This is a genomic window from Mycolicibacter nonchromogenicus (genome assembly GCF_002101775.1).
GTDB classification, from domain to species: Bacteria; Actinomycetota; Actinomycetes; order Mycobacteriales; family Mycobacteriaceae; genus Mycobacterium; species Mycobacterium nonchromogenicum.
Genome location: NZ_LQPI01000046.1, coordinates 115344 through 156507, shown reverse-complemented (window position 1 = coordinate 156507; position 41164 = coordinate 115344). Strand labels below are relative to the sequence as shown.

Annotated in this window: 34 protein-coding genes (1 of these 34 running past the window's edge); 18 read left to right on the top strand and 16 right to left on the bottom strand. The window is 68.7% G+C overall.

Going from position 1 to position 41164, the window contains the following annotated elements:
* Window positions 1–6820, bottom strand: a 6820-nt coding sequence (locus tag AWC18_RS22230; RefSeq protein ID WP_165758005.1) for a PE family protein, incomplete at its 3' end; no start/stop codon positions are given.
* 782 nt (window positions 6821–7602) lie between these two features.
* Here AWC18_RS22230 and AWC18_RS12590 point away from each other — a divergent pair.
* Window positions 7603–10860 (top strand): helix-turn-helix transcriptional regulator, encoded by a 3258-nt coding sequence (locus tag AWC18_RS12590; protein WP_109560069.1) that lies wholly within the window; start codon window positions 7603–7605, stop codon window positions 10858–10860.
* On the opposite strand, the gene AWC18_RS12585 is transcribed toward AWC18_RS12590, so the two are convergent.
* The 3 genes from AWC18_RS12585 to AWC18_RS12575 all read right to left on the bottom strand — a co-directional run bounded on the left by AWC18_RS12585 (window position 10861) and on the right by AWC18_RS12575 (window position 13693).
* Window positions 10861–11826: a fatty acid desaturase gene (locus tag AWC18_RS12585; RefSeq protein WP_165758004.1), complete on the bottom strand. Its 966-nt coding sequence runs from the start codon at window positions 11824–11826 to the stop codon at window positions 10861–10863.
* Window positions 11827–12008: 182 nt separating this feature from the next.
* Window positions 12009–12914 carry an SDR family oxidoreductase gene (locus AWC18_RS12580; RefSeq protein WP_085138935.1) on the bottom strand — a complete coding sequence of 302 codons (906 nt, stop codon included), beginning with the start codon at window positions 12912–12914 and terminating at the stop codon, window positions 12009–12011.
* Window positions 12915–12928: 14 nt separating this feature from the next.
* A complete protein-coding gene (locus tag AWC18_RS12575; protein ID WP_109560068.1) occupies window positions 12929–13693 on the bottom strand; it encodes an SDR family oxidoreductase in 765 nt (254 codons plus the stop codon).
* Window positions 13694–13761: 68 nt separating this feature from the next.
* Between AWC18_RS12575 and echA20 the strand changes: the two genes are divergently transcribed.
* The 4 genes from echA20 to ipdC are packed head-to-tail and all read left to right on the top strand — an operon-like array spanning window position 13762 to window position 17282.
* The gene (gene echA20 / locus AWC18_RS12570; protein WP_064996426.1) at window positions 13762–14517 is read left to right on the top strand and encodes a (7aS)-7a-methyl-1,5-dioxo-2,3,5,6,7,7a-hexahydro-1H-indene-carboxyl-CoA hydrolase; all 756 of its coding nucleotides are present in this window, start codon (window positions 13762–13764) and stop codon (window positions 14515–14517) included.
* 49 nt (window positions 14518–14566) lie between these two features.
* Window positions 14567–15463, top strand: coding sequence for a cholesterol ring-cleaving hydrolase subunit IpdA (gene ipdA, locus AWC18_RS12565; protein ID WP_085138934.1), 897 nt, complete (start codon window positions 14567–14569; stop codon window positions 15461–15463).
* Window positions 15460–16212, top strand: a complete 753-nt coding sequence (gene ipdB / locus AWC18_RS12560; protein ID WP_085138933.1) for a cholesterol ring-cleaving hydrolase subunit IpdB — start codon at window positions 15460–15462, stop codon at window positions 16210–16212. The genes ipdA and ipdB overlap by 4 nt, the downstream gene beginning before the upstream one ends.
* Window positions 16209–17282 carry a (3aS,4S,5R,7aS)-5-hydroxy-7a-methyl-1-oxo-octahydro-1H-indene-4-carboxyl-CoA dehydrogenase gene (ipdC, locus tag AWC18_RS12555; protein ID WP_085138932.1) on the top strand — a complete coding sequence of 358 codons (1074 nt, stop codon included), beginning with the start codon at window positions 16209–16211 and terminating at the stop codon, window positions 17280–17282. The genes ipdB and ipdC overlap by 4 nt, the downstream gene beginning before the upstream one ends.
* A gap of 15 nt (window positions 17283–17297) precedes the next feature.
* Here ipdC and AWC18_RS12550 read toward each other — a convergent pair whose 3' ends face one another.
* The 3 genes from AWC18_RS12550 to AWC18_RS12540 all read right to left on the bottom strand — a co-directional run bounded on the left by AWC18_RS12550 (window position 17298) and on the right by AWC18_RS12540 (window position 19501).
* The gene (locus AWC18_RS12550) at window positions 17298–18215 is read right to left on the bottom strand and encodes an endonuclease domain-containing protein (RefSeq protein ID WP_085138931.1); all 918 of its coding nucleotides are present in this window, start codon (window positions 18213–18215) and stop codon (window positions 17298–17300) included.
* Window positions 18216–18369: 154 nt separating this feature from the next.
* The gene (locus AWC18_RS12545) at window positions 18370–18759 is read right to left on the bottom strand and encodes a VOC family protein (RefSeq protein WP_082961067.1); all 390 of its coding nucleotides are present in this window, start codon (window positions 18757–18759) and stop codon (window positions 18370–18372) included.
* A 55-nt stretch (window positions 18760–18814) separates the two neighbouring features.
* Window positions 18815–19501, bottom strand: a complete 687-nt coding sequence (locus tag AWC18_RS12540; RefSeq protein WP_085138930.1) for a DUF899 domain-containing protein — start codon at window positions 19499–19501, stop codon at window positions 18815–18817.
* An 86-nt stretch (window positions 19502–19587) separates the two neighbouring features.
* Here AWC18_RS12540 and AWC18_RS12535 point away from each other — a divergent pair, with 86 nt between their 5' ends.
* Window positions 19588–20193: a TetR/AcrR family transcriptional regulator gene (locus tag AWC18_RS12535; protein WP_085138929.1), complete on the top strand. Its 606-nt coding sequence runs from the start codon at window positions 19588–19590 to the stop codon at window positions 20191–20193.
* Window positions 20194–20328: 135 nt separating this feature from the next.
* On the opposite strand, the gene fadA6 is transcribed toward AWC18_RS12535, so the two are convergent.
* Genes fadA6 through ipdE1 form a run of 4 tightly spaced genes read right to left on the bottom strand, consistent with a single transcriptional unit; the run spans window position 20329 to window position 24025 of the window.
* Entirely contained in the window at window positions 20329–21495 is a 1167-nt protein-coding gene (gene fadA6, locus AWC18_RS12530) for a steroid 3-ketoacyl-CoA thiolase FadA6 (protein ID WP_085138928.1), read from the bottom strand.
* A gap of 1 nt (window position 21496) precedes the next feature.
* Window positions 21497–22075 carry a TetR family transcriptional regulator KstR2 gene (gene kstR2 / locus AWC18_RS12525; RefSeq protein WP_085138927.1) on the bottom strand — a complete coding sequence of 193 codons (579 nt, stop codon included), beginning with the start codon at window positions 22073–22075 and terminating at the stop codon, window positions 21497–21499.
* A 4-nt stretch (window positions 22076–22079) separates the two neighbouring features.
* Window positions 22080–22880 (bottom strand): (5R,7aS)-5-hydroxy-7a-methyl-1-oxo-2,3,5,6,7,7a-hexahydro-1H-indene-carboxyl-CoA reductase, encoded by an 801-nt coding sequence (gene ipdF / locus AWC18_RS12520; RefSeq protein ID WP_064997613.1) that lies wholly within the window; start codon window positions 22878–22880, stop codon window positions 22080–22082.
* Window positions 22877–24025: an acyl-CoA dehydrogenase IpdE1 gene (ipdE1, locus tag AWC18_RS12515; RefSeq protein WP_064997614.1), complete on the bottom strand. Its 1149-nt coding sequence runs from the start codon at window positions 24023–24025 to the stop codon at window positions 22877–22879. Before ipdE1 ends, ipdF begins: the two co-directional genes overlap by 4 nt.
* A gap of 157 nt (window positions 24026–24182) precedes the next feature.
* Here ipdE1 and fadD3 point away from each other — a divergent pair, with 157 nt between their 5' ends.
* Genes fadD3 through AWC18_RS12470 form a run of 9 tightly spaced genes read left to right on the top strand, consistent with a single transcriptional unit; the run spans window position 24183 to window position 33877 of the window.
* Window positions 24183–25739 (top strand): 3-((3aS,4S,7aS)-7a-methyl-1,5-dioxo-octahydro-1H-inden-4-yl)propanoate--CoA ligase FadD3, encoded by a 1557-nt coding sequence (gene fadD3 / locus AWC18_RS12510; protein ID WP_085138926.1) that lies wholly within the window; start codon window positions 24183–24185, stop codon window positions 25737–25739.
* The gene (locus AWC18_RS12505; protein ID WP_064997689.1) at window positions 25739–26872 is read left to right on the top strand and encodes an acyl-CoA dehydrogenase family protein; all 1134 of its coding nucleotides are present in this window, start codon (window positions 25739–25741) and stop codon (window positions 26870–26872) included. The genes fadD3 and AWC18_RS12505 overlap by 1 nt, the downstream gene beginning before the upstream one ends.
* Window positions 26869–27834 carry an acyl-CoA dehydrogenase family protein gene (locus tag AWC18_RS12500; RefSeq protein WP_085138925.1) on the top strand — a complete coding sequence of 322 codons (966 nt, stop codon included), beginning with the start codon at window positions 26869–26871 and terminating at the stop codon, window positions 27832–27834. The genes AWC18_RS12505 and AWC18_RS12500 overlap by 4 nt, the downstream gene beginning before the upstream one ends.
* Window positions 27835–28782: an acyl-CoA dehydrogenase IpdE2 gene (ipdE2, locus tag AWC18_RS12495; protein ID WP_085138924.1), complete on the top strand. Its 948-nt coding sequence runs from the start codon at window positions 27835–27837 to the stop codon at window positions 28780–28782.
* 21 nt (window positions 28783–28803) lie between these two features.
* Window positions 28804–29790, top strand: a complete 987-nt coding sequence (gene bsh / locus AWC18_RS12490; protein ID WP_085138923.1) for a bile salt hydrolase — start codon at window positions 28804–28806, stop codon at window positions 29788–29790.
* 47 nt (window positions 29791–29837) lie between these two features.
* The gene (locus AWC18_RS12485) at window positions 29838–30968 is read left to right on the top strand and encodes an alpha/beta hydrolase family protein (RefSeq protein WP_085138948.1); all 1131 of its coding nucleotides are present in this window, start codon (window positions 29838–29840) and stop codon (window positions 30966–30968) included.
* A gap of 5 nt (window positions 30969–30973) precedes the next feature.
* Window positions 30974–32149 carry a pyridoxal phosphate-dependent aminotransferase gene (locus AWC18_RS12480; protein WP_085138922.1) on the top strand — a complete coding sequence of 392 codons (1176 nt, stop codon included), beginning with the start codon at window positions 30974–30976 and terminating at the stop codon, window positions 32147–32149.
* Between the two features lie 45 nt (window positions 32150–32194).
* On the top strand, window positions 32195–32593 hold the full coding sequence (locus AWC18_RS12475; protein WP_064997620.1) for a heme-binding protein: 399 nt from the start codon (window positions 32195–32197) through the stop codon (window positions 32591–32593).
* Between the two features lie 9 nt (window positions 32594–32602).
* Window positions 32603–33877 (top strand): hypothetical protein, encoded by a 1275-nt coding sequence (locus AWC18_RS12470; protein ID WP_085138921.1) that lies wholly within the window; start codon window positions 32603–32605, stop codon window positions 33875–33877.
* Here the strand turns inward: AWC18_RS12470 and AWC18_RS12465 are convergent.
* The gene (locus AWC18_RS12465; RefSeq protein ID WP_133054993.1) at window positions 33872–34342 is read right to left on the bottom strand and encodes a hypothetical protein; all 471 of its coding nucleotides are present in this window, start codon (window positions 34340–34342) and stop codon (window positions 33872–33874) included. The two genes, AWC18_RS12470 and AWC18_RS12465, sit on opposite strands and share 6 nt — an antisense overlap.
* Before the next feature lie 71 nt (window positions 34343–34413).
* Between AWC18_RS12465 and AWC18_RS12460 the strand changes: the two genes are divergently transcribed.
* Complete coding sequence (locus AWC18_RS12460) at window positions 34414–35274, top strand: alpha/beta fold hydrolase (protein WP_085138919.1); 861 nt, start codon at window positions 34414–34416, stop codon at window positions 35272–35274.
* Between the two features lie 15 nt (window positions 35275–35289).
* Here the strand turns inward: AWC18_RS12460 and hsaB are convergent, their stop codons facing one another.
* The 3 genes from hsaB to hsaA are packed head-to-tail and all read right to left on the bottom strand — an operon-like array spanning window position 35290 to window position 37995.
* Window positions 35290–35847, bottom strand: a complete 558-nt coding sequence (gene hsaB / locus AWC18_RS12455; RefSeq protein ID WP_085138947.1) for a 3-hydroxy-9,10-secoandrosta-1,3,5(10)-triene-9,17-dione monooxygenase reductase subunit — start codon at window positions 35845–35847, stop codon at window positions 35290–35292.
* A 14-nt stretch (window positions 35848–35861) separates the two neighbouring features.
* Entirely contained in the window at window positions 35862–36761 is a 900-nt protein-coding gene (gene hsaC / locus AWC18_RS12450; RefSeq protein WP_064997624.1) for an iron-dependent extradiol dioxygenase HsaC, read from the bottom strand.
* Window positions 36762–36804: 43 nt separating this feature from the next.
* Window positions 36805–37995 (bottom strand): 3-hydroxy-9,10-secoandrosta-1,3,5(10)-triene-9,17-dione monooxygenase oxygenase subunit, encoded by a 1191-nt coding sequence (gene hsaA / locus AWC18_RS12445; protein WP_064997625.1) that lies wholly within the window; start codon window positions 37993–37995, stop codon window positions 36805–36807.
* Between the two features lie 173 nt (window positions 37996–38168).
* On the opposite strand from hsaA, the gene AWC18_RS12440 reads away from it, so the two are divergent.
* Together AWC18_RS12440 and AWC18_RS12435 are read left to right on the top strand one after the other, a co-directional pair.
* Window positions 38169–39257, top strand: coding sequence for a ferredoxin--NADP reductase (locus AWC18_RS12440; RefSeq protein ID WP_109560073.1), 1089 nt, complete (start codon window positions 38169–38171; stop codon window positions 39255–39257).
* Between the two features lie 23 nt (window positions 39258–39280).
* Window positions 39281–39838, top strand: coding sequence for a hypothetical protein (locus AWC18_RS12435; RefSeq protein ID WP_076050263.1), 558 nt, complete (start codon window positions 39281–39283; stop codon window positions 39836–39838).
* Window positions 39839–39847: 9 nt separating this feature from the next.
* Here the strand turns inward: AWC18_RS12435 and AWC18_RS12430 are convergent, their stop codons facing one another.
* Window positions 39848–41164, bottom strand: the 3' end of a protein-coding gene (locus AWC18_RS12430) for a bifunctional nitrate reductase/sulfite reductase flavoprotein subunit alpha (RefSeq protein WP_085138917.1). Its footprint extends 2835 nt past the window's final position; only the last 1317 of its 4152 coding nucleotides appear in the window; its start codon lies off the right edge, out of view; the stop codon is at window positions 39848–39850.

Sequence of the window (41164 nt, the reverse complement as noted above, 5' to 3'; positions counted from 1 at the left end):
CACCACCAGCGCCACCGTTACCCGACACCGAGCCACCAGCACCACCGGCACCACCGGCGCCACCGGAACCACCCGCGGTGCCGGCACCACCAGCAGCACCCGGCACGGCGCCGTCGTCGCCGTCCAGGCCGGCGATGCCATCGCCACCGTTACCGGCGTTGCCGCCGTCACCGACTGCCCCGGCGTTACCACCGGCACCACCGTCGCCACCGGTCACGCCGCCCTTGCCGCCGTGGCCGCCGTTACCGCCGTTACCGGTCTCGGCACCGCCGGCGCCACCGGCGCCACCGTGACCACCCGAACCGGTCTGGCTGCCCTCGCCGCCGTTGCCCGCGTTGCCGCCGTTGCCGTTGTTGCCGGCGTTGCCGCCCGCGCCGCCCACGCCACCGTCGCCGGTGCCGGTGCTGTTTCCGCCGTGGCCGCCGTCGCCGCCGTTACCGGAGTTGGTGCCGCCGGCGCCGCCGACGCCACCGGCGCCACCGTTGTTGCCGTCGCCGCCCTTACCGGCGCCGCCACCGTTGCCGTTGATACCGGCATCGCCACCGGCGCCACCGTTGCCGCCGTCGGCGGAACCGTCGGCGTAGCTGTAGCCATCACCACCGGCGCCACCGTTACCGCTGACCGGTGCATCTGCGCCGTCGCTGCCGTCGGCGCCGTCGTTGCCGGTTCCGGCCGCGCCACCGCTGCCGGCCTTACCACCGGCACCACCGGCACCGACCGTGCCGGTGTCGCCACCCTTGCCGCCCTGACCGCCATCGGGGTTCGACGCATCGCCGTCGGCACCGGCGCCACCGTTACCGGCCGCGCCCGCGTCACCACCGGCACCACCGTCACCGCCGTTGCCGTTGGCGCCCGCAGCACCATTGGTCGCCGTGCCACCGGCACCGCCGGCACCCGCCGCACCACCGGCGCCACCATCGCCACCGTTACTACCGTCGCCACCGTTACCGCCGGCAGTGGTCGCGTCCGCACCGTCATAGCCCGCACCACCGGCGCCGCCATCACCACCGTTGCCGCCCAGACCACCGGCGCCACCGGACCCGACCACGGATCCACCAGCACCACCAACGCCACCGGAGCCACCAGCACCACCCGCGGTGCCACCGGAACCGTCAATGCCCACACCGGTGCTGTCGGCACCATCGGAGCCCGCAGCACCGTTACCGCCGTTACCGCCCGCACCGCCATTGCCGTGATCACCGGCAGCGCCACCGGCACCACCATTGCCACCAGCCGTACCCGGCGCAGCACCGGGATCACCGGCCGCGTCATAACCATGACCACCGGCACCACCGTTACCGCTGAGCGGCGCGTCGCCGTCGCTGCCGTCAGCGCCGTCGTTGCCGGTTCCGGCCGCGCCACCGCTGCCGGCCTTACCACCGGCACCACCGGCACCGACCGTGCCGGTGTCGCCACCCTTGCCGCCCTGACCGCCATCGGGGTTCGACGCATCGCCGTCGGCACCGGCGCCACCGTTACCGGCCGCGCCCGCGTCACCACCGGCACCACCCGCACCGCCGTTGCCGTTGGCGCCCGCAGCACCATTGGTCGCCGTGCCACCGGCACCGCCGGCACCCGCCGCACCACCGGCGCCACCATCGCCACCGTTACTACCGTCGCCACCGTTACCGCCGGCAGTGGTCGCGTCCGCACCGTCATAGCCCGCACCACCGGCGCCGCCATCACCACCGTTGCCGCCCAGACCACCGGCGCCACCGGACCCGACCACGGATCCACCAGCACCACCAACGCCACCGGAGCCACCAGCACCACCCGCGGTGCCACCGGAACCGTCAATGCCCACACCGGTGCTGTCGGCACCATCGGAGCCCGCAGCACCGTTACCGCCGTTACCGCCCGCACCGCCATTGCCGTGATCACCGGCAGCGCCACCGGCACCACCATTGCCACCAGCCGTACCCGGCGCAGCACCGGGATCACCGGCCGCGTCATAACCATGACCACCGGCACCACCGTTACCGCCGCTGTTCGGTGTCGTTCCCGCGTGGCCATCCGCACCAGTCGTTGCGCCCGAGCCGCCCTTGCCGCCGGTGCCACCCGCGCCGACGTTGCCGCCGGCGCCGCCGTTACCGCCGTCGGGGTTCGCCGCTGTTCCGTTCGCGCCCGCGCCACCGTTGCCCGCCTGGCCGCCGCCCCCACCGTCGCCGGCGCGGCCGCCGACACCGTTGGTGCCGCCTCCGGCGCCGCCGTTGCCCCCGACGCCACCGGCACCACCGTTGCCGCCGTCCTGGCCATCGATGTGCCCGGCCCCGCCGTCGGCACCGTGGAAAGCGTTACCGCCGTAGCCACCGTTGCCGCCGTAGCCACCGGCGCCGTCACCGCCGTTGGAGGCGTACTTGCCGCCACCGCTGGAGCCACCGACCCCGCCGGCACCACCGGCACCGCCATTGCCGCCGGCCTGACCGGCGTAGCCGTCCATGTGCTGGGCATCGCCGTTGGCGCCGTTGGCACCGTCGGCGCCGTTGCCACCGTTACCGCCATTGCCGCCGGCCCCGCCGGCGCCGTGTGCACCGCTGGTAGAGCCGGTACCGCCGACCCCGCCGTGACCGCCCGCGCCGCCGTTGCCGGCGTCGGTGCCGTCCCCACCCGGAACCGCGCCATGGGTGCCGTTGAATCCGTTACCGCCCGCGCCGCCGACGCCGCCGGCACCGCCCTTACCGGTGGCTGCCTGCGAGCCGTCGGCGTTCAGGCCGCCCAGACCGCCGTTGCCGCCGATGCCTCCGTTGCCGCCCGCAGTGCCGTCGACCGAGTCGGCCGTGCCGTTGACGCCGGTGAGGCCGGCGCCGCCGATACCGCCGTCGCCGCCGATGCCGCCGACACCGCCGACGCCGGCCGCGGCGAAGGTGCCGTTGCCGCTGTCGCCGCCGGCACCGCCCTTACCGGCGTTGCCACCGGCGCCACCGTTCTGGCCCGCGTAGCCGTCGATGTGCCCGGCGTCGCCGCCGGCCCCGTTGCCGCCGGCAGCACCGTTACCGCCGTTACCGCCGTTACCGCCGACGCCGCCCGCGCCATGCGCACCCGCGACCGTGCCGCTGCCACCGACACCACCACCACCACCGGCGCCACCATTGCCGGCGTTGGTGCCGTCCGCACCCGGTTCGGCGCCATGGACACCGTTGATGCCATGGCCGCCGGCGCCACCCGCGCCGCCGGCTCCGCCGTTACCCGTCAGTGCCTGCGAACCGTCAACGTTGAAGCCGCCCAGACCGCCGTTACCACCAGCCCCACCGGCGCCACCGGCCGTGCCGTCCGGGTTCTCTTCGGTGCCGTGGGCACCGGCCAGACCGGCTCCACCTGCTCCACCGTTGCCGCCGAAGCCGGCGACACCGTCGCTACCGTTCGCGGCGTAGGTGCCGTTGCCGCTGTCGCCACCGGCGCCACCCTTACCGGCGTTACCACCAGCGCCACCGTCCTGGCCGGCATAGCCCGCGATGTGCTGCGCATCGCCGTTAGCACCAGCAGCGCCATCAGCGCCGTTACCACCATTGCCGGCGTTACCACCGACACCACCAGCGCCATGCGCACCCGCAACAGCGCCACTGCCACCGACACCACCAGCACCACCGGCGCCACCATCGCCACCATGCGTGCCAGCAGCACCCGGCTCGGCACCATTGGCACCGTTGAAGCCGTTACCACCACGACCGCCGGCACCACCAGCACCACCATTGCCGGTAACCGCCTGCGAACCGTCAACGTTGAATCCACCCAGACCGCCGTTACCACCAGCACCACCGGCGCCACCGGCCGTGCCATCCGGGTTCAGTTCCGTGCCATTGACCCCATCGAGGCCAATACCACCAACACCGCCATTACCGCCCTGACCGGCGACACCATCACTACCGTTTGCGGCAAAAGTGCCGTTGCCGCTGTCGCCACCGGCGCCACCCTTACCGGCGTTACCACCAGCGCCACCGTCCTGGCCGGCATAGCCCGCGATGTGCTGCGCATCGCCGTTAGCACCAGCAGCGCCATCAGCGCCGTTACCACCATTGCCGGCGTTACCACCGACACCACCAGCGCCATGCGCACCCGCAACAGCGCCACTGCCACCGACACCACCAGCACCACCGGCGCCACCATCGCCACCATGCGTGCCAGCAGCACCCGGCTCGACACCATTGGCACCGTTGAAGCCGTTACCACCACGACCGCCGGCACCACCAGCACCACCATTGCCGGTAACCGCCTGCGAACCGTCAACGTTGAAACCACCCACACCGCCGTTACCACCAGCGCCACCGGCAGCACCTGCGGTGCCGTCCGGGTCTTCCTCGGTGCCGTTGACCCCATCGAGGCCGGTTCCGCCGTTGCCGCCGTTGCCGCCGATCCCGGCGATGCCATCGCTACCGCTGGCCGCGTAGGTGCCGTTGCCGCTGTCGCCACCGGCGCCACCCTTACCGGCGTTACCACCGTTGCCGCCGTCCTGGCCGGCGTACCCGGCGGCATGGTCACCATCACCGTCGGCGCCGTCACCACCGTCGGCTCCGTTGCCGCCGTTCCCGCCGTTACCGCCCAGGCCGCCAATGCCGTGCGCGCCGTCGGTGGAACCGTGTCCACCCAGGCCGCCGTTACCGCCGGCGCCACCATTGCCGGCGTTCGTGCCGTCAGCGCCCGGTGCGTCACCGTGGAAGCCGTTGAGTCCGTTACCACCGGCGCCACCGTCACCACCGGCGCCACCGACGCCTTGGTCGGCATAGGAACCGTCAGCGGTCAGGCCACCGGCGCCACCATCGCCACCGTTGCCGCCGTGGCCACCGCGCGTGCCGTCGATGCTGCCCAGGACCCCGTTGGTGCCCAGGAAGCCATCGCCGCCCCGACCGCCGTTGCCACCGACCGTGGCGAATCCATCGAGTCCGCCGGCCCCCTGGCCCTTGCCATCGCCGTCGGCGCCACCGTTGCCGCCGGCACCGAAGTCGCCGCCCTTGCCACCGGCACCACCCTGGCCTGCGTCGGGGTTGTCCGCGGTACCGGCCGCACCCTGGCCACCCGCGCCCGCAACTCCGGCGTTGCCGCCATCACCGGCGGCACCACCGGCGCCGGCGACACCGACCGCGCCGTTTGTGGCACTACCTGCGGCGCCACCGGCACCACCGTTGCCGCCCGCACCACCGGAACCCGCGTCCCCGCCGACCCCTCCATTGCCGTCGCCACCCGCGTCGAAGCTGCCGGCACCGCCATCGGCACCACGGCCGCCGTCGCCGCCGACCGCGCCCCTACCGCCGACTCCCCCGTTACCGGCGTTGCCGAGCACCGAGCCACCCGAGCCGCCCGCACCACCGGCACCGCCATTTCCGCCCGCGCCACCGGAGATCCCGGCACCGCCCGCGACGGTGGCATCCGCGCCGATCGCGCCGGCAGCGCCGTCGCCGCCTGCGCCACCAGCAGCGCCGTTACCGTGCGCGCCACCGTCACCGCCGGCACCGCCCGCACCGCCGGAAGCACCATCACCGTTGGCAAAGACACCGATGCCGTTACCGCCGGCACCACCTTCGCCGCCGTTGCCACTGATCCCGACCGGAAGCTGGCCGTCGGCGCCCGCGCGTCCAGCGTTGCCCCACATCCAGGACATGAATTTGTCGCCCGCGGCACCACCGGCACCGACGACGGTGCCGATCTGCCCGCCCGCACCGCCATCGCCGCCGTTGCCGCCGCCGAGGAAGCCGTCGCCACCGCGACCGCCGACGCCACCATCGCCCGCGAAGCCCGCGTTGCCACCCACACCACCATTGCCGGAAGCGCCGAAGTGCCCGCCCTCTCCACCGACACCACCGCGGCCGCCGGCGCCGCCGTTACCGCCGATGCCGCCGGCACCACCGTTGCCGCCCAGATCGTCCAGGCTTACCCCGCCGGCGCCACCGGCGCCGCCGGCGCCACCCGTGCCGCCGGCACCACCGGCGCCACCCAGCCCGCCGATCCCCAGCAGGAACCCGGCGGCGCCACCAGCACCACCGTTGCCGCCCAAGCCACCGGCCAGGCCGTCACCACCCGCGGTGCCGTTCAACGCCTCCAGCACACCGTCCAGACCCGCGGCGCCCGCCGCACCGACCGCGCCCGCGCCACCGGCGCCACCGGCGCCACCGAACCCGAACAGGCTCACGACATCACCGCCGGCACCACCGTTGCCGCCGGCCAACAACGCGTCGATCGCGTCCCCGCCCGCGCCACCGGCGCCACCGTCACCGAACAGCCAGCCGCCTAGGCCACCGGTACCACCGTCGCCGCCCTCGAAACCGGCACCACCGACACCCCCATTGCCGAACATGCCCGCATCGCCACCGGCGCCGCCGGCACCCCCGGCAATCCCGGCCACGCCGTCGACGCCGGCACCACCGTCACCGAACAAGAACCCGCCGTCGCCGAGGTCGCCGAACCACCCCAGCGAACCGAACAGCGTGTCGTTGGTCCCGGTGAACTCGTCAACACCGTTACCGATCAAGACCCGGCCGAACAAGTCCACCCACGGCTGGTTGATCAGGTCCAGGAACAGCTCGTTCTCTTCGATGAAGTCCTGCGTCAGGTTGTACAGCGGCAGGTACAGCTGCTCGTGGTAGAAGGTGGCCACCGCCACGTCGAACTGCTCGAACACGTCATAGATGAAGCTCCCGTTGGCGGCGCCCGGGTCTGCGAACCAGCCCGACCACACATCGGGTACCTGATCCGCATCCGACAACCCCGACCAGAACACCGGGTCGAACAGGTCCTCGATGTCCGCGGACGCCGTCGGCGCCGGTCCCACACCAAACGCCAGGAAGGCCGCGACCGCGCTTGAGGCCCCGACCATGCGATGGCGCGCCACCCGCCCCTTGGAAGTACCAACAACTTTGCTAGCCATCCGCCGGCCCATGCCGCACCCTCTCACATTTTCCATTAAGTATTAACGCAGCCTCGAATTATGGGGGTCTGTTCACTTATCGACAACTCGAGGAGCAATTATGTGGCAGAAGCCACATGGGCAGAGTTATTGTGACGTGATCGACTCCGGCAAATACGCAGGTCAGGGCGATTTTGCACCCGTGACCCCAGGCTCGGTGACCTCGGACACATCACGGAACTTCCAAAGAGCTGACTGATAACCGTGGTTAACGCCATTAAATTCCACAACAAAATTCACGTTGCACATATGGCCCTCAGAAAAGCGCTCAGAGCACACCAAATGAAACGCGCAAATTGTTCAATTACAGTTTGCTGGTGCGGCAAAATAGGCAGCAGGGAATGCCGCACGCGGGCGGCGACTCACCAACCCATCACAACCGTGACCGGCGGGAGCGCAACCTGTTGTCCCTGGCTGGCGCTGCCCCGAATAGGGAGATCGCGATCAGGGGAGGATCGACGACACAGGCCCGCCGGGGGGCGGCGGACTGGGCAAGCGCAGCTCTGCCACATTCACTGTGCGACAGTCCACCGCCCCGGAACATCGGCAAATTTGCCGAAAATCTCTTGGTATGGTGTCCTCAAGGGGCGGTAAAAGTGCGTAGCCGTGGAAGCACGACTACAAAATCAAGGATGCCCGGCAGATTCATCCGCGAGAATGGACGCTTGGCCGTCTGGGTGGGCATCCTTGTCGCTGAGAGACGGTAGATGATGTCGAACGCGAGCGCGGCGTTTTCGCCGCCTTCCCCGGCGCGGGCGGTCCTCGTGGTCAGCCCGGTAGACGCCCGGCCGCAATGGCAGCCCCCCGCCGAGTCCTTGACCACCGGGCTCTCCTGGCTGAAGGGGGCTCTGAACGACATCGTCGCCGACCATCGGGGCGAACGCCTGGTGGAGCACGACCACAAAGACAAGTTCGCCGTCGGGTTCGCCGATGCCGCTGATGCGGCCGCCTGCGCGATCGCCTTGCAGCACGCCCCCTCAGCACCGATCCGGCCCCGGATCGCCGTGCACGCCGACAAGATCTCGGGAACCCAGGCGGGAGCCCACCCGAACTCGCTGGTGAATCGCGCCGCCCGGCTGTGCGATCTGGCCCACAGCGGGCAGACATTGTTGTCGGCGACGGCCCAGCCGTTGCTGGCTGAGCGGCTCCCCGCGGAGTCCTGGCTGGTGGACCTGGGTGTGGTTCGGCTGCGCGGCATTCCGTATCCGGAGCGAGTGACGCAGCTGTGCCACCGCGGGCTCGCTGTCGACTTCCCCCCGCTTCGCACCGGCAACGCGTTGCACGAGCCCTACTTTCCGACCCCGCTGACCAGCTTCGTGGGACGTGATGCCGAGATGGCCGAGCTTCGTCGCCTGGTCGAAGACAACCGCCTCGTGACGCTGACCGGCTCCGGCGGGGTCGGCAAGACGCGGCTCGCGCTGCAGCTGGCCGAGGAGTTCGCCGACCGGTTCCGCGACGGGGCGTGGTGTGTGGACCTGGCGCCGATCACCGATCTCGATCTGCTTCCAGAACGCGTGACACATATGTTGGGCCTGCCTGATCGACCCGACCGCACCCCCGCCGACACCCTGGTGCGCCACATCGCAGACCGGCAGATGCTCCTGGTGCTCGACAACTGCGAGCACCTGCTGGACGGGTGCGCGCAGCTGACCGCCACCCTGTTGGCCGCCGGCGCTGAGCTGACCATCGTCGCGACGAGTCGGGCACCAATCGGCGTTGCCGGCGAAGTGACCTGGAAGACCCCCTCGCTCTCGCTCGGCGACGAGGCCGTCGAGTTGTTCCGGCAGCGCGCGCGACTTGTCCGGCCGGGTTTCACCGACACCGATGGTGATGCCGAGTTGGTCACCGAGATCTGTCGGCGCCTGGACGGGGTGCCGTTGGCCATCGAACTTGCCGCGACACGGGTTCGCGCGTTGTCCCTGGCCGAGATCGCCGACGGGCTGGACGAGCGCTTCCAGCTGTTGACCGGTGGTGCCCGCACGGTGGTCCCGCGCCAGCAGACACTGCGGGCTTCAGAAGACTGGTCACATGACCTGTTGAGCGAGTCCGAGCGCGTGGTGTTCCGCCGTTTGGCGGCATTTCGGGGCGGTTTCGACCTGGATGCCGCGCACGCGGTCGCCGGCGGCAGCGATCTGCCGCGCGGACTGATCATCGACATGCTCACCCAGCTGGTGGACAAATCCCTGGTGATAGCCGACAGCACCGGGGAATCGACGCGCTACCGGATGCTGCAGACCGTGCAGCAGTACGCGCGGGAAAAGCTCGAGCGTGCCGGAGAATCCGAGACCGTCCGGGCACGCCACCGGGATCACTACACCGCCCTGTTCGGCTCCGAGCTGACCGCCGGATACGGCTGGCACATCGCACAGGCGGAACTCGAGATCGACAACCTCCGGGCTGCCTTCACCTGGAGCCGCCAGCAGGGAGAGCTGGAGCTGGCCGCGCGGCTCGCCTCGTCACTCTTGCCGCTGTGGATCCATAGCCGGACCTTGGAAGGACTGGCATGGTTCAACTCCCTGCTCGCCGTCGGCGCCGAGTTGACCCCGAGCGTCCGCACCCGCACGCTGGCTGACAAAGCGATCTTCGACGCGTTGATCGGAAACCACGGACCGGCCCACCAAGCAGAGAACGCGGTCGCGCTCGCCCGAGATCTCGACGAGCCGGGGCTGCTCGCCTGGGCGCTGGCCGCCCGCGGCTTCACCTGTAGTTACAGCCCCGAACTTGCCCTGCCCTACTTTGAGCAGGCCATCGCCCTGGGTCCGACGATGAACGACGACTGGCGGTTGAGCCAGATATACGGCGTGCAGGCGTATTCGGCGTTCCTGGCCGGAAGCCTCGACACAATGCAGTTGGCCGCGGAGAACGGAGCCGTGCTCAGCGACGCGGTCGGGGACTGGTCGGTTGCACGGCTGTGCCGCCTTTGCCTGGGACTGGCCCACCTGCACCGGGCAGAGCTCACGCAGGCGGTCGAGCAGGCCCGGCAGGTGGCACTGGAGGCCGAGGCCGCTCACGACCCACTGTTCAGCGCCCAGAGCCTGACGGTGCTGGCCGAAGCCCTTGCGTGCCAGGGCGATATCCGCGGGGCGCGTGCTGCGGCGGATGCCTGCGTCGAGGCCGCCGCCGAACTCATCGACTTCCAGCGCGCGTTCGGGTTCGGCGCCATGGCAGACACCCTGTTGGCCGCCGGCGACGTGTCCGGGGCGATCAGCGCCACCGAGGCCGGGCGCGAAGCATGCGCGCTGCCGCAACTACTGGCCATCAACGGCAATCCCGTCGCCCGGGCGGCCCTGGCCTCCGGTGACCTGGCCGCGGCGCGCCGGTGGGCTGAAGAGGCCCTTTCGGTGGGTTCGGGTTTCCACCGCATCCTGCTGCTGGAGATACGTGGCCGAGTTGCGATAGCCGAGGGCGACTTCGAGCAGGCCGAGCGCGACGCGCGCGAAGCGCTGGCGATCGCGGCGGACACTGAGGCATTCCTGGGCGTCCCGGATCTGCTCGAATTGCTGGCGGAGGTGGCGACCGCCGCCGGGCGACACCAGGAGGCGGTGCGGCTGTTCGGCGCCGCGGCAGGTGCCCGCGGCCGCACCGGCGCCATTCGCGCCAAGGTATACGACGCCGAGTACGAGACGGGCGTCGACGCACTAAGGCAAGCGATGCCACAGAGCGATTTTGAGAGGCGATGGAATCAGGGTGCGGCGATGTCGACGGCCGACGCCATCGCCTACGCGTGCCGGAGCGACGGCAAGCGCAAGGGCGATTCCAAACGCCCGGCCAGCGGCTGGGACTCGCTGACTCCGGCCGAGCGCAATGTCGTCCGGCTCATCAGTGAAGGTCTTCGCGACAAGGAGATCGCCGCCGAACTGAGTGTCTCGCCCCGTACGGTGCACTCGCACCTGAACCGGATCTACACCAAGCTCGACATCTCTTCCCGCCTGCAACTGGCGCAAGAGGCGAGACAGAACACCTGACTAGGCGACGCGGGAGTCGGGCTCGACCTGCGCCCAGCGCTTCCACTGCCGGTATTCCTCAGCGTTGAGGTCCCGGCCGAGCACGGTCGTGACGGCAGCGTGGTGGTCCAAGTAGAGGTCCTCGTTACGTCGCCACGCCGGCAGGTAGCGGTAGAAGGGCAGCCACGGATGCAGGTGGTGGATCAGGTGGTAGTTCTGCGACAGCATCAACGGGGCGAGCAACCATTCCATGCCCACCCGCAGACGACTGGCGCGATACCGGTCCTGACGCTGGGTGATGTCGATTCCGTGGTGCGGGAGCCAATCGAACGCCCATCCGATGATGAACAGGCCGAGGCGCTGCGGGATCAACACGACCTCGGCGAGCAGCCAGAAGTGGTTGGTCAGGATCGCCGCCACGGTCAGCGCGATGGTCAACGAGAACAGCACCGATGTTTCGGCGAGCTCGGCGACCGGGCGCCGCCACGAGTGGCGTATCCGCGGCCACAGCTTGCGGACGTACCAGGTCGCGTTGAACAGATCCATCAGCGCCCAGCGGAACGGCAGCTGCCAGGTGGGCGCATGGGTGGCGAACATGTCGGGATCGCGCTCGGGATCGTTGGTATGGCGGTGATGTTCGCCGTGCACGTAGCCGAATGCCGGCAACGAGAACGGCAACACCACCAACAGCCAGGCCACCCGGCCCACCACCGCGTTGACCCAGCGCACCGAGCAGAACGAGCGGTGCAGGGCTTCGTGCGCCACCGAGAACAACACATAGGTGACCAGGGTGCTCAGCGGTATGACGACCCACCCCGAAAGAGTCCCGTAAACCGCACCGATGGCCACCAACACGAACACGGTGATGCCGGCCACCCCGAGAATGAACGTCGGCCAGGAGAAGGCCGGCACGCCCTCACCGGGGTGTGGGTGCTGCCGACGCCGCAGTGCCACGGGTGGGAAGTCGTCCACCTCGAGCACCGACACGAAACCTCCAGCAGCTGGACATGGACACGAACACGTCACCTAAGACCAGGTGAAAGATTACGTTGAAGCCCAATGAGGAAAGGGCCGCAACGCGTACCTATCCGGCTAAGTAAGTATCACAATTTGACGCCCGCGTATAACGGTGCAGGTCCGCGCATCGCGACTTCCGTGCGCTGGTGTCCCTAGGCGCCGTACACCGGTACCGGCGGCCGCGACTGGGCCAGCAGATCGGCGACGACCGGCCCCAACTCCGCCGGATCCCAGCGGCCGCCCTTGTCGGCCTGCGGCCCGTGTGCCCAGCCCTCGGCGACGCGGATCTTGCCGCCTTCGACCTCGAAGACCTTGCCGGTGACATCCTTGGACTCCACGCTGCCCAGCCACACCACGAGCGGGCTCACGTTCTCCGGGGCCATCGCGTCGAAGGCCTGGTCCTGGGTGTTCATCATGTCGGCGAACACCGTCTCGGTCATCCGGGTCCGCGCCGACGGGGCGATCGCGTTCACCGTGACGCCGTAGCGGCCCATCTCGGCCGCAGCGACCAGCGTCAGGGCGGCGATACCGGCCTTGGCGGCCGAGTAGTTCGCCTGGCCGACACTGCCCTGCAGGCCCGCGCCCGAGCTGGTGTTGATGATTCGGGCGTCTACCGTCTCACCGGCCTTGGATTGGGCCCGCCAGTAGGCGGCGGCGTGCCGCATGGTCGCGAAATGCCCCTTGAGGTGCACGGCGACCACAGCGTCGAACTCCTCTTCACTGGTGTTGGCGAACATCCGGTCACGCACGATGCCGGCATTGTTGACCAGCACATCCAGGCCACCGAAGTGGTCGACCGCGGTCTGGATCAACGCGGCGGCCTGCTCCCAGTCAGCCACGTTGGAACCGTTGGCGACGGCCTCTCCGCCCGCTGCGACGATCTCGTCGACCACGCCCTGGGCAGCACTGCCCCCACCGGCCGGCGAGCCGTCCAAGCCCACCCCGATGTCGTTGACCACGACCCGGGCGCCCTCCGCGGCGAATGCCAGCGCGTGCGCCCGGCCGATTCCGCCGCCCGCTCCGGTGACGATGACCACGCGGCCGTCGAGAAGTCCCATCTGCGTTCTCTCCTTTATTTGTTGGCGCTCGTAACGTCCAGGTAGACCGGCGGTTCCCCGCCGCCGTGGGTCTCCAGGGTGGCGCCGCTGATATAGGAGGCGGCGTCGGACGACAGGAAGGCAGCCGCCCAGCCGACATCGACCGGCTTGGCGAGCCGGCCCAGCGGCACGGTGGCCGAAATCGCGGCGATCGACTCCGCGTCGCCGTAGAACAGGTCGGACTGCTCGGTCTCGACCATGCCGACCACCACCGAGTTGACCCGCACCTTGGGAGCCCACTCGACAGCCAGGGTGGCGGTCAGGTTGTCCAAGCCGGCTTTGGCGGCGCTGTAGGCGGCCGAGCCCGGTGACGGGCGGTGCCCGCTGACACTGGTGATGTTGATGATGGAGCCGCCCGTCGGCTGGGTCTGCATGACGGCGTTGGCGTGTTGGGCGACCTGCAGCGGCCCCAGCAGGTTGAGCTCAATGATCTTGCGGCTGAAGTTGGCCGACGCCTGGGCGGCCGGCGCGTGCGGCGAGCCACCGGCATTGTTGACCACCACGTCGAGTCGGCCGTGCTTGGCGACAATCGTCTCGATCAGGGCCTTCACCGCGTCGTCGTCGCGGACGTCGCAGGAATGGAATTCATATGGCAGGCCCTCCACCGGGCGCCGGGCGCACGTCACCACCGTCGCACCCTGGTCGGCGAAGACCCCGCTGATGCCGGCGCCGACGCCACGCACCCCGCCGGTCACCAGGACCACCTTGCCGCTCAATCCAAGCTTGATCGCATCCGACACTGTGCTAGCGTACCAAGCAAGTGCTTGCTTAGGTACCAGAGGCCCCAATACGACAGGGAAGTCCGCCCATGCCGATCACATCCACCACCGTCGAACCGGGGATCGTCGCGGTCACCGTCGACTACCCGCCGGTCAACGCGCTGCCTTCGCGGGCCTGGTTCGAGCTCGGTGAGGTCATCACCGCCGCCGGCAACGACATGTCCACGCACGTGGTGATCCTGCGAGCCGAGGGCCGCGGATTCAACGCCGGCGTCGACATCAAAGAGATGCAGAACACCGAGGGCTTCACCGCCCTGATCGACGCGAACCGTGGTTGCTTCGCGGCGTTCAAGGCCGTCTACGAGTGCGCGGTGCCGGTGATCGCCGCGGTCAACGGCTTCTGCGTGGGCGGCGGGATCGGCCTGGTCGGCAACGCCGACGTGATCGTGGCCTCCGACGACGCCAAGTTCGGCCTGCCCGAGGTGGAGCGTGGCGCACTGGGCGCCGCCACCCACCTGTCCCGGCTGGTGCCGCAGCACATGATGCGCCGGTTGTTCTACACCGCGGCCACCGTGAGCGCCGCAACCCTGCACCAGTACGGATCTGTGCACGAGGTGGTGCCGCGCGCCGAGCTGGACGAGGCAGCGCTGCGGGTGGCCCGCGACATCGCATCCAAGGACACCCGGGTGATCCGGGCCGCCAAGGAGGCCCTCAACCTCATCGACGTGCAGAAGGTCAACTCGAGTTACCGGATGGAGCAGGGCTTCACCTTTGAGCTCAACCTCTCCGGTGTCGCCGACGAGCACCGCGACGAGTTCGCCGGCACCGAGAAGGCGAAGAAGTGATGCGCGGCACGACGATGCAGTGCGCAGCGATCAGGAGGAGTGTCACCCGATGAGCACGAACAAGGTCACCACCCTCGACGACGCCGTCGCCGAGCTGCGCGACGGCATGACGATCGGCATCGGCGGCTGGGGCTCGCGCCGCAAGCCGATGGCGTTCGTGCGCGCGATCCTGCGCACCGACGTCAAGGACCTGACCGTCGTGACTTACGGCGGACCGGATCTGGGGCTGCTGTGTTCGGCCGGCAAGGTGCGCCGCGTCTACTACGGCTTCGTCTCGCTGGACTCGCCGCCGTTCTACGACCCGTGGTTCGCCAAGGCCCGCACCAGTGGGGCGATCGAGGCCCGGGAGATGGACGAGGGCATGTTGCGCTGCGGGTTGCAGGCCGCCGCCCAGCGGCTGCCGTTCCTGCCGATCCGCGCCGGTCTGGGCAGCTCGGTGATCGACTTCTGGGAGGGCGAGCTCAAGACCGTCACCTCCCCCTACCCCGTCTCGGCTGCAGACGGGGGTGGTCACGAGACCCTGGTCGCGATGCCGGCGCTGAACCTGGACGCCGCGTTCGTGCACCTGAACCTCGGTGACGCCCGCGGTAACGCCGCCTACACCGGCATCGACCCGTACTTCGACGACCTGTTCCTGATGTCGGCGCAGCGCCGCTTCCTGTCGGTGGAGAAGATCGTGTCCACCGAAGAGCTGGTCGCCACCACGTCGCCGCAGACCCAGATCATCAACCGGATGATGGTGGACAAGGTGGTGGAAGCACCGGGTGGAGCCCACTTCACCATCGGCGCAGCCGATTACGGCCGCGACGAGAAATTCCAGCGGCACTACGCCGAAGCCGCCAAGTCCGACGAGACCTGGGCGGAGTTCAAGGCCACCTACCTGTCCGGCAGCGAAGACGACTACCAGGCTGCGGTGAAGAAGTTCGGAGCGGAGGCCCAAGCATGACCGATTCACCCACGCGCGCCGAGATCTGCGCGGTCGCCTGCGCCGAGTTGTTCCGCGGCGCCGGCGAGATCATGGCCTCACCCATGGCCACGGTGCCCACCGTCGGCGCCCGGCTCGCCCGCCTCACCTTCTCCCCCGACCTGGTGCTCACCGACGGGGAGGCCCGGATCCTGGCCGACACCCCGGCCATCGGCAAGGTCGGACCGCTGGAAGGCTGGATGCCGTTCAACCGGGTCTTCGAAACTCTGTCGTGGGGCCGGCGCCATGTGATCATGGGCGCCAACCAGATCGACCGCTACGGCAACCAGAACCTGTCGGCGTTCGGTCCGCTGCAGCATCCCACCCGGCAGATGTTCGGGGTCCGCGGCGCCCCCGGCAACACCATCAACCACACCACCAGCTACTGGGTGGGCGCGCACTCGTCACGGGTGTTCTGCGAGACCGTCGACATCGTCTCGGGCATCGGCTACGACAAGGTCGACCCGGCCAACCCGGCGTTCCGGTTCTTCAACCTGGGCGGGGTGGTGACCAACCTCGGCGTGTTCGACTTCGGCGGCCCGGACCATCAGATGCGTGCGGTGTCGCTGCACCCCGGTGTCACCCCCGAGGAGGTCGCCGAGAACACCTCGTTCGAGGTGCACGGCCTGGCCGACGCCGCTACGACTCGGTCGCCCGATGCCGAGGAGCTGCGGCTGATCCGCGAGGTGATCGACCCCAAGTCGCTGCGGGACAAAGAAGTACGGGCATGAGCCGCATCAAGACCCCACTGACCGAACTGGTCGGTATCGAACACCCGGTGGTGCAGACCGGGATGGGCTGGGTGGCCGGCGCCCGACTGGTCTCGGCCACCGCCAACGCCGGCGGGCTGGGCATCCTGGCCTCGGCGACCATGACGATCGATGAACTGGCCACCGCGATCTCCAAGGTGAAGTCCGCCACCGACAAGCCGTTCGGGGTCAACATCCGCGCCGACGCATCCGACGCCGGCGACCGGGTGGACCTGATGATCCGCGAGGGCGTCAAGGTGGCGTCGTTCGCGCTGGCCCCCAAGGCCGAGCTGATCGCCAAGCTCAAAGAGGCCGGCTCCGTGGTTATCCCGTCGGTTGGTGCGGCCAAGCACGCCAAGAAGGTGGCGTCCTGGGGCGCCGACGCGGTGATCGTGCAGGGCGGCGAGGGCGGCGGGCACACCGGTCCGGTCGCCACCACCCTGTTGTTGCCGTCGGTGCTCGACGCCGTCGCCGGTACCGGTGTGCAGGTGATCGCCGCCGGTGGCTTCTTCGACGGCCGGGGTTTGGCCGCCGCGCTGTCCTACGGCGCGACCGGCGTCGCGATGGGCACCCGGTTCCTGCTGACCAGCGACTCCACCGTTCCGGATGCGGTCAAGCAGCGTTACCTGGCCGCCGACCTGAGCGGCACCGTGGTCTCCACCCGCGTCGACGGCATGCCGCACCGGGTGCTGCGCACCGAGCTGGTTGAGAAGCTTGAAAGCGGTTCGCGGGCACGCGGTTTCACCGCCGCCGTCCGCAACGCGGCGAAGTTCAAGAAGATGTCGCAGATGAGCTGGCCCACCATGGTCAAAGACGGGCTGGCGATGCGGCACGGCAAGGAACTCACCTGGTCGCAGGTGCTGATGGCCGCCAACACCCCGATGTTGCTCAAGGCAGGCCTGGTCGAGGGCAACACCGAAGCCGGTGTGCTGGCATCGGGTCAGGTGGCGGGGATTCTGGACAGCCTGCCGTCGTGCGCCGAGCTGATCGAGGGCATCGTGACCGACGCCGTGAAGCACCTGCGGGCCGCGTCTTCGTTGATCCAGGACTAAGCCCGAGCCGGACTCTCACGACGCGACACGCCGTCGCGGCGTCGCCAGATTCCGGCTCGCGCGCCGACCGTCCCAGCCGGCGGCATACATAGCCTGCATCACCCGGCCGATCACCGTCGCCTCGCGATAGCGCAGCATCTCGGCGCTGACCCGCACGATCAACCACCCCTGATCGGCCAGCGCCACGTGGCGGTCGATGTCGTCCTGCCGCTGCACCGGGTCGGTCCAGTGCTGCCGGCCGTCGTACTCGATGCCGACCTTCAAGTCCCGGTAGCCCATATCCACCCGGGCCACAAAGCCGCCGTAGCCGTCGAGGACCACGATCTGGGTCTGCGGGCACGGCAGTCCGGCGTCGATCAGCGCCAGCCGGGTGCGGCTCTCTTGAGGCGACTCCGCCCCGCGGTCCACCAGCGGCAAGACCAGTCGCAGCCGGTTGAGCCCACGCGCGCCCCGGTGAGCAGCGATCACAGCTTCGACTTCGTCGACGGACACGCCGGTGGTGTTGGCCAGCGCGTCGAGCCGCTGCACCGCCGATACCCTCGACCGCGTCCGCCGGCCGATGTCGAACGCGGTGCGTGCCGGGGTCGTCACCCGCATCCCGTCCACGACGGTCAGCTCCTGCGGCCTCAGGATGTCTTCGTAAACAACAAGCTTCGGCGGCGACTTGTGGTTGTCATAGACCAGTTCCGCATCCAGCCTGGGGCTCACCCACTGTGCGCCGAGCAGCGCCGCGGCCGAGTTACCGGCCACCACACCCTTACGCCGCGACCACAGCCACGCGGCGATCGCTCGCTGGCGCGCGGTCAGCGCTATGCCCCACGGCGCGTAGACCCCGGGATAAACCGGCTGATATAGCGTCCGCATGGCCCGCTCGGGAATCGCTTTGGCGGCCAAGACCTCAGCACCGAGGAACGGCCACTCCAATTCGCCCACGACCCGAGCGTGCCAGCGCGTGCCGGTCCACGCCGACACTCATCCACAGCGCTCGAGCCGGAACCTCACGACGCGACACGCTGTCGCGGCGTCGCGAGATTCCGGCTCGGCGGGTTGGGCGGGTGAGGTGGGGCGGCGGGGTGGGGTGGGCTGCCTAGACCTCGGCCACCATCAGGGTGTGTCCGGTCGGGTCGCGGAACCACAGCAGCGGCGGGACGGGGTCACCCATTCGGGCCACCTGGTCGTCGACGTCGACCCCGAGCTCTTTCAGCGCGGCGTGCGTGGCATCGATGTCGTCGGTGGTCAACGTGATGCCGGTGACGGTCGGCTCGACCGGACCGCTGTCCGGTGGCGGTGGCGCCAGGGCGATGCCGGTGCCGCCCTCGGCCGGGTAGACCTCGATCCAGCGGTAGCCGTCACCCATCTCGATGTCGGTGCGCTTCTCGAAGCCCAGCGACTCATAGAACGCGACCGCCTTCTCCTGATCGACGGTCGGCACGCACACGAGATTGATTGTCTTCAGGCCGGTTTGGGCAGTGCTCATCATGCTCCTTCTGGGTTGGGACGGGTTGGAGACGGGTTGGAAACGGGTTGGGACACTACGAATCGGCGCCGTACAGCTTGGCGATCTCCGGCGAGCTGGCCCAGCGACTGTAGGTGGGACTCTGAGGCCAGCCGTCGGGCGAGTCCTGCCACTGTTCCTGGCGCCCATAGGGCAGCACGTCGAGCAACGGAAACATGTGGCTGAGCTGTTCTACCCCGCGATGGTTGGTGCACCAGGTTCGGTAGACCGCATCCCCCTGGCGCAGAAAGACATTCACGGCGAACTGCCCACCTTCAGGCACCCCGACATCAGTGCCGAACGAACTGTTGGCGGTGCTGTACCACGCCATCTGGTTGCCGACCCGCCGCTTGTAGGCGATCGCCTCGTCGATGGATCCCTGCGTGACGATGACGAACCGCGCGTCGTAGGCGTCGAGGAAGTCGAGGCGAGTGAACTGCGAGGTGTAGCCCGTGCACCCCGCGCACTGCCACTGTTGGCCCGGCGACCACATGTGGTGGTAGACGATCAGCTGACTCTTGCCCTCGAACACCTCGGGCAGGCGCACCGGTCCGCTCTCGCCCTCGAGCACATAGTCGTCCATGGCGACCATCGGCAGGCGCCGCCGCTGTGCCGCGATCGCATCGAGTTCCCGGGTGGCGGCCTTTTCGCGCCGGCGCAGGGCGTCGAGTTCCCGTTGCCAGGTCTGGTGATCCACGACCGGCGGCACTGCATAACCCCTCATCGGCGAAAACCCCCGTTGATATGTGTACGGCGTCCACATCAGATATGTTCACACCGTACACTTTGACCCGAGGGGGCTGTCAAGAGGTGACCGCGACAAAGACCGGTTATCACCACGGCGATCTGTGCGCGGCACTGATCGAGGCCGGTCTGCAGCTGACCCGGCTCGGCGGTCCAGAGGCTCTCACCGTCCGGGAGGCGACCCGGCGTGTCGGGGTCTCCCCCAACGCCGCATACCGCCACTTCGCCGACCGCGAGGCGCTGTTGAGAGCCGTCGCGGTCGCCATCGGAGACCGGATGGCAGCGCGCATGGTCGCACCGGTGACCCGAGGCGGCACGCCGCAGAGCCGGGCGCGTAATCAGCTGCGCGCGGTCGGGCTCGGCTACATCGGCTTCGCGTTGGACGAGCCCGGGTGGTTCACCGTGGCGTTCTTCGGGGCCGGGCTCACCGCGGTCGACGGGGACGGACTCCCCCCGCCGTTCCGCGCCTTGGTTGAAGCACTCGATGCGATGACCGACGCCGGTGTGCTGCAGGCGAATCGGCGCACCGGCGCGGAGTGGCCGTGCTGGTCAGCGGTGCACGGATTCGCCGAACTGGCGCTGCGCGGACCCCTGCGCGGCGCCCCTCGCGCCGATCTGGACGCGCTGGCAGAGCGAACGGTCGACGACATCATCGCCGGGCTGGTGAGGTAGCCGGCGACTCACGGTTCAGCCGACCCGGGCGGCGGGTGGATCCCGTTGGCGACCGTGCTGCTGATCGCGGCGCTGTTCAGCGTCGAGCCCGGGGATCCGGCGTCCCCCCGGCGCCGGCTTCCATGAACCCCGATGTCAGCTGTCAAGCCGCTCGATGATCGTGACGTTCGCGGTGCCCCCGCCTTCGCACATGGTCTGCAAACCGTACCGGCCGCCGGTGCGCTCCAGCTCGTTGAGCATGGTGGTGAACAGCTTGGCCCCGGTCGCCCCGAGCGGGTGCCCCAGTGCGATCGCCCCACCGTTGGGGTTGACCTTGGCGGGGTCGATCGGGAACTCCTTCATCCAGGCCTGCACGACCGAAGCAAACGCCTCGTTGATCTCAACGACGTCGATGTCATCGATGCTCAGGCCGGTCTTCTCCAGTGCGTAACGGGTGGCCGGAATCGGGCCGGTCAGCATGATCACCGGGTCATCACCACGGGCGCTGATGTGGTGGATGCGGGCGCGGGGCTTGAGACCGTGGTCGGCGACAGCCTTCTCCGAGGCGAGCAGCACCGCGGCCGACCCGTCGCAGATCTGGCTGGAGACCGCGGCGGTCAGCCGGCCACCCTCCACCAGCGTCTTGAGGCCGGCCATCTTCTCCAGGGAGGACTCGCGCGGGCACTCGTCGACCCGGAAGCCGTCGACCTCGATGATCTCGTTGTCGAAACGCCCCTCAGCGATCGCAGTGAAGGCCCGCTGGTGGCTCTGCAGCGCGAAACGCTCCATGTCCTCGCGGGAGATGTCCCAGCGCTCGGCGATCATCTCGGCGCCGCGGAACTGCGAGACCTCTTCGTCGCCGTAGCGCTGCAGCCATTTCTTGGACTCGTTGGTCGGGGAGGTGAAGCCGAACTGCTCGCCGACGATCATTGCCGACGAGATCGGGATCCAGCTCATGTTCTGCACACCGCCGGCCACGATCAGGTCCGCGGTGCGCGACATGATCGCCTGCGCGCCGAACGAGATGGCCTGCTGGCTCGATCCGCACTGCCGGTCCACGGTGACACCGGGAACCCCCTCGGGGAAGCCGGCGGCCAGCCACGCGAGCCGGCCGATGTTGCCGGCCTGGCCGCCGACGGCGTCCACACAGCCGGTGATCACGTCGTCGACGGCGGCCGGGTCGACCCCGACGCGGTCCAGCAGGCCGCTAAAGGCCAACGCGCCCAAGTCGATCGGGTGGATACCCGCCAGCGACCCGTTGCGCTTGCCGACGGCGGTGCGAACGGCGTCGATGACATACGCCTCAGAGACTTGTGCGGCCATTTCAGACTCCTTCTTTGGTGATGCCACCCAGGACGATGGCGAGGTATTGCCTGCCGACTTGTTCGGCGGTCAGTGGGCCACCGGGCTGGTACCAGCGCACCGATACCCAGGTGGTGTCACGGATGAAGCGATAGACCAGGTCGACGTCGAGGTCGGGCCGGAAGATTCCCGCTTCGATGCCCTGCTGCAGCACGTCAAGCCACATCTTACGTTGCTGACGGTTGCGTTCGTCGACGTAGGAGAACCGCTCGTGCGACGAGAGCCGCTTGGCTTCGTCCTGGTAGATGACGACTTGGGCGTGGCGATCCTCGATCGCGTCGAACGACGCCAGGAACAGACCCTTCAGGCGCTCCAGCGGATCGGATTCCTGATCGATGATCTGCTGATAACGGGCGAACAGCCAGCCCAGAAAGTCACGCAGCACCTCGTCGACCATCTCCTCTTTGGAGGAGAAGTGGTGATACAGACTCCCGGACAGGATCCCGGCGGCGTCGGCGATGTCGCGCACCGTCGTTGCCCGCAGGCCACGTTCGGCGATCATCGCCGCCGCCAGGCTCAGGAGTTCGTCACGGCGCGTCATGGCATCAGGCGCGCTGGCTGGAAACCGAAATGACCTCGCCGGTCAGGTAACTGGAGTAGTCGCTGGCCAAAAACGCGATGGTGGTGGCGATCTCCCACGGCTCGGCGGCCCGGCCGAACGCCTCCTCGTCGGCGAGACGGTCCAGCAACTCCGACGAGCTGGTCTTCTCCAGGAATTTGTGCCGGGCGATAGACGGCGAGACGGCGTTGATCCGCACCCCGTACTCGACGGCTTCGATCGCGCTGCACCGGGTCAGGGCCATCACGCCGGCCTTGGCCGCGGCGTAGTGCGACTGCGAATGCTGTGCACGCCAACCCAATACGCTGGCGTTGTTGACGATCACCCCACCGTGGGAGACGCCGCGGAAGTAGCGCAGCGCCGCCCGGGTCGCCCGCATCACCGAGGTCAGGGTCACGTTCAGCACGCGGTCCCACTCCTCGTCGGTCATGTCGATGACCGGGGTCTGCCCGCCGAGTCCGGCGTTGTTGACCAACACGTCGAGCCGGCCCATCTTCGCCACGGCCTCGTCGAGCAGGGCGTCCACCGCGGCGGTGGAGGTGACGTCGCAGACCACCGCCTCCACCCGGCCCAGCCCGAGGCCGGCCAGTTCATCGCGGGTCTCGCCGAGCCGGCGTTCGTGGTAGTCGGAGACCACCACGTCAGCGCCTTCGAGCAGCGCACGCCGCGCGGTGGTGGAACCGATTCCGGTGCCGGCGGCCGCGGTGACCAGCACCGTCTTGCCGGCCAGCAGGCCGTGTCCGGCGATCTCCTGGGGCGCCTTGGACAGATCCGTCGTCGAGCTCATCCCTTTGCCTCTCGGGGTAGGCCGAGAACCCGCTCGGCGATGATGTTGCGCTGAATCTCGTTCGACCCGCCGTAGATGGTGTCGCTGCGGGTGAACAGGTAGAGCCGCTGCCACTCGTCGAACTCGCCGTCGCGCAGCACCATCGAGTCGCGCCCGATCACGTCCATCGCCAGCTCACCCAGGTCGCGGTGCCAGTTGGCCCACAGCAGCTTGGAGACGTTGTCCTGGCCGGGTTGTTCGACGTCCATGGTGGCCAGCGCGTAGGACCGCATCGAGCGCAGGCCGACCCAGGAGCGGGCCAACCGCTCGCGGATCAACGGGTCTTCGGCGGCACCGTTGCGCTTGGCGAGCTCGGCCAGCGACGACAGTTCCCGGGCGTACCGGATCTGCTGGCCCAGCGTCGACACGCCGCGCTCGAAGGTGAGCGTGCCCATCGCCACCTTCCAGCCGTCGCCGGGTTCGCCGACCACCAGATCGGCGTCGGTGACCGCGTCGTCGAAGAACACCTCGTTGAACTCCGAGGTGCCGGTGAGTTGCACGATCGGCCGAACCTCGACGCCCGGCTGGTCCAACGGCACCAGCAGATACGACAGCCCGTTGTGCCGCTTGGAGCCCTTCTCGGTGCGCGCCACCACGAAGCACCACTGCGACAGGTGGGCCAGTGACGTCCACACCTTCTGGCCGTTGATCACCCACCGGTCGCCGTCGAGGACGGCGGTGGTGGCCACGTTGGCCAAGTCGCTGCCCGCACCCGGTTCCGAGTAGCCCTGGCACCACAGTTCGGTGACGTTGCGGATGCCGGGCAGGAAGCGCTGCTGCTGCTCGGGCGTGCCGAAGGCGATCAGGGTCGGCCCCAGCAGCTCTTCGCCCAGGTGGTTGACCTTGTCGGGCGCGTTGGCGCGGGCGTACTCCTCATAGAAGGCCACCCGGTGCGCCACCGACAGGCCACGCCCGCCGTGTTCCACCGGCCAGCCCAGGCAGGTCAGTCCGGCGTCGGCCAGATGGCGGTTCCACGCCATCCGCTCTTCGAACGCCTCATGCTCGCGGCCCGGGCCGCCGAGGCCCTTGAGCTCGGCGAACTCCCCGACCAGGTTGTCGGCCAGCCATGCACGGACCTCAGCCCGGAACTCCTCGACTGCTTGCACCCTTGTAGGCTAACCTACCAAGCACTTGCTCGGCTACGAGCCGTCGAGCCCAGGAGCCCGCGCTGACGGCATGCAGAGTTCAGCGACGGGGAGGAGCAGCGCCTATGAGTTGCGCCGGCGACGATGCAGAGCGGAGCGATGAGGAGGAGTGGCGCCCATGAGTACGGAACCGCAGACCACACCTGCGGCCCTGGACCACATCGCGCGCACGCTGCCCGACCATGACGCCCTGGTCACCGAGGACAGGCACTTCACCTGGGCCGGCCTGCGCGACGAGGTGCGGCGCGCCGCCGCGGCGCTGATCGCCCTGGGGGTGGCGCCCGGCGACCGGGTCGCGCTGTGGTCGCCCAACACCTGGCACTGGGTGGTGACCTGCCTGGGTGTGCACTACGCCGGCGGCGTGCTGGTGCCGCTGAATACGCGCTACACCGCCGCGGAGGCCACCGACATCCTGGCCCGCAGCAAGTCCACGGCGCTGGTCGGCATGGGCCGGTTCCTCAAGACCGACCGGCTCACCGAACTGGACCGAGACCAGCTGCCCGACCTGCGGCACGTGGTCCGCGTGCCCGTCCAGGACGACGACGCGAGCGCGGCGGCTTCCTGGGACCAGTTCATCGCCGCGGGTGCCGCGGTGCCGGCCGCCGACGTCGATGCCCGCGCCGCCGCGGTCGGACCCGACGATCTGTCGGACATCCTGTTCACCTCCGGAACCACCGGCCGCAGCAAGGGCGTGCTCTGCGCCCACCGGCAGTCGCTGGCCGGTCCGGCGGCCTGGGCGCAGTGCGGTCAGATGACCGCGCAGGACCGCTACCTTTGCATCAACCCGTTCTTCCACAACTTCGGCTACAAGGCCGGCATCCTGGCCTGCCTGCAGACCGGGGCCACCCTGATCCCGCAGCTCACCTTCGACCCGGCCGCGGCCTTGCGTGCCATCGAGACCTACCGGATCACCGTGCTGCCCGGGCCGCCCACCATCTACCAGTCCCTGCTGGACCACCCCGAGCGCGACCGGCATGACCTGAGCTCGCTGCGGTTCGCCGTCACCGGCGCGGCCACCGTCCCGGTCGTGCTGATCGAACGCATGCAGTCCGAACTGGACATCGACATCGTGCTCACCGCCTACGGGCTGACCGAGTCCGGTGGGTTCGGCACCATGTGCCGCGCCGACGACGACGCCGTCACCGTCGCCACCACCTGCGGACGGCCGATCGGCGACTTCGAGCTGCGACTGGAAAGCACCGGCGACGGTACGGATTCCGGCGAAGTGCTGCTGCGCAGCGCCAACATCATGCTCGGCTACCTCGACGACCCGGAGGCCACCGCCGCGGCGATCGACGCGGACGGCTGGTTGCACACCGGCGACATCGGGACCGTCGACGACGCCGGCAACCTGCGGATCACCGACCGGCTCAAGGACATGTACATCTGCGGCGGCTTCAACGTCTACCCCGCCGAGATCGAGCAGGTGCTGGCCCGCCTCGACGGCGTCGCCGACGTGGCGGTGATCGGCGTCCCCGACGAGCGACTCGGCGAGGTGGGTCGCGCCTTCATCGTGCGCCGGCCCGGCTCCACGCTCGACGCGGCCCAGGTGATCGCTTACGCCCGCGAACATTTGGCGAACTTCAAGGCACCGAGATCGGTGACCTTCACCGACTCCCTACCCCGCAATCCAGGCGGCAAAGTGGTCAAGCATGAATTGAGAGAGTGGGCCTGATGGACCTGAATTTCGATGACGAGACTGAGGCCTTCCGCGCCGAGGTCCGCGATTTCCTGGCCGCGAACTCCGACAAGTTCCCGACCGAGTCCTACGACACCGCCGAGGGTTTCGAGCAGCACCGGCGCTGGGACAAGGTGCTCTTCGACGCCGGCCTGTCGGTGATCGCCTGGCCCAAGAAGTACGGCGGCCGTGACGCCAGCCTGCTGCAGTGGGTGGTGTTCGAGGAGGAGTACTTCCGCGCCGGCGCCCCGGGGCGCGCCAGCGCCAACGGCACCTCGATGCTGGCGCCGACGCTGTTCGCGCACGGCACGCAGGAGCAGCTGGACCGTATCCTGCCGAAAATGGCCAGCGGCGAGGAGATCTGGGCGCAGGCCTGGTCGGAGCCGGAGTCCGGCAGCGACTTGGCGTCCCTGCGCTCGACGGCGACCAAGGTCGACGGCGGCTGGCGGCTCAACGGCCAGAAGATCTGGAGCTCGCGCGCCCCGTTCGGCGAGCGCGGCTTCGGGTTGTTCCGCTCCGACCCGGAAGCCCAGCGCCACCATGGCCTGACCTACTTCATGTTCGACCTCAAGGCCGACGGCGTCACCGTGCGTGCCATCGAACAGCTCGGCGGCGAGACCGGCTTCGGCGAGATCTTCCTCGACGACGTCTTCGTGCCGGACAACGACGTGATCGGTGAGCCGAACGAGGGCTGGCGCGCCGCGATGAGCACCTCGAGCAACGAGCGCGGCATGAGCCTGCGCAGCCCGGCCCGGTTCCTGGTGGGCGCGGAGAAGCTGGTGGCCATGTGGCGGCAGCACGGCAGCGACCCGGTGTTCACCGACCGGGTCGCCGACGCCTGGATCAAGGCTCAGGCCTACCGGCTGCAAACGTTCGGCACCGTCACCCGGCTGGCTGCCGGCGGGGAGCTGGGCGCGGAGTCCTCGGTGACCAAAGTGTTCTGGTCCGACCTCGACGTCGCCCTGCATCAGACCGGCCTGGACATCCGCGGTGCCGACGGAGAACTCGCCGACGCCTGGACCCACGGTTATCTGTTCTCGCTCGGCGGCCCGATTTACGCCGGCACCAATGAGATTCAGCGCAATATCATCGCCGAGCGGCTGCTGGGCCTGCCCCGGGAGAAGAAATGAAATTCGATCTGGACCAAGAGCAGCGCGACTTCGCTGCCAGCATCGACGCCGCACTGGGTGCCGCCGACGTGCCGGGCGCGGTGCGCGCCTGGTCGCAGGGTGACACCGAGCGGGGCCGTCAGGTGTGGAACCAGCTGACCGAGCTGGGTGTGACCGCGCTGGCAGTGCCGGAGGAGTTCGACGGCATCGGCGCCCATGCGGTCGACCTGGTGCTGGCCATCGAGGCGCTCGGCCGCTGGTGCGTGCCCGGGCCGGTGGTGGAGTCCATCGCGGTGGCGCCGCTTCTGCTCGCCGGGTCACCCGATGCCGGGACTCAGCTGGCCGGGCTGGCTGCCGGGGAGCTGATCGCCACCGTGGCACTTCCGCCGCACACCCCACGGGCACTGGACGCGCAGGCCGCCGACCTGGTTCTGCTGGCCGAGAACGGGACCGCGTCGCTGGCGCAGGCCGGCACCCGCCACGCCTCGGTAGACCCCAGTCGCGGCGTCTTCGACGTCGCTGCCACCGGATCCACCTGGGATGCCGACACCGCCCGCGCCTACGAGATGGGCGCCCTGGCCACTGCGGCACAGCTGATCGGGGCCGGGCAGGCGATGCTGAACACCGCCGTCGACTACGCCAAGCAGCGCACCCAGTTCGGTCGGGTGATCGGCAGCTACCAGGCCATCAAGCACAAGCTGGCCGATGTGCACATCGCGCTCGAGCTGGCCCGGCCGCTGGTGTACGGGGCGGCCTTGTCGTTCGCCGAGGACGCTGCCGACACCGCCCGGGACGTCAGTGCGGCGAAGGTCGCCGCGTCGGACGCCGCGCTGCTGGCCGCGCATTCGGCGTTGCAGACGCACGGCGCGATCGGCTTCACCAGTGAGTGCGATCTGTCGCTGTGGCTGCTGCGGGCGCAGGCCCTGCGTCCCGCGTGGGGTGACCCGACCGCTCACCGGCGGCGAGTGTTGGAGGCGATCTGAGTGGCCCGTAACGACGAACGCGACCTGCTGCGCCAGACCGTGGCCGCCCTGGTCGACAAGCACGCCAACGGCGAAGCGGTGCGGGTGGCGATGGAATCCGAGCGCGGCTACGACGAGGCCCTGTGGCAGCTGTTGTGCGAGCAGGTCGGTGCCGCTGCCCTGGTGGTGCCCGAGGAGCTCGGCGGCGCCGGAGGCGAACTGGGCGACGCCGCAGTCGTTCTCGAGGAACTGGGCAAGGCACTGGTGCCCACCCCGCTGCTGGGCACCACCCTGGCCGAACTGGCGCTGCTGGCCGCACCCGAGCCCGACGCCGAAGCATTGGAACAGCTCGCCGAAGGCGGTGCGATCGGCGCGGTGGTCTTCGGCGACGACTACGCAGCCAACGGCGACATCGCGGACATCGTGGTCGGCACCGACGGCAACCAGCTCACCCGCTGGACCGAGTTCACCACCGAGCCGGTGGCCACCATGGACCCCACCCGGCGCCTGGGCCGGATCACCCCCACCGCCACCGCCCCCATCGGGGTCGACCCGGGCATCGCGGACTACGCGGCGATCCTGCTGGCGGCCGAGCAGATCGGCGCCGCGACGCGCTGCTTGGACCTGACCGTGGAGTACACCAAGAGCCGGGTGCAGTTCGGCCGGCCGATCGGCAGCTTCCAGGCCCTCAAACACCGGATGGCCGACCTCTACGTGGCCGTGTCGGCGGCCCGCGCCGTGGTCGACGACGCCATCGCCGAACCCTCGGCTACCTCGGCCGCGCTGGCACGCGTGGTCACCAGTGAGGCGTTCAGCAAAGTGGCCGCCGAAGCGGTGCAGCTGCACGGCGGTATCGCGATCACCTGGGAAAGCGACATCCAGCTGTACTTCAAACGCGCGCACGGGAGTTCACAGCTGTTCGGCCTGCCGGCACAACATCTTCGCCAGCTGCAGGCCGAGGTGCTCTAGAGGCCCGTTACGGTAGGCCCTATGTGTACCCGACTCGTGTATCTGGGACCGAACGGCAACATCATCACCGGACGGTCGATGGACTGGAAACTGGATTTGGCGACCAATCTCTGGTCGCTGCCGCGAGGTGTGAAGCGCGACGGCCGGGCCGGGCCGAACTCGGTTGAGTGGAGCGCGAAGTACGGCAGTGTGGTGGCCACGGGCTATGACATCTGCACCACCGACGGCCTGAACGAAGCGGGGTTGTCCGCCAACCTGCTGTGGCTGGCTGAGTCGGTGTACCCGCAGTACGACGGCAGTCGTCCCGGACTGTGCATCTCGACCTGGGCGCAGTACGCCCTGGACAACTTCGCCACCGTCGCCGAGGCCGTGGCAGCGCTGAGCAAAGAGGAATTCGCGGTGGTCACCGACGGCGTGCCCGGTGAGGACCGCCTGGCCACCCTGCACCTGTCACTGTCGGACGCCACCGGCGACAGTGCGATCGTGGAATACGTCGACGGCAAGCAGATCATCCACCATGGTCGCCAGTACCAGGTGATGACGAACTCGCCGATCTTTGATCAACAGCTCGCGGTCAACGCCTACTGGGAGCAGCTCGGCGGCACCGTCATGCTGCCGGGCACCAATCGGGCCGCGGACCGGTTCGCGCGGGCTTCGTTCTACGTCAACGCGATTCCGAAATCCGAGGATCTGAAGATCGCACTCGCCTCGGTGCTCAGCGTGGTCCGCAACGTCTCGGTGCCCTTCGGCATCTCTACACCGGGCGAGCCGAATATCTCCTCGACCCGCTGGCGCACGGTTGCCCACCACACCCGCAAGCTGTACTTCTTCGAGTCGACGCTGACACCCAACGTGTTCTGGGTGGACCTGACCAAGCTGGACTTCGAGGAGGGTGCCGCGGTGCGCAAACTCGACCTCGGCTCCGACGACAGCAATATCTTCGCCGGTGAGACATCGGCGGACTTCGAAGTCGCCGAGGCGTTCACCTTCCTCGGCCTGAACAGGTGAGGGCGGCTCGCCGCACGGCCCTGCTCTCGGTTGGGCTGGCCGCCCTGATGTTGGCCACCCCGGCCGCCGCCGAGCCGGGGCCGCAATGGTCTGGTCTGGACGCGCGCGCATACGCCGGCCCCATTCCCGCCGAGGGAGACCTGATCACCTCGGTACCGCTCGACCCGGCGCTGTCGGTGATCGGCGCAGCCCAGGCATTCCGGATCCTCTACGCCACGCCCGATCAGCACGACCGGCCCGCGGTGAGCACGGCCGCGGTCTTCGTGCCGCACGGGCCGCCGCCGGCGGGGGGATGGCCGGTGATCGCGTGGGCGCACGGCACCGTCGGTCTCGGCGACGACTGCACCCCCTCGGCCCGGCCACGCAGCCCACGCGACAACGAATACCTGTCGCACTGGCTCGACCAGGGCTATGTGGTGGTCGGCAGCGATTACGTCGGGCTCGGCACGCCGGGACTGATGAGTTATCTCAACAGCGCCACCGAAGCGCACTCGGTGATCGACTCCGTACGTGCCGTCCACCAGATGGACCTGCCGCTGTCCCCGAAGTGGGCGATCGTCGGACAGTCCCAAGGCGGTGGCGCGGCGATCAACAGTGCCTGGTGGGCGTCGCGGCTCACCGCCGGAACCGGCCTGGACTATCGCGGCGTGGTGGCCACCGGCACACCGGCCAACATCGAACGGGTGGTCATGGAGGCCGGACCCGATCTGCCTCCGGCGCCGGTGCCTCCCGCGGCGATCAGCTACACCTCCTACATCCTGGCCGCCCTGCGCGAGGCATTTCCCGAGATTCCCATCGACAGTGTGCTGACGCCTCGCGGGCGCGAGCTGACAGATCGGGCGGAAACGGTGTGCAAGTCAGAACTGGATCAGCTGGTTGCGGGAACCACGCTGAACCAGCTGTTCAGCGCTCCGGTGAGCTCCCTGGACGGCATCGGCGCGGCGCTCGACGGCTTCCTGGGCACCCCGACCGACGGCTATGACCGCCCGATCTTTCTCGGCCACGGCCAGAATGACGCCGACGTGCCACTCCGATCCAGTCAGACCCTGTATGAGCAGCTGATCGACCATCACCAGGATGTCGAGCTGCACATCTATCCCGACCAGGACCATTCCGGCACCGTGCTCGCCTCGATGCCGGACTCCACCCGGTTCCTCCATCAACTGATGACAGGGTGAATCGCATGACCAACCATCTCGACCGCGCGGCGCTGCGCGCCGGCATTCCACCGTTCCATGTGATGGACGTGTGGCTGGCGGCCGCCGAGCGCCAACGCAGCCACGGCGATTTGGTGAATCTGTCGGCCGGTCAGCCCAGTGTGGGAGCCCCCGAGCCGGTGCGCGCCGCCGCGGCCGCGGCGCTGGAGGCCAACGAGCTGGGCTACACCGTCGCGCTGGGCATCCCGGAGCTGCGCTCGGCCATTGCCGGCTCGTATGCCGAACGCTACGGCCTGGCGATAGACCCCGACGACGTGGTGGTGACCACCGGCTCGTCGGGTGGATTCCTGCTGGCCTTCCTGGCGTGCTTCGACGCCGGCGACCGGGTGGCGATCGCCAGCCCCGGATATCCCTGTTACCGCAACATCCTGTCCGCCCTGGGCTGCGAGGTGGTGGAGATCCCCTGCGGGCCCGAGACCCGATTCCAGCCGACTGCGGCCATGCTCGCCGAGATTCCGGGCCCGTTGGCGGGGGTGATCATCGCCAGCCCGGCCAATCCGACCGGGACGGTCATGGAGCCGGCGGAACTGGCCGCGATCGCCGCCTGGTGCGACGCCACCGGGGTGCGCTTGATCAGCGATGAGGTCTACCACGGTCTGGTCTACGAGGGCGCACCGCAGACCAGCTGTGCGTGGGAGACCTCGCGGAACGCGGTGGTGGCCAACAGCTTCTCGAAGTACTTCGCGATGACCGGTTGGCGATTGGGCTGGCTGTTGGTGCCGCCGGCATTGCGTCGCGCGGTGGACTGCCTGACCGGCAACTTCACCATCTGCCCCCCGGTGCTGGCGCAGTACGCGGCGGTCGCGGCGTTCACCCCTGCGGCGATCGCCGAAGCGCAGGGCCACCTGCGGCACTACGCCGCCAACCGGGAGCTGCTGCTGGATGGCCTGCGCAGCTTGGGTATCAACCGGTTGGCTCCCACCGACGGGGCGTTCTACGTCTACGCCGACCTCGCTGAGCACACCGACGACTCCTTGGCGTTCTGCGCTCGCCTGCTGGCCGACACCGGTCTTGCGCTGACTCCGGGCGTGGATTTCGACACCGAGCGCGGCAACACCTTCGTCCGGCTGTCCTTCGCCGGCCCCACCGCCGACATCGAGGAAGCACTGCACCGGCTCCGCGGTTGGCTGCCACTCCGGTAGGTTGAGCTTCCAAGCTGGAAATACCTGATCGAAGGGATCACTGCTATGCGCATCACCACGACTTCTGGGCTGGCGCTCGGCGCGGCGGCCGTCGGGATCCTGGGTGCGGTGGCCGCATCCACGCTGACGACCAGCGCTCCCGCCGCCGACGCCGCCCCCGCCCCCTGCACGGCAGCCGGACTGTCGAGCACCGCCAGCGGCGTGCTCAGCCAGGCGGGCGCGTTCCTCAACGAGCACCCGGAGGCCAACGACGTGCTGACCTCCGCGGCCACCATGCCGGCCGACCAGGCCAAGTCCTCGGTGCAGGGCTACTTCATCGGCCACCTCGACCAGTTGTCGACCCTGCAGGGCATCGCCCAGCCGCTGACGGACCTGAAGAACCAGTGCGGGATCGCGGTCTCGCCCACCCAGCTGGCGATGCTGCTGGAGACCGTCAGCAAGTAGGCCCGGGCGATGGCCCTGGCGATCACCGAGCACGAACGGGCCGCGCTGGCGCAGGCGGCCGGGTTCGGGCTGTTCGCCGCGATCACCGGACGCCGGTCGCGGCGCTTCCCCGTGGGCGGCGCCATTCCGGACGGCGCGCTGGCCTACACCAGCCGCCGTCCGGTGCAGCCGTTGTCCGAAGTCGAGCGCGCGCTGCTGCTGTCGCTGATGGCCGGCACCACCGGGTGGCACGACGGTATCGCGCACCATCCCGGATACGCACCGGCGCTGCCGAACTATCCCGGCAGCGCCACCGGACGGGCCATGCCGTCGGCAGCGGGCTTTCACACCAGCCAGCTGTTCTTCACCGATGACACCGGTTGCTATCTGCTGCCCACTCGCGACCAACCGCCCCAGCAGTTCGAGACCGTGGAGGCCTGGATCAGCCACACCGCCGATTCCTATGTGCGCCTCTCGGATTCCCGTCTGCAACTGCCCGCCCAAGAGCCCTACATGGAGGGCCACAACACCTGGATCGGCAACCACCCGGGCAGCCTGCTGGCGTTCAATGTGGCCGACCTGGCCGAGCACCTGCTGGAGAATCTGTGGTTCTTCGCGGCCAACGGTTATCCGATCACCGATGACATCAACGACCGCGCCATCCCCGGCGTGCAGGCGTTCTCCGGATTGGCGCACGCCGACGACCCGATACCGCTGTCCTTCGTGGAGCAGTACACCCTGACCGAGGCCAGTGCCGAGTTGTCCATCGCTGCCCACAACGGAGCACTGGGCCTGCAGGCTATGGGCTTGGGCGGCTGGATCTTCGACGGCCTGGACCGGCTGTCGGTGCTGGGCGGCTCGGGTGATCCGCGCGCGCCCGGACTGGGATTCGTCGCCGACACCGATCCGCGCTGGCCGTTCCCGAATGTCACCGGGTTACCCGGCCACTTCGAGACGCTCAGTCCCCCGCATGTCCCCTCGGTTGCCGAGGGCGTGCGCAAACTGGTGGCCCGCAAGTTCGGGCCGGGCGGTCCGTCGCACCCCGACACCCCGGGGCCGTGGGCGGACAGCCCGGCCGTGCGCGGTTCGGCACTGGCACCGGACGGCATCGCCGAACTGGTCACCTGCGAGGCGTCCTACATTTACGACACCTTCGGCAAGCTACCGGGTACCGTCCCCACGGTGCACGTGCTGATGTACCTGCAGGCCCAGCACCTCGACACCGACTTCTACGACAAGTTCTACGCACCCGGGGCGTATCTGCGCACCCACGCCGAGCACCAGCGATGCTGGCACGGCTCATGACCGGCGGCGGACTCCCGCGCTGACGGTGTAAACCAGCCCCACCGCCAGCAGGGCGAACTTGACGAGGGCGGCGCCGCGGCCACGCCGGGCGTTGGTGCCGATGTCGACGCCCTCGAGGGCCTTGAGCAGTGCCACCCCCTCGATCGCATCGCCGGCCACCGCGCCGATCGGCAACAGTCGCAGCGCGATCGGATGACCGTGCCGGGCGCGGGCACGCTCGATGAGTAACAGCGCCAGGGTTCCGTAGGTCGCCATGTAGCCGAAGTCGAGCCACAGGGACCAACGCGCCCACCGACGGCCCTCGTCTCCCCAGACCTCCAGAATCTCCTGAGCCCGTTCGGCACTGCCGGCCAACTCGAATCCGATGATTCCGGGGCCACCCGTCTTGCGCATCCCGCGCTCCAACACCACCATCACTGCCGCGTAGGCGAGCGTCGCCACCGCCGACCAGCCGAGTCGCTTCACCCGGTGCATGCTAGTCGAGCGGCTGGCGATTCAGCCGACCTCAGCGCCGGGCGTCGGCTAGATTGCGGACCATGAATCGAGCGGACGTCACATTCATCTCCGCTGGAACACGGTGCGCGGGCTGGCTCTATCGGCCGAGCAATGCCGTCGGCGATATCCCGTGCGTCGTCATGGCGCACGGCTTCGGGTTGACCCGCCACGATGGACTGGCCGGCTACGCAGCAGCGCTGACGCAGGCCGGGGTCGCGGTGCTGGTCTACGACCATCGCTTTCTGGGGGATTCGAATGGCCAGCCCCGGCAACGCATTCGAACCAGCGAGCAGCTCGAGGATCGATTGGCGGCCATTGCCTTCGCCCGGACGCTCGAGGGGATCGACCCCGACCAGATCATCCTCTGGGGCTATTCACTCAGCGGGGGAACCGCGGTGGAGGCCGCCGCCGCGGATCAGCGCGTGAGCGGGGTGATCCTGCTCTGCCCCTTCCTCGACGGCAGATGGCGCACAGTCCACGGCCTGAGAGTGGACCCCGGCAATACGCTGTGGCTGACGGCGCAGGCCATGCGCGACGCTCTGATACCGCTGGCCGCTGCGCCGGGCGGCCGCGCGGGAGTGACCTTTCCCGGCGAACTGCAGGGATTTCTGTCCGTCGTGGCACCGGGTTGGCGCAACGAGGTGTATGCCGGCCTGGCTCTGCGTCTGCCGCTCTGGCGTCCGGTCACCCGGGCGGGAAAGCTGCACTGCCGGGTCCTGATTCAGGCCGGCGACCGTGACATCACGGTGTCGGCGCGGGCCATCGATCGTCTCGTCCAGCGGGCGCCACACGCGACCCGGAAAGACTATGACGTGGACCATTTCGAGCCGTTCGGCGAGCGTCATTCGCCGCAGATCATCGCCGATCAGGTCGGGTGGCTCACAGCTGCCTCACGCGTCTGAGTCCAGCACCGCAATTCAGAGCCAGGTGTCGTCGGTGGTGGCGGTGAGGAAGGCCTCCAAGTCGTCACGCCAGTGCGCCGGAGTGGTCTTGTCCGGCTCGATGCCGGTGTAGTCGCCGCGATAGAACAGCAGCGGTCGCGGCTTCACCTCCGGAACATCCGAGAGCGACTGCACCGCGCCGAAGACCACGAAGTGGTCACCACCGTCGTGCACCGAGGCCACCGTGCAGTCGATGTGGGCCAACGATCCGGCCAGGATCGGCGAGCCCAGCGGGGACGGCTGCCAGTCCACGCCGGCGAACTTGTCCGGTTCGCGGGAGCCGAAGCGGGCGCAGACGTCCTTCTGCTCCTCGGCCAGGATGTTGACGCAGAACTTTCCGCTGGACTCGATGGCCTGCCAGGACCGGGACTGCTTGGTGGGGCAGAACAGCACCAGCGGCGGATCCAGCGACAACGCGGCGAACGATTGGCAGGCGAAGCCGACCGGCACGTCGTCATCGACGGTGGTGATGATCGTGATGCCCGTACAGAACTGACCGAGTACGTTGCGGAACGCACGCGGGTCGATCGACACCTCGTCGGTCACCGCTACTGCATACCCACGGTGAAGTCATGCCCCCACAGGCTGACCGCGGTGCTCTCCCGAGCCACCCAGTCGTCGTCGTCGACCTCGAGACCCTCGCAACCGAACTCGACCTGAAAACCGCTGGGCGCCTTCATGTAGAACGACAGCATCTTGTCGTTGACGTGCCGCCCCAAGGTGGCGGCCATCGGCACCTTGCGACGGTAGGCGCGGTCCAGAGCCAGCCCGACGTCGTCGGCGCTCTCCACCTCGACCATCAGGTGCACGATTCCCGTCGGAGTCGGCATGGGCAGGAAGGCCAGGCTGTGGTGGCGCGGGTTGCACCCGAAGAACCGCAACCAGGCCGGGTCGCCGTCGGCGGGCCTGCCGACCATCTGCGGGGGCAGCCGCATCGAGTCACGCAGCCGGAAGCCGAGCACGTCGCGGTAGAAGTGCAGCGCCTCGGCGTCGTCGGTGGTCGACAGCACCACGTGCCCCAGACCCTGCTCTTCGGTGACGAAGCGGTGGCCGTAGGGGCTGACCACTCGGCGGTGCTGCAGCGCCACCCCGTGGAAGACCTCCAGGTGATTGCCCGACGGATCGTCGAACGCGATCAACTCCTGGACGTTGCGCTCGGCCAACTCGGCGGCGGTGCCTTCCTTGTAGGGCGTGCCCTCGGCGTCCAGGCGCTGCCGGATCTCCTGCAGCCCTGCGGCGTTGGCGGTTTCCCAACCCGATACCAGCAACCGGTCGGTGTCACCGGGCACCACCACCAGCCGAGCCGGGAACTCATCCATCCGCAGGTACAGCGCACCCTCGGTGCTGCCGGATCCCTCGACCATGCCGAGTACCTTCAGCCCGAAGTCCCGCCAGGCAGCCATGTCGGTGGCCTGGATTCGCAGGTAGCCCAGCGAACGGATACTCATCGGTGATACCTCCAGCTAGCTCGTCGTTGTCCGGCCAGGTCGATCAGACCATGGTGTCGCCGGGCGGCAACCCGAACTCGTGGTTACCGAAGATCAGGTATGCCCGCTCCGGGTCATTGGCCGCGTGCACCCGGCCCGCGTGCGCGTCACGCCAGAACCGCTGCACCGGTGCGTCGTTGGACAGCGCCGTGGCTCCGGCCGCCTCGAACAGCCGGTCGATGGAGGCAATGGCCCGACCGGTCGCGCGGACCTGGTCACGGCGGGCGCGGGCCCGCAGCTCGAACGGGATCTCCTTGCCGGCGGCCAGCAGCGCGTACTCGTCGCGGACGTTGCCGATCAGCTGACTCCAGCCGGCGTCGATGTCACTGGCGGCCTCGGCGATGCGGACCTTGGCGAACGGGTCGTCCTTGGCCTTCTCGCCGGCGAACGCCGCACGCACCCGCTTGCCCTGGTGCTCGACGTGCGCCTGGTAGGCGCCGTAGGCCATCCCCATGATCGGCGTCGAGATGGTGGTCGGGTGCACAGTGCCCCACGGCATCTTGTAGACCGGGGCGGTGTTGGTCTTGTAGCCGCCGGCGGTGCCGTCGTTCATCGCCCGGTAGGACAAGAAGCGGTGCCGCGGCACGAAGGCGTCCTTGACCACCACGGTGTTGCTGCCGGTGCCCCGCAGGCCCACCACGTGCCAGACGTCGTCGATGCGGTAGTCGGAGATCGGGATCAGGAAGCTGCCGAAGTCGACCGGCTTGCCGTCCTTGATCACCGGACCGCCGAGGAATGCCCAGGTGGCGTGGTCACAGCCCGACGACCAGTTCCACGAACCGTTGACGATGTAGCCGTCGGCGGTCTCGGTGACCACACCGGCGCCCATCGGTGCGTACGACGACGAGATCCGAACGTTGGTGTCCTCGCCCCAGACGTCTTCCTGGGCCTGCTGGTCGAACAGCGCCAGGTGCCAGTTGTGCACGCCGATGATGCCGGCGACCCAGCCGGTGGAGCCGCAGGCGCTGGCCAGTCGGCGAACTGCCTCGTAGAAGATGGTCGGGTCGCACTGCAGGCCGCCCCACTGCTCGGGCTGCAGCAGCCGGAAGAAACCGATCTCCTCGAGCGCCGCGACGTTGGCGTCGGGCAGCTTGCGCAGGTCTTCGGTCTCCTGGGCGCGCTCACGCAACTGCGGCAGAAGGTCGTCGATGGCGGCCAACACCGACTGCGCGTCACGTTGTTGAATGGACGTCACTAGATTGCCTCCCAGAAGTGAACAGGTTCTTCCGGCCCGTTTTACAACCAGCCTAGTGTGAGATTAGAACACGTTCCGATTTGTGTCGAGCGGGGTGTTCCTGCAGCTGGTAGCGATACCGGACCGCTTTTCTGTAACCTGTTCTAGTTATGACCGAAGATGAAGGGCGGCCCGTGACGGAGACCATTCCGGACGAACCACTCGGTGCTCACGTCCTGGAACTGCAGATCACCCAAGTCGTCACCGAGACCGACGACGCGCGCTCGCTGGTGTTCGGCGTGCCGGACGGGCCGGATGATCCAGAGATTCCCGAGCAGCGGTTGAAGTACTCCCCCGGCCAGTTCCTGACGCTGCGAATCCCCAGCGATCAGACCGGCTCGGTGGCCCGGTGCTACTCGCTGTGCAGCTCGCCCTTCACCGACGACTCGCTGACCGTCACCGTCAAGCGGACCGCTGAGGGCTACGCGTCGAACTGGCTGTGCGACAACGCGCACCCCGGCATGCGCATGCACGTGCTGGCACCCTCGGGCACCTTCGTGCCCAAGTCCCTGGACACCGACTTCCTGTTGCTGGCCGCCGGCAGCGGGATCACCCCGATGATGGCGATCTGCAAGTCGGCGCTGTCGCAGGGCAGCGGCAAGGTGGTCCTGGTCTATGCCAACCGCGATGAGCGATCGGTGATCTTCAGCGCCGCGCTGCGTGAGCTCGTTGAGAAGTACCCCGACCGGCTGACGGTCGTGCACTGGCTGGAGTCGGTCCAGGGCCTGCCCAGCCGCGCCGCGTTGGCCCAGCTGGCCGCGCCCTACACCGACCGCCAGGTCTTCATCTGCGGCCCGGGCCCCTTCATGCAGGCCGCCCGCGAAGCCCTGGATGCCTGCAACGTGCCGGCCGAGCAGGTCCACCTCGAGGTGTTCAAGTCGCTGGACAGCGACCCGTTCGCCGCGGTCAAGATCTCCGACGCGCCCGAAGGCGAGCAGGCCGCAGCGCCGGCCACCGTGGTCGTCGAACTGGACGGCGAGAAGCACGAGCTGGTGTGGCCACGGCACGTCAAGCTGCTCGACCTGCTGCTCGACCAGGGCCTCGATGCCCCGTTCTCCTGCCGGGAGGGTCACTGCGGGGCGTGCGCCTGCGAGCTCAAGAAGGGCAAGGTCTCCATGGAGGTCAACGATGTGCTGGAGCCCCAGGACCTCGCCGAAGGGCTGATCCTGGCCTGCCAAGCCCATCCCGAGACCGATTCGGTGGAAGTGACCTACGACGAGTGATCACCGGTCTAGGTTGGTGCGACATGAAGCGGTTGCCGATGATCCCGGCCGCCCTGACGCTGTTGGCGGCGCTGATTCCGACCGCGACCGCGTCGGCGGCCAGTGACACCAAAACCACGCTGTTCCCGGTGAACGAGTTCGATCAACTGCAGACGCACAGCTGGGTCGACTGCAGCGCTCCGCCGCTGTGCCGGTTCACCGTCGGGGTGCAACTGCAGACACCCGAGGGCATGACCGGGTTCCCGCCGGACCTGTGGGCCCGCCAGAGCACCGAGATCCGCTCGTCGAAGCGCACCGCCTACCTCGACGTGCACACCGACGGCGGCGAGGGCTGGTTCAAGGACCGCGGCGGCCCGGGCACCAAGGTGTTCAAGGACGGCACCGGTGCGGTGATCCAATCGATGTATTACGGCGAGGGCCCGCCGGAGAAATACCAGACCAACGGCAGCATCGACGTCCTGGAGTACTCCACCGGCCGTCCCAAGACCGACGCCAACGTGATCGTCTGCACCCATGTGCAGGTGGTCTACGGCGGAGTCAACCTGACCACGCCGTCCACCTGCGCCCAGACGGTCTTTTAGCGAACCCCCTCAGTAGACGTCGCGCTGGTAGCGGCCGGCGGCCGACAGCGCTCGCACATGGGCCCTGGCGGCGTCACGGGCGAGCAGCCCATGTCGCGCGGCGATATCGCAGATCGCGCGGTCGACCTCCTTGGCCATCTGGCCGGCATCACCGCACACGTACAGGTGCGCGCCGTCCTGCAGCCACTCCCACACCTGGGCTCCGCGGGCGCGGAGCACGTCTTGCACGTAGACCTTCTCGGGCTGATCGCGGGAGAACGCCAGATCGAGTTCGGTGAGAAAACCGCTGGCGTGCATGTCGGTGAGCTCGTCGCGGTAATAGAAGTCGGTGGCGGCATTGCGTTCGCCGAAGAACAACCAGTTCCGCCCACGATGCCCCAGCGCTCGGCGCTGCTGCAGAAAGCTGCGGAAGGGTGCGACGCCGGTCCCCGGGCCGATCATGATCATCGGCGCATCGGGGTCCGCCGGCGGCCGGAAATGGTTGGCGGGCTGCACGAATATGCCGATCTCACCCTCCTCACCCCGGTCGGCCAGATAGGTCGAGCACACGCCGCCGCGCGGCACCCCCCGGCACTCATAACGCACCGCGCCCACCGTCAGGTGCACCTCGCCGGGATTGTCGACACATGCCGACGAAATCGAGTACATCCGCGGTGTAAGCGGTTTGAGCACGCCCAGCCAGTCGTCGACGCCGGCGCGGATCGGCGTTGCGGCCAGCACATCCACCGCCTGACGGCCCCACATCCAGTCCGACAACGCCGCCTTGTTCTCCGGCTGCAACAGCTCGGTCAGCTCCTCGTCTCGGCTGCGCTGTGCGACGAACCGCAGCAGATCACCGGTGATTCGGGCGATTTCGAACCGCTCGACCAGTGCTTGCCGCAACGGCATCGAACCGTGGTCCCCGAGCGTGACGACGTGCCTGCCGTCGAGGCCGGTGACCGCCAGCCATTCGTCCACCAGCGCAGGACTGTTGCGTGGCCACACCCCGAGTGCATCCCCGGCCTGATAGCTCAGCGTCCCTTCCGGGAGCGCGAACACCAGTTGCCGCACCTCTTTGGTCGAACCCGGTCCGCTGAGCACAGTGTTACGCATCAGGCTGGTGCGCAGTGGGCTTTTTCTGCTGTATCGCACCGGTTGCCGCGACGAGCGGACCGCGACGGGGGCCGCGACTTTCCCGGCAGCCGGAGCCGCAGCGGCACCCAGGACGCCGCGCAGCGTACTGAACCACTCGTCCACGGCGTCGTCATAGTCGGGTTCGCAGTCGACGCGGTCCAGGATGCGGGTGGCGCCGAGTTCGGCCAGCCGGGTGTCGAGTTTGCGTCCGTA

What these genes read in the sequence shown, in the direction of transcription:
- AWC18_RS12435 (WP_076050263.1), top strand. Translation starts at nt 39,281, where the DNA reads ATGAAGCGGTTGCCGATGATCCCGGCCGCCCTGACGCTGTTGGCGGCG.
- fadA6 (WP_085138928.1), bottom strand. Translation starts at nt 21,495, where the DNA reads ATGGCCGCACAAGTCTCTGAGGCGTATGTCATCGACGCCGTTCGCACC.
- kstR2 (WP_085138927.1), bottom strand. Translation starts at nt 22,075, where the DNA reads ATGACGCGCCGTGACGAACTCCTGAGCCTGGCGGCGGCGATGATCGCC.
- hsaC (WP_064997624.1), bottom strand. Translation starts at nt 36,761, where the DNA reads ATGAGTATCCGTTCGCTGGGCTACCTGCGAATCCAGGCCACCGACATG.
- AWC18_RS12500 (WP_085138925.1), top strand. Translation starts at nt 26,869, where the DNA reads ATGAAATTCGATCTGGACCAAGAGCAGCGCGACTTCGCTGCCAGCATC.
- AWC18_RS12590 (WP_109560069.1), top strand. Translation starts at nt 7,603, where the DNA reads ATGATGTCGAACGCGAGCGCGGCGTTTTCGCCGCCTTCCCCGGCGCGG.
- ipdC (WP_085138932.1), top strand. Translation starts at nt 16,209, where the DNA reads ATGAGCCGCATCAAGACCCCACTGACCGAACTGGTCGGTATCGAACAC.
- AWC18_RS12580 (WP_085138935.1), bottom strand. Translation starts at nt 12,914, where the DNA reads ATGGGACTTCTCGACGGCCGCGTGGTCATCGTCACCGGAGCGGGCGGC.
- AWC18_RS12505 (WP_064997689.1), top strand. Translation starts at nt 25,739, where the DNA reads ATGGACCTGAATTTCGATGACGAGACTGAGGCCTTCCGCGCCGAGGTC.
- AWC18_RS12540 (WP_085138930.1), bottom strand. Translation starts at nt 19,501, where the DNA reads ATGAGGGGTTATGCAGTGCCGCCGGTCGTGGATCACCAGACCTGGCAA.
- AWC18_RS12485 (WP_085138948.1), top strand. Translation starts at nt 29,838, where the DNA reads ATGTTGGCCACCCCGGCCGCCGCCGAGCCGGGGCCGCAATGGTCTGGT.
- fadD3 (WP_085138926.1), top strand. Translation starts at nt 24,183, where the DNA reads ATGAGTACGGAACCGCAGACCACACCTGCGGCCCTGGACCACATCGCG.
- AWC18_RS12545 (WP_082961067.1), bottom strand. Translation starts at nt 18,759, where the DNA reads ATGAGCACTGCCCAAACCGGCCTGAAGACAATCAATCTCGTGTGCGTG.
- bsh (WP_085138923.1), top strand. Translation starts at nt 28,804, where the DNA reads ATGTGTACCCGACTCGTGTATCTGGGACCGAACGGCAACATCATCACC.
- ipdB (WP_085138933.1), top strand. Translation starts at nt 15,460, where the DNA reads ATGACCGATTCACCCACGCGCGCCGAGATCTGCGCGGTCGCCTGCGCC.
- ipdA (WP_085138934.1), top strand. Translation starts at nt 14,567, where the DNA reads ATGAGCACGAACAAGGTCACCACCCTCGACGACGCCGTCGCCGAGCTG.
- AWC18_RS12480 (WP_085138922.1), top strand. Translation starts at nt 30,974, where the DNA reads ATGACCAACCATCTCGACCGCGCGGCGCTGCGCGCCGGCATTCCACCG.
- AWC18_RS12470 (WP_085138921.1), top strand. Translation starts at nt 32,603, where the DNA reads ATGGCCCTGGCGATCACCGAGCACGAACGGGCCGCGCTGGCGCAGGCG.
- echA20 (WP_064996426.1), top strand. Translation starts at nt 13,762, where the DNA reads ATGCCGATCACATCCACCACCGTCGAACCGGGGATCGTCGCGGTCACC.
- ipdF (WP_064997613.1), bottom strand. Translation starts at nt 22,880, where the DNA reads ATGAGCTCGACGACGGATCTGTCCAAGGCGCCCCAGGAGATCGCCGGA.
- AWC18_RS12460 (WP_085138919.1), top strand. Translation starts at nt 34,414, where the DNA reads ATGAATCGAGCGGACGTCACATTCATCTCCGCTGGAACACGGTGCGCG.
- AWC18_RS12475 (WP_064997620.1), top strand. Translation starts at nt 32,195, where the DNA reads ATGCGCATCACCACGACTTCTGGGCTGGCGCTCGGCGCGGCGGCCGTC.